Source organism: Bacillota bacterium (assembly GCA_013178125.1).
GTDB lineage: Bacteria > Bacillota > SHA-98 > Ch115 > JABLXJ01 > JABLXL01.
The window spans coordinates 173,014-230,684 of the sequence record JABLXJ010000001.1 but is presented as its reverse complement, the minus strand read 5'-3'; the positions used below and the strand labels follow the sequence as shown (position 1 = coordinate 230,684).

Genomic DNA, 57,671 nt, shown 5'->3' with positions numbered 1-57,671 from the left:
GGGATATCGAGGCCCTCGGCCACCCGCACCTGGACCTCCCTGGGCAGGTAGCCGATTGATTCCTGAGCTTCATGTAATACTTGAATCAGCGCCCCCTGTCTCCCCCTGTGTTTTGCAATGATCTCATCGAGCTTCCCCCACTGCTCCTGCGTGATCCCTTCTGAACACCTGCACTCCTCGCACGCCATGTAGATCAAACCCTCCTACCTGATAGATTGCCTGAATAATCCGCAAAGCCAGAGGTCCGCATAGTCTCACCCTTTTCATTACGCAAGGAATATGCCAGGTTGGCATGGGGGCGACCAGGACAACCTGTAGAAACGCAGAATCCTTGTGAATTCCTTCACAAGGATTCCACTGGATCTCGCGGCAGGGTGCTCAAGGGGCCAGCCCCTTCCCCCTTCGTGATGCTGATATGCATTACGCAGCCTTCCCGGTCCTACTTCGCCCCAGCCGGCAGGGCCGGACCCCGGCAATGTCCCAGTGCATTAAAAATGCAAGAATGCATTATCCCGCCTCCCCCTACCACAGGCCAGGCTATCCAGGCGAAGTTGTCCAGGCGGTCTGATTCACCTGGCATACTTCTGGATCTTGCGCACCACCGTCGACTGGTTGACGCCCAGCAGCTTTGCGATCTGGTAAGTGCTTTCATTCCTCTCCAGCGCCCTGGCGATTATCTGGCGCTCAACCTCTTCCGTCGCCTCCTTGAGGGGCAGGATTCCCCTGACATAGACCGTTCCCTCGCAGGGCTCGGCACTCCCCCTCCCCTCTCCCTGTATCTCATCGGGCAGGTGGCACGGCAGGATGGCCGGCGCATCGATGGTGACCACCAGCCGCTCCATGAGGTTCTCCAGCTCGCGCACATTGCCGGGCCAATCATATGCCAGCATCAGGTTCTTGGCCTCTTCTGATACGCATATATCCCGCTGGTATTTCCGGTTAAACCTTTTAAGAAAATGATATATAAGGGGCACGATATCATCCCTGCGTTCACGGAGCGGCGGGACCCTGACCGGCACGACATTCAGCCGGTAAAACAGGTCAGCCCTGAAGGTTCCCTCACGCACCATAGCCTGGATGTCACGGTTGGTTGCAGCGATAATACGGATGTCAACTTCTATAGGCCTGATACCCCCGATCCGGACGAGCTGTCTCTCCTGGATCACCTGCAGGAGCTTGACCTGGAGGTTGACGGGGAGCTCCGAGATCTCGTCCAGGAAAAGGGTGCCACCTGTGGCAAGCTCGATCATGCCAGGCTTGCCCTCGCGTTTCGCGCCTGTAAACGCACCCGTCTCGTAACCAAATAGCTCCGACTCCAGCAGGGTTTCGGGTATGGCGCCGCAATTGATCTTGATGAAGGGCCCTGCCTTGCGGCAACCTGTCCGGTGAATATACCTTGCTACAACCTCCTTGCCGGTGCCCGATTCGCCGAGCACCAGCACAGTAGAGCTAACGCTGGCCACCTTATCCGCAAGCTGAAGGACTTTGCCCATTTCCACGCTATAAGCCACGATTGATGCATCAGAATCGAAGCCTGATCCCACCTCGCCCATGGCCCCCTCTCCCGGCCTGGAAGCCCCGGCCCGGGTCGTATTCTGTCGCTCCGAAATGGCGTAGGGCAGGCAGGCATCTGGCAAGCTCAATCCCCTCAGAACGGATATGGCCTTTTCCCAACAGGTTGCGAAGCCACAGGCCCCGCAATCAAGCTGGTCCCTGGCTTCGAGCCTCCCCATGAGGGAAAGAGCCTTCCGGATGTCCTCGGGCGCAGGATTAGGGAAGGCCATCTTTTTTGCCTTGTTCGGGCAGGCCGCTATGCACCTGCCGCATGCCTCGCACCTCGAGCCATCAACCACCGCCCTCTGGCCAACGAGAGCTACCGCCCCACTCGGGCATGCGCTCACGCATGAACCGCAGGCTTTACACCTTTCAGGTATTGTTCTCACTGATCCCGCTCGCACGCAAATCTCCCCCTGGTTTCTCCCTGCCAATTATAACATTCCGAACAATCTTACTGCAACTTTATTTATAATACCTGCGCGCCGCCAGGCCGGGTTTTGTGATATAATGGTCGAGGTGGCAAGGGGGCGAATAGACCACATGAAGCTGATAAGACCAGGGCAGGCCTCGCTCAAGGAACTGCTGGCGAATAACTCAGGCCTCGCTATCGGGCGCATCCTGCAGGTTGCGGGGACACCCCTGCAGCGACTCCTGGATAGGGCAGGGGGTACCCACCGTTTCTGTAACGTCCAGGGTATTATAACACTCAAGAACGACGGTTTCAGGCAGTATGCGGATATCCTAAAACGAAACTTCGAGCAGCTTACCTCAGGAACCTATTGGGCCGACCGGGGATGGAGAAACGCAAGCCACCACTATAACCCCTTCACCAACCGGGGCCTCTGGCGCTGGCCGAGCGCGGTGACTGAGTGCCGCAGGCACCTGGCGCGCTCCCTTGATGCGTGGCGTGCGGGGAGGCAGGACCAGAGCTTCTTCTGGCTCGGAGCCGCGCTTCACATAGTACAGGATTCATGCGTCCCGCATCACGCTCGCGCCATTATAACTCACGGGCATCAAAGGTATGAAACCTGGGCTGACAGCCACAAATCCGACTATGCAGCCTCCGGCGAGGGGATGTATGGCCTTGGAGAGGACCCCGGCAAATGGGTGAAATCCAACGCCTTAATCGCATACAGCATGTACCCGAAGGTCTCTGACGGCTCCTGCGAATCAGATTACCGGGCTGCAAGCAAAGTCCTCCTCCTGCGCGCCCAGAGGACCACTGCAGGGTTTATGGCAATGTTTTTCGAGCTTGTGGACTTGATATCAAAGGCTGACAGTCATGAGGGGAGCGATGAGGGTAATGAGAATGAGGTGGAAGGATCATTGGAAGTGCCATTGCCAACGCCTGCCGGGCTATAGCGAACTGGTAGCGCTATAGCCCTGGGCAGGCGAGAATTGGGTTATATCGGCGTCCAGGTAAGCCTGGCCGAGCTTCTTGGCGGCGCCCACTCTATGATGGCCATCGACGACGAAATACTTCCCATCGAGCTCATATACCTCGATCGGTGGAAGGATCTCGCCCCTCTCGAGAGCGGCCTCGATGCGCCTGGTTCTCTCATCGGCCTTCCGGCCCTTCCATTGGAAGTTGCTGTCGAGCTCCTCCCAGCGATCGACGCTGCCGACTATCTTGTCGACCTCTATGGGCCTGACCCCCGCGTAGCGTTGATTGAGCGCCCTGTACTTCGACTTCTCCTGGTCAAACGACCTGACCCGGCCGGCCCTGTCGCCGAAGAGCATTACGTTGAATTTCCTCATATCTTCTTCACCTCCATTTCTTTTATTTTTTGGCGGTATCAATAGCAACTCGGGATCATAATTGTCCCTGCAGGTCGTCTGCTGACCCACTCCAATTATGTTATACACCCGGTCCGAGAAAAATTCAAGAGGCCGGGTGTAAAGCTTTTGTTAAAACGACGTTAACGGTCAAAAGGTCAGGATGGAGTTTCAGATGGGGTTAAAGGCTGGCAGCTTTCATGCTGTCGTCCGTCTTATGCTCCGCCGCGGACCTCTCAAACCACTCCTGCCCGAAGGCGATAACTCTTTAGCCCCCTTCGCAATGTTTATATAGGTATCAATGGCCCAAACGGGGAGGCCAGCGAAAGATTGCGTATCAACCATAAGAGAGGTCCTGGCCTCGTAAGACGGCGGTAAGATAAACCAGCTCAGAATCGCGCTCATAAGCGTCGCGGCGAGAAATATCACCAGGATCGTGGCCTTGCGTTTATACAGCACCTGGACATATTCATAAAGGTCCACCTCAAACACATCTTGCTCCGGCATTGACTCCGACACTGGCTCAATCAACCCCCTACCTTGCTGCTATCCCATGTTAATCTTGTGTTAATCTTGCTATGCCATGTTGATCCTTCCAGATTAATTTCTCCGGGGCCGGCTCCATTCCTCCTACATATTGCAAAAAACTGTCAGCGCCGCAACGCCATCCAGACCGCCTTTATATGGACGGCGCCCGTTACGACCAGGATCGCCCCGTAAAAGACAATCGCGGCGAATAGCGAGACGCCGAGGGCGGATATCTCGCTGCCCGTAGCCTCGAAGACGGCCTCGAAGAAACCGGGGAGCGCAATGATCAGCATAGCGCAACCTGCAACCGGGCTCCAGATCATCCCCGGCCAGTTCCAGCTCATGTTGAGCTTCCGTGATATGGCGCGAAGGTTTATCCAGGAATTAAGCGCCGCGCCCGCGCCAAAGCCTATGACCGCCGCGTGGATGCCGATTAAGGGTTCGGCACCGAATAGATAAATCAGGACGAAATCCGCGAGGCTACCGGCGATGAAGGACACGACTGACAACGTAGCCATGCCGAGGCCCTGGAGGATGCTGGATGTCGTTATCCTGATATACATGAAAACCGCCCCTATCGCGAGCCCGCTCAACACAGGCCCCGCCTCGGGGGCGCTGAAAACGATGCGGCAGAGGGGGTTGGCGAGAGCGTAGAAGATTGAGCACAGGGGCAGACCGGTAATCAGGGTGACCCTGACCGCCTCCCTTACCTGACGGGCCATTTTCACATAGTCCCTCTCGGCCGCCGTGCTTGAGACCGCTGGCACCAGGTTGGCGCTCAGGGCTATGGTAAATATGGTGGGAAATGAGACGAGGGCAAGTCCCACACCAGCAAAATCTCCATACAAGGATGTTGCCTTGCTGAGAGACATCCCGCCCGCCTGTAGCCTCAGGGGAATAAGGAACGCGCTCATCATATGAGCCGCCGAGGCTGCTATGCGTCCTACCGCCACGGGGACCGCTATGCGGAATATATCGCCTAGAAGCCCGAAGAGGTCAACCTCCTCCCCGTTCCGCCCTCCCTCTCTCCCCCTGGCGCCTCTGGCACCTCCTGAACCGTAACCCTGGACGCTCTGGTTAAGATTCACGTAACGCCTGTAGAAGATGAAAAGGGTTGCGAGGCCAGCCGACTCGCCCGCCACCATGCCGAGCGAGATGCCAGCTGCGGCGGCTTCGAGGCCATTTGCTATCAGGATATACGCCATGCACAGCGATACGATGGCTGATACAACTCTCTCAATGGTCTGAGAGAGGGCAATAGGTTCCATCCAGCGGAGCCCCTGGAAACACCCGCGAAAAGCAGAGTCAATGCCAACAACCAGGAGCGCCGGTGCGGTGCAGAGCATCACGGCATAGGTCCTCGGGTCCTTTAAGATGAAATCAGCGATAGAGCGCGCCGCGAGAATATAGAATATCGTCATAATGATGCAGGTTACAAGAATTATACCGAGCGCTACGTCCACTATGAGCCGGAGCGGGGCACCCGCGCGACGAGCATGGGGATCCCCCGGCCCTGCCCGGTGGCTCGCGCGCTCTTCGGCTATGAGTTTTGCGACGGCTACAGGCACGCCCGCGCTCGCAAAGGAAAGGAGGAATACATATACGGAGGAAGCGCGAACAAAAAGGCCTATACCCTCGGACCCGACAATTCTTATCAGCAGTATTCTCAGCGCAAATCCGACGAATCTGTTAAAGAAGCTGGCTACGGTAAGGACGAGGGTCCCGCGGGCGATGGATTCCTCTCTCATAGGGATACGACCTACCCCTCGAGCGCTGAACTCGGAGTCACCGAGACTCGTGTGAGACGCCTACAGAATCTCTATGGAGCCCTTGTGGAACCTGGAGTCCGGCCCACCTCTGCAACTGTGCGCCCTAAGAACTATATGTCCGGACCGCTCGTCCTATTCCCGCTATGTCAACATTGCCATGTCAACATCAATCAGTATGCAAAATCCACAAAAGCTGCCGGAGTCTGCCAAGACAGCGACCCTGAAGGCCCTCTTATCAAGCCTTGAGGTAGATCGTGCGCGATAATTCCCCGTCGATCGCAAACTCAGACTCCCCTATCCGAAATACGCATACCGGTATCCTCTGAATGAGCTTAACCCGAGCCCCGGGCAAGACGCCCATGGCCACGAATTTCTGGAGATCTCGCATGCTATGTGCATCCACGAAGGCGATCTCCGCCTCCTCCCCGGGCCCCAGGTCGCACAGCCGCAACCCATATGCTAACCCCGGGCGCCCGGGCGTCGCGCCCCGCCGCCCATCCACCTGGCCGCCGGCCCATTTGCCCGCGGGCCCTCTACCTCTACCCCATCTCCACCCCCACCTATACTTGTGGCGATGCCTTCCTTGCCTTTCTTGAGCAAAGGCCATCACATGATCACCCCCAGGGAACCAAGTATGAGGTTTGCCACGTACCCGACTGTAAATGCTGCGGAGAAAGCAAATGCCGCGATCAAGGTGGCTACTGCTATTCCCCTCTCCTTGATCATCACCGAGAACTGTGCTATACACGGGATGAAGAGGGTCAAGGCAATAGACGCAACTACCAACTGTCTCCCTGACAGGGCGCCGGCCTTCGCGAGGTCGTAAAGACCCGCTGCCCCATAATCCCGCCGGAAGAACCCAAACAAAAATGCAACCGTGGTCTCCGGTGGCAGGCCCATGGCGACCACAAGGGGCTCTATGAGCCTTATGGCCACCTCAAACAGGCCCGTGAGCTTCCCAAACCATATGAGAACGCTCGCTAGGATGAATATGGGCACTATCTCGAGGAAGTACCACTTCATCCTCGCCAGCGTCTTGCTCACCACATTGGCCACGCTGGGAAGCCTCAAGGGTGGTAGCTCCATATAAAAACTCGGGCTCTCCCCAGGCAACAGGACGGCCGCAAGCCGGCCCGTCACAACAAATGCGGCGCCGACGAAGATCACCCAGACCAGGAGCGTCCCTGGCCTCGCCGCAAGCAGCCCCATTATGACGCCAAGCTGCGCCGAGCACGGGATCGCGAGCGCAAGCAGCAATGTCGCTATGATCCTCTCCCGCCTGGTCTCGAGGGTCCGCGTCACAAGCGTTGCCATCGTTCCGCACCCGAACCCCAGGGTTATCGGGATCACGGAGCGCCCCGTGAGGCCTATCACCTTGAATACCCTGTCAACGAGCATCGCGAGCCTCGGCAGGTAGCCTGAATCCTCAATGATCGAGAATACCAGGAAGAAGCTTCCCACGATTGGAAGCACTATCGCCACCGCATACCTGAGCCCCAGTGTTATAACGCCGTAATCACCCGCCAGGAGGCTCCGCACGGCCTCATAAGGAATGAATGCCCGGGCGAGGTTATCCACGAATGGGTTGACCCACCTCTCAAACACCGCGGTTTCAAGGAAGTCAACGACCGTCCCGGCTCCAAACCCGCCGACGAACCGGTAAAGCCCGAAATAGAGCACCAGGATCAGAATGGGAATCCCCGTAAGCGGGTTCATGGTCAGCCTGCTCAAAAAGCCTGATAAGCCCGCAGATGCCGGGCGCGGTCGAGTATCGCGAGTTAACACGCCCTTAACGAGCGCAGCAGCGGCGGCCTGGCGCTCCATTGCGAGGGAGTAAGCAAAAGGCATATCCCCCTCAATCTCCCGGGCGATCGCTTCCACCCGCTCGAGCACCTCCCCAGCATGGCGTTCCCTCTGCGAGACAAGGGCCTCTATCTCAGCCTCGCCGTTTAAGAGCATGATGGCGGCGGCCCTCCTAGATACTGGATAATCTGCTTCCAGCAAGGCCTCAACCGCCGCGATGGCCTTCTCCGTCCGGTCGCTGTAGCTGTAGACCGGGCGAAGCTCAGCTCCAGACTCTACGGCTCCGGCCCCTGCTTTACCGAGCTCAGAGCCAGATTCACCGCGGTTGGAAATGAACTCTGTTATCCTCCTTCTCAAGGCTTCCATACCCCTGCCCGTGGTCGATGCCGTGAGCACCACCGGAATCCCGAGGCGCTCCTCCAAGAGCTCCACATCAACCCTGATCCCAAGGTGTTCAGCCTCGTCGGCCATATTCACCACCAGGATCACCGGCAGCCCGGCCTCAATGAGTTGTAACGCGAAAGGCAACATCCTGATCACATTCTTCGCATCAATCACATGGACTACCACGTCCACGCCCTCGTCAAGCAGGACGCGACGCGTAACCCGCTCCTCCTCGGTAATGGGGAGAAGCGAATAGGCCCCAGGGGTATCTATGACTTCAAAATCGACGCCTCCTACCCTCGCGTTCCCGCGCGATATCTCCACGGTTGTCCCTGGATAATTCGACACCGTCGCATAAAGGCCTGTAAGATTATTAAATATGACGCTCTTGCCTACGTTGGGATTCCCGACTATCGCGAGCTTCAGCGGGCCGGCATCCCGTGCCTTTGGACTCGTTTCCCGCGTCTTATCCGGTGTCGCTGCTGTCCCCTGTATTTTCATCTCCTGTGTCTCCATGGAAGACTTCAATGCTGCTCGCCTCCTACGACCGGAAGCTCCGCTGCGACTGCGTTTACCGCTGCGCCCATAGTCACTCGCGTCCAGTCTTCATACAATTTGGGCAGTAACCGTAGAATCTCAGGCTATGATCGGTTATCTTGAAGCCGGTGCTCCCGGCCACAACCCTCTCCACATCCTCCAGCAGGTCTTCATTGAATTCCATGATCGCCCCGCACCCGAGACAGATGAGATGGTGGTGGTAGTGCTTTTCCATCTCAGGGTTGAATTCGTACTTACTGCCAGCCTCCCCGAACTCGAGCTTCGACACAATTCCGAGGCTTTCGAAGAGCTCCAGGGTTCGGTAGACTGTCGCAAGCCCTATATCAGGGTATCTCTTTTTAGTTTCAACATAAATCTCCTCTGCGCTGGGGTGCTTGCTCGCCTTCTCCATGAGGCTGGCCAGGACGGCCTCACGCTGCGGGGTGAGGCGGCAATCCTTTTCCTCCAGGCGATCCCTGACCTCTGAAAGAATCTTATCCATAGCTATATCCCCCAGAAAATGTCGTTGATTCCTTCGATAATGATACTCATTCTCAATAATATTTTATCAGGAGAATGGGGGGTTTGTCTAGAGGAGAACTATATCTTTTCGATATCTTTTCGAGGTAAATTAGCAAAAAAGAGGATCAAAAAGGAGCCTGGAAAAAACTGGAGAGCATAAAGTGAAAAACGAATAAAGTAAAATAAGAAGGTAGGGGAATAAGGTGGGAGAAAAGGCCGGGCCCCGGCCGCGGGGCCCTTGTCACGCCTGTTATTTAGGCTTAAAGGTCTTGCAACACGTCTCGTCTGAGGTCTTGGCCTTCGGGACACCGAGGGCGCCGACCTCCATCCTCGCCGCGCCGGCCCGGGCTCCACCCTTCGCGCCTGACTCGCGTTCCTGAAAAACGCTATTTTCAACAAAAATCTCCTTGGCATTGCACAAGTTACCATTGCCCCAGTAGTAGCAGGTATCAACGGAGCATTTGACGTCATCGGGCATACCATTCACCTCCACTACAAGGGTGCCCCGCCGCGAGCTTTTTATTCAATGAGGAATTGTTCAAGAGGAACGGCAAGAACGGCCTTCGAGATAATGAGCGAGCCCATCGAGCGCCATGACGTAGCTGTATATTCCGAAGCCGGCGACTTGTCCTATGGTCACAGGCGCCAGGACGGATTTGCGCCTGAAGGGTTCGCGCGCATGCACGTTAGAGATATGGACCTCCACAGTGGGGATCCTGACGGAGGCGATGGCATCGCGGATTGCGATGCTGTAGTGCGTATAGGCGCCGGCATTGAGGATGATACCGCTGGCCCAGCTGAGCGCGTCGTGGATCGCGTCCACCATGGCACCTTCGCTGTTGTGCTGGGCGGCGCGGACCTCAATCCCGAGGGCGGCCCCACGCTGCTTGACAGTCTCCTCGATATCCTTCAAGGTGGTGGTCCCGTAAATCTCGGGCTCGCGCACCCCGAGGAGGTTCAGATTCGGGCCGTTCAACAGCAAAACCCTGTACATTTCACCCCACCCCGCCTCTCATCTCATTATCACACCTTCTCGCACCTTCTATCAGACGCATCCGGTAGACGTATCCGCGAGACTCGACCCGGCCGGGCTCGCCCGGGTGACCACATCCTCAATAGCCGCAATCACCACATCATCCGGCACATCCTCATATACACCAACCTCGCCCGGCCGGGAGGGCAGCACAAATCTGGGCCTGCCCCCCCTCGCCTTCTTATCAAGCGCCATCTTGGCGAGAATCTCCCCTGGCGATACCCCAACTGCCCCAGATGATACTGACGCCGGCATGGATACCGGGAGCCGCATCGCCGTGAGCAGGCTTCGAACCCTTTCGGATAGCCCCTCCGGCGCGAGCCCCATCCGCCAGGCGAGTCGGCACGCCCAGACGAGCCCTATGCTCACGGCCTCGCCATGTGTAAGCCCGCGATAACCGGTCAGGCTCTCAAGGGCGTGTGCGAGGGTGTGACCCAGGTTCAGAATCATTCGCTTCCCCTCATCGCGTTCATCCTGGCTAACGACCCTGGCCTTGAGGGCGCAGCAGCGCCGGATGACCTCCGTCAGCACCGACGGTTGGCCCATAACAACGGCTGCCTCTTCGCGCTCCAGCAGCTCCAGGAATTCGTCGCCCGACAATATGGCGCATTTTACGACCTCGGCCAGGCCCTGGCTGTATTCCCTGCGGGGCAGCGTCCGGAGGGTAAATGGGTCAATCAGGCAAACCCTTGGCTGGTAAAACGCACCTATCAGGTTCTTCCCCTGCTTGTGATCGACGGCGACCTTCCCTCCGACGCTGGCGTCGACCTGCGCCAGCAGGCTCGTCGGGACCTGGACGAAGGGGATGCCCCTCATATAAGTAGCGGCTACAAACCCTGCCGTGTCGCCCACCACCCCGCCACCGAGGGCGATCATGACTGTATCACGTCCCAGCCTCCGCGCGGCAAGGAAATCATATACCGACGCCGCCGTTTCCAGGGTTTTTGACGCCTCACCGGGCGGCATAACATATATAGATACCTTAGAACCACGCGAACGCAGCCCCGCGAGCACCCTGTCGCCCCACCACGCCCACACGGTCTCATCCGACATGACTACAACCTCATGGAATAGGCCAAGCTGATCCAGGATGCGCGGGAGTTCGGCTATGCAGCCCGGCCGTATGACCACATCATACGCCCCGGTCTCCCGGGGGAACTCGATCGTGAGCGTAACGCCGAGCCTCAGATCCGAAAGGTATTCTGCTATCAGGCCGGCAACCTCCTCCGGGGTGCGTCCCTCTGTATCCAGCCGCAGGTCGGCAAGGGCATAAGCCTCCCTGCGGGACTCATAAAGCGACGGGGCAACCGCGATGAGCGGACGCTGGCCCCTGGCCGCACCGGCCCGCGCGAGGGCCGTCTCGAGCGAGACCCCGAGGTTCACAATCACCCCACTCCGTCTCATTACATCGATATTCTCGGGGTTCATGACGATCCCGCCGCCCGTCGCCACGACGGCAGGCGCAAGCGTGGATATCTCCCTCAAAGCATCCCTCTCCAGCCTCCGGAATTCATCCTCACCTTCATCCTCAAATATCTCGGCAATAGTCCTGCCGCTCTCTTCAACTATAAACTCATCAACATCGATAAACCGGCGACCGAGCTTCCCGGCAAGCAACTGCCCCACGGTCGTTTTACCTGACGCCATGAATCCTGTGAGATAGATGTGATCCATATTACCACTAGAGTCCACCTTTCCAGGAGCATCCCGGGCGAGAGCATTGGGTGGCGAAATGGGGAATGCGTGATAAAATGCGTAATAATCAGGAGCGCGAGATGCGCTCTAGATAGGCCCGGTACGCGCCCATGATATCAGCGATGTTATCCCCGCCGAACTTCTCCAGGAACGCATCGGCGATTACAAGGGCCACAACGGCCTCGCCGACCACCGATGCGGCCGGCACCGCGCAAACATCCGATCGTTCGTGCTGCGCTAAGGCGACCTCCTTGTTTCTTATATCCACTGATCTGAGCGGGCGGCGCAATGTCGCAATGGGCTTCATCGCCGTCCGGAGCACGATCGGCTCACCATTGGAAATGCCGCCCTCGATCCCACCCGCATTGTTTGTCCTGCGAGAATAGCCCCAGCGCGGCATGCCGCCGTGATCTCCATTGAGATTGTGGCCGCCTCCACCACCGCCACCGCCATGCGGGCGGTAAGAGATCTCATCATGCACCTGCGACCCGGCAAGCCTCGCGCATTCAATACCGAGCCCGATCTCTACAGCCTTGATCCCGTTTATCGCCATGAGCGCCCCGCCAAGTCGCCCGTCGAGCCTGCGGTCCCAGTGCACATGGCTCCCGAGGCCAGGCGGGCACCCAAGAACGGCAATCTCGAAGACGCCACCAAGGGTATCGCCATCCTCCCCAGCCCGGGAGATCTCAGCCACCATGGCCCTGGATGCATCCGGGTCCGGGCACCTCACCGGCGACCCTTCTGCGAGCTCGGACCTTTCGACCCAGGAGGAAGGAACCTCCCGCGCCCGGACCTCACCGATCTGGATGACCTGGCTCACCACGCGTATATCAAATCCCGACAGGAGTCTCTTGGCAACACCCCCCAGGGCGCATCGTATGGCGGTTTCGCGGGCGCTCGCGCGCTCCAGGATATCCCTCATATCGCCCGGGCCGTACTTGAGCCACCCTGGCAGGTCCGCGTGTCCGGGCCGTGGCCTCACAAGGGGAGGCTCCTTCACCCCCGAGCGATCGTCCGCGTTGGAGATCATCAGCGCTATCGGACTACCAGTGGTTACCCCTCCCCTTACCCCCGAGAGGATTCTCGCCTGGTCCCTCTCGATCTTCATGCGGCCACCGCGCCCGAAGCCGCCCTGGCGGCGCGCCAGGTCGATATTCAAATCATCCTCCGTAAGCCCAACGCCGGCCGGCATCCCCTCCAGGATTGCGACGAGCGCGGGCCCATGGGATTCGCCGGCCGTGAGAAACCTGAGCATCGCATGCTCTCCCTTCATGAATACTATGCAATTATGCAATAACGGCGCTCAGCAGCGCCTCACGCATCACGTTCAACGGGGCATCCACCCCCGTCCACATCCGAAACGAGAGCGCGCCCTGATGAAGCAACACAGAAAGCCCCGAGACCACACGCGCCCCCTTCGACTGCGCAAATTTGATAAACCGAGTTGCAACGGGGCGGTAGACGAGATCGCATACCACCGTGGTGCTCGCGAGTGGCACTGATTCGGGCAGGGGAGAAAGCGCATCGCTCTCGGGCCACATGCCCAGCGAGGTGGTATTCACGAGCAAGTCCGCGCCCGCAACGGCTTCGGCAAAGGGGCCGCCTGGCAGGCTGGACAGGTCGCCTGTCCTAAATACAGTCCCCCCTCCAGATTCACCCGAAAAACGCCGTTTCATATCCCCGGCGAGCTCCTCGGCACGGTCCGGAGTGCGGTTGAGTATCACGATCTCCCTGGCACCGCCCCCGGCCAGCGCATAAACGCAAGCCCGGGCGGCTCCCCCGGCCCCGAATACGACAGCCCTCTTGCCCCTGGCGTCGAAGTCCGCATCTGACTTCAAGGCCCTGAGGAATCCCGCAGCATCCGTATTATGGCCGGCCATCACCCCGTCAGGCCTTATAACAATCGTGTTAACCGCTCCGATGGCCAGAGCCTCGCCCGTTAATTCACCCATGTACCTGGCCACCTCAACCTTGTGTGGGATGGTGACATTCGCGCCGAGGAAGCCGAGGGATTTGAGCCCTCTCACTGCATCACCCAGATCGCCGGGCGCGACATCGAAGGCGAGGTAACAGATGTCGAGCTTCAGGTGTTTAAAAGCCGCATTGTGCATGATAGGGGACAGGCTGTGGCCTATTGGGTGGCCTATAACTGCAACGCCTTTTGTGCCTGCGCTTATCCCGGGCATGCGTCGCCCCTCCTCTCCTCTCCCGGTTTTCCTGTCAGACTCCCCTGCTTTTCCCATCGAATTCCCGTGGCGCCCGCAGCGCTACCCGGATAACCTGGTGCCTCCCTCCGCACACCTTCTACATGAATGACATGCTATCCTTCACCACGATCGCCCCGCGCCGAGCCGGCCTGGGGTTGGAGGTCTCTCAGGATATCATAAAAGCCAGGGAAGGATATGCTAACACACGCAGCATCCTCCACCGTCGTGATGCCGTCCGCTATGAGACCCGCAATCGAGAATGCCATGGCCAGTCGGTGGTCGCCAAGGCTCTGGACTCTTGCGCCCCTGAGCCTTGCCGGCCCTGGGATAACAAGGCCGTCCGGTAGTTCCTCGACATTCGCCCCCATGGCTCTTAGACCAGCGGCAAGCCCCTTGAGGCGATCGCTCTCCTTCACGCGCAACTCGGCAGCATCCCTTATGATTGTAGTCCCTTCAGCCTGCGTTGCAGCAACCGCTATAATCGGAATCTCATCGATGAGCCTCGGCATGATGTCGCCGCGGATCTCTGTGGCGCAAAGCCCCGAATAACGCACCTCGATATCGCCTGCTGGCTCATAACTCCCGGCCGCGGGCCCAGCCCCAGGCTCAGGCTCTGGCTTGAGCTCAAGCTCAGGCTGGTCGATCACCCCGGCCCCCGGCGCGCCGGATCCGGACCTGGGCATAACCGAAATCTCCGCCCCCATGTCCTGCAGGACGTCCAGGATGCCGGTGCGAGTCGGATTTATACCCACGTCCCTCAACACCAGGTGCGACCCGGGCACGAGGCACGCGCCGACAATGAAAAAGGCAGCCGACGAGATGTCACCCGGCACAATGAACTCCCTGCCCGAAAGGACCATCCCCCCGCGGACTCCCACCATGTTGGTGTCGCATGACGCCCGGATGCGCCCTGCATTATCCCCCTCATTATCCCCTTCATCCCCTTCGCTCCTCAAGACCTCTCCACCGAAGGCCTCGAGAAGCCGCTCCGTGTGATCGCGCGACAGGCCCGGTTCTTCAACCCATGTTTCCCCGCTGGCCCAGAGGCCCGCAAGCAACAAGGCTGACTTCACCTGAGCGCTCGCGACGGGTATAGTGTGGCTCATTCCAATCAGGCTCCCGCCCCGTATAGCAAGCGGGGCGAACCTCCCGCCCTGACGTCCCACGATACTGGCCCCCATATGCCGCAGGGGGTCAACCACGCGCGCCATAGGTCTCTTCCTTAGCGAGGAATCCCCTGTGAGGATGCTGGAAAAGCCCTGGCCAGCTAGGATGCCTGCTAGAAGCCGCATCGTCGTCCCAGAGTTTCCACAATCCAATACATCCTCCGGCTCCTTGAAGCCGTCAAGGCCACAGCCGGTAATGGCGAATGTCCCGTCCGAGACCTGGTCTATCGCTACACCAAGGGCCCTGAGGCATGAGAGCGTGCTCTGGCAATCTGCGCCAGGCGCGTAATTCCTTATGATACTCTGGCCCCGGGCTATGGCGGCTAAAATGGCCGCCCTGTGGGAAATCGACTTATCGCCCGGCAGCCATATCTCCCCTCTCAGGGGCCTTCCTGCGGAACCTACTTCCATCACCCGTCCTACCCCTCTCCTATTACCGGCCTCACGGACGTGAATCCCACCCTTTGAGCCTGGCAAGCTCGTCCCTGAAATCCTTGACCTTCCCGAGCTGCTCTACAAGCGCCGGGCTCTCCCCGGCGATATCGCGAGCGAGATCATCCAGGCAATCACGGAAACGCCTCATCGCCGCAAGAAGGGCATCCCTGTTTGCGAGGCAAAAATCAGCGCTCATGCCCGGGCATGATGATGCAACCCGCGTGGTATCGCGAAAGCCGCTCGAGGCGAGCTCCGCGATCATACGGTCGTCCATGCCCCGCTTCATGGCGGTTTCAGTGAGCGCCACGGCGATAATATACGGCAGGTGGCTAATGTAGGCTACGACCTCATCGTGTCGCGCAGCATCCAGCTCGACCGGTACGGCGCCGACTGCCCGGGCGAGGCTGTAACCCGCCTCGAGGGCCCGGGGGCTCGTCTGCCCTGTTGGCGTAAGCACATAGGGAGCCCCGGCGAAGAGGTCGGGGTTTGCCGCGGAGAGGCCGGCCTTCTCAGATCCAGCCATCGGGTGCCCCCCTATGTAGTTTATAAAACCAGGCCCCTGCCGCGGGAGGACGGCCTCAATCGCCTCCACAATCCCGGCCTTGGCGCTTCCCACATCGGTTACGATGGCATCGTCCCTCAAGGCGCCCGCAATTTCCCGGGCTACGGCAGGCACGCCGCTGACAGGCACTGCTATGATCACAAGATCGGCCCTTGACGCAGCTTCAGCCGCGCACCCGCTGCTTCTGTCGATAGTGCCGGAGCGGACCGCGCACGTCATTATATCATTTGAACGATCAAAGCCCACGATCTCCTTCACACTTTGCCTCGCCCTGATGGCAAGGGCAATCGACGCCCCTATCAAGCCCAAGCCTATAATGGCGAGCACGCTGTCTGCCCATATGTCCCCGCGCCTGAGCTCCCCGCCATCCGTCTCCCTATGGTGCTGGGGCTCGCGGGGCGCGTCATCACTACTATTGTCAGGTGTAGCAAGATCAGGTGCAGTAAGAGGCATTTCCAGACCCCTCATTATTTCTCGCATTATCTCTTCCGGCCACGCCAACCAGCATCCGTCCCATGGCACCGGCTATCATCTTGAGCTCGCCCATGAGCCGCCCGAATTCATCGGGCCGCAACGACTGCTGCCCATCTGAGAGGGCCCTTGGCGGGTCGGGATGCACCTCGACCAGGATCCCATCAGCCCCGGCGGCGACGGCGGCCCGGGCCATTGCGCCGACGAGATCCGCGCGCCCTGTGGCGTGGCTGGGGTCGACGATGACCGGCAGGTGACTCAGCTTCTTCACAAGCGGCACCGCGCTCAAATCCAGTGTGTTCCTGGTATAGGTCTCGAATGTCCTGATGCCCCTCTCGCAAAGGATGACTTTGTGGTTCCCTTCCGAGAGGATATACTCGGCCGCCTGCAGCCATTCGTCTATCGATGACATGAGGCCCCTCTTGAGGATCACGGGCTTGCCCGTGCGGCCGACCTCCTGCAGCAGGGCAAAGTTTTGCATATTGCGCGCCCCGATCTGGAGACAATCGGCAAGCTCCGCAACGACGCCCACATGCTCCTCGCTCAGGACCTCCGTCGCTACGGGCATATTCAGGTTCCTACCCACCCTGGCGAGCATTCGCAGCCCCTCAACCCCGAGGCCCTGGAAACTGTATGGCGAGGTCCGCGGCTTGAACGCTCCACCGCGAAGGATACAAGCCCCGTGCGCCTTGACGGCCCTTGCCGCCTCGGCAAGCATCTCCTCCCCCTCGACCGAGCACGGCCCGGCAATGACGACCAGCCCATCGCCCCCGACCTCAACATCCCCGACCCTGACGGTTGTCGGCTCAGGATGCCACTCGCGGCTCGCCAGCTTGAATGGGTGGAGGATGCGCACGACGCGTTCAACACCAGGGAGCACCTGCAACGTCTCGGGCTCGAGGCGCCGGACATCGCCCACCGCGCCGATTATAGTGCGTTCTTCGCCCCGTGAAACATGCACCTTCAGGCCTGCGGCCTCAATCCGGGCGACTACGCCCTCCACTTCATGTTGTGCAGCTCCAGGCAACATTACTATTACCACAGCTAATTCCCCTCTTTACTCCTCTTACTCCTCCCGGCTTAAACTAAATCCAGGCCAATGTGCGCGACCCCACAGGGCTCAACCCCCAACCCCCGGCTCACGCTACCCCTTAATCCCCCGGCTCGCACTGTCCGAGGTCAGGCCTGAGGCCCGACGCACCCCGCAAGTAAACATGTTTTATCTCATTCTGGGTCTTGTCAGTGTTCCAGAGCAGGAGCGCGCGGATACAACGCCCCGGTGCGCCTGAAATCACCGGCTCTACCGCATCGATCAGGGGCACGAGGTTCCACCCCAGTCTCCGGGCGGCGGCAGCCGGGAATGCCTTCGTGAGGTCCGGGGTCATCGTGAATATAATACCGGCGATATCACCCGGCAGGATGCCGTTAACCCGCTGGATTTCGCAAAGAAGCTCAGCAGTCCTGGATAATATCTCCTCAGGATCATCCCTGTCAACCGTAGTAGCCCCTCTAACTCCCCTCATCAATATCATCTTAATAATACCACCTTATTGTGTCGTGCTGCAATGTCGTTGCTCGAAATGCTACCGTAATACGTCCTTAAAATAGCAATTTAGTAATGAATTCGTCTCAAGGCATTTCAATCTTGCACATTATCGGATGTCCTATCGCATTTGATTGCGATTTTCAATAAGTATACTATGTTATAGCTTACTTTTCAAGGGGTAGATGAGCACCTCCACGCATGTCCCATATTGTGCTATAATTGGAACAGCGGGATTTTGAAGGAGAGGGTGGTCAGAATTGGAAATTCGCCTCCTGCACACTGCCGACATCCACCTGGATAACCCGCTCTCGGGTCTCGGTAAGACCGGGAACTCAAGGCGCAAGGAGATAGCCCGCGCCTTCGAGCGGGTGATCTCCATCGCCATCGAGAAAGGCGTCACGGCCATCTTGCTGGCGGGCGACCTCTACCACGACCCGGTTGCACGTTCAGCTCCCTGGGTGAAGTCACTTTTCAGGAAGTTAGAGCGTCACGGCATCCAGGTCCTGGCCATCCCCGGGAACCACGATGATCTCCCCGCCTGCAAGGCTTACAAGGAGGAGTTCCCACCCAACGTCTACATCTTTAATGGGGAGGAGCTTGCGCCCTACACCCGTATCGAGGGGTTGAACGTCTATGGAATCGTCTCCGCGGATAAACACCGGAGAGTGCTGAAGGATTTCCGTAAAACCGATTCGCCGGGCTTTCACATCGCCCTTGTTCATGCCCAGTACCGGTTCACGGACGAGATCGCCGAGGATTATTGTCCTGTGGACCCGGAGGACGTGGAGCGGAGCGGGCTCGATTATATAGCCCTCGGGCACTTTCACAGCTTTATGGATTGCTCGCGCGGCAAGACCAGGGCCTTTTATCCGGGTTCCCCGGCCCGGCTCGATTTCTCAGACACGGCGGATAGGGTCGTCCTCCTCATAACCTTGAACGACGAGGACCCAGGCACCAGTTGGCCCGAAGCCGCGGCGCCCGGGAGTGAGGCGTGTGGCGCAGCCGGGGCGCGGTCCATTTCAGTGGAGCAGGTGCCGCTGGAGGACCGGCAGTATATCACCATCGAGGGGGATATAAACGACCCGGATCATATTCACCATCAGGTAGCATCCATTGGGGATGAGGCCGCCTGCATCAGGGTGAGGCTATCGGGGATAACCAGCGACCCCTCTATAGCCGGTTCCATAATGGACGACCTGGTCGAGAAGTACTCCGACAAATTCTTCTATTTTCATGTCGAGGATAGGACCGAAGTGGTAATAGACGGCCTGGAGGATGACCTCACAATACGCGGCAGGTTCCTGCATAGGATGCGAGAGCGGGCCCGGGACGTCCGAGACGAGGAAGATGCGTTACGAGTCCGCTATGCGCTTTCATATGGGCTCGCCGCCCTGAGGGGTGCAAAATTAAAATGAAGTTGTCATCAATCACGCTCGACAGGTTCGGCCAATTCGAGAACAAGAACATAAGCTTCGATGATCACTTCAATGTGCTTCTCGGCGACAATGAGGTGGGTAAATCCACGGTGGTCGACGCCCTTCTCATGACCCTCTACGGGGTGCGAAGGGATGATAATCTCTGGAAACGATACAAACCCCTTGACAACGACGCCTATGAGGCGACGCTTTACCTTGAAACCTCGGACGGGAGGACTTACAGGATTCACAGGGATTTCTTGAATACGCGGAATGTCGTGGTATCCCTCCTCGACAACAGCGCATGGGTGAACATCAAGGACCAGACCCCGATTTTCGACGACATCGGGATAGGGGATATGAATCTCTGCCGGAGCACCCTCGTGGTAACCGGGAGCGATGTCGTACTCGGTTCGAAAGATCGCAGGAGCATAAGCACAGCCCTGAACATGAAGATAACCTCCGGCACCGGGGAGGCAACGGGCCGGGCCGCCTTGAGCGTGTTGAACGAAGCGAGGAAAGCCCTGGCGAAATCCATTCAGGATGCTACGGGCGACCGAGATAGGCTCGCTCAACTGCAGACCGAGATCGAGGACGCGGAGCAACGGGCGCTCGCGCTCAAGGCCCGGTGCGAGCAGGCGAGGCTCCAGTATGCCACCAGAAAGGCGCGGCTCGAGGTGCTCGAGCCCCTCATAGCGGCCCACGATGAATACCTTCTCGCAAAACGAGATTACGAGCAGAAAGTGCAGAGACAAGCCGAGCTTGTGGGGTTACACCGCGAGACCGAAAAGATAGAATCTGATATTCGAAGGGTCGATTCCGCCCTCAAGGAATATGGCGAGAGGGCGCAGGTGCTTACAAACGAGAATAGCGATGCCCTCGTTGAGCTGGCCAGCAAAATATCAACGATATGCGAACGGGTGGCGAAGCTGGAGAGCGAGCGAGCGGTTCACTCAAGGCTCGTTGAAAACCTGGAGCGTGAGGTTGCCACATTACGGTCATCCCTGGCCTCATTTGATGGGGATATCCTCACACCCGAGCGCCTCGCCGACTTGAAGCTCCTGCAAAAGACCCTTGAATCCACGTCGCGCGAGGTCGAAAACAGGAAGGCCGCCCTCCTTGACTGCGAGAGACGCAGCGCGCATATCCCGGCTCTCTGGCCGACCTTCATGATCTTGGTGGCTTCCAGCATTGTGGCGGCATTGTTCTGGCCTGCCGGCGTCCTCGGGGTCATGATCGGCCTCATGCTTATCCTGGCTCGGGGCATAAAGATCAGGCGAGCCCGGGCCCTGCGATCCAGTTTTGAACATGCATTAAATGATGCGCTCGCGCGGCTCCGGGATATCGAGGAGAGGTTCTACGGGTTGAGCCAGAAACGAAGCCTTGAGGGTTTTGAGCGGGAATACGAATCCTACGTCAAGGCCGGGAGAGAGCTCGAACGCCTCGAGCAGCAGCTCAACCGGGCCAGGGAGCGCCTTGCTGACTTCGCCACAGCAGATGATGTAAAGGAGATAAAGAGGCTCGAAGCAACCATGGCGGCCATCCTCGAGGCCGCAGGATGCCGGTCGACCGAGGAATTCCAGAGGGCCGTGGAGGACTATGCCAGGCTGTGCAGGGAAAAGCGAGAACTCGAGGCCGTGCGTGCGGGTTTGCTCAAGGGTAAGACGTTTGCCCAGGTCAAGCAGGAGCTGGACGCTGTCACGGCCGATGTTATAACCGCTCAGCAGCGGATGGAGCGCGCATCAAGGTTGATCGGCAACCTCGAACCCGAGCTCATACTATCCTACCGGAGGGAGCTCGAAGGCATAAACCTCGCAGCGCTGGCCAAGGATATCGAACTCGCTGATGAGATGTATAACCAGCACCGCGAGCTGACCATGAAGACGGACCCCCTGGATATCAAGGCCGAGCTTGCGGAGGTCGAGGGTAAACTGCGCGATCTCGGGGCGAGGCACGCAGGGGTCATCCTCGCCATTGAGACCCTGACGGGGGCGATAGCCGAGGTCCAGCGCAACATTGTCCCGGCGATCGAGGCCCGCACGGGGGAGATACTGGAGCGCCTGACGGGCGGTCGCCATAGGCGCGTCGAGCTAGAGCTCGATGCATCGGACCTGGAGATTCATATCGTCCAGCGAGACGCGGGGCAGCCTAGACTCAACGCCGACCTGCACCTGAGCAGCGGCACGAGGGACCAGCTGTATTTCGGGATCAGAATAGCCCTGGCAGAGGTGCTCACGGCAGGCCGCGAATTCCCAGTAATCCTGGATGACCCCTTCATAACCTTTGATGACGCTCGCTTCCGAGAAGCCATGAACTTCCTGGGAGAGCTCGCCCGCGCCCACCAGGTCATCTATGTTACTAAGGATAAGGACCTCCCGGCGCGGGTCAACCTGCCGGGGCTGCATGCCACGGTGACGGCGCTTTATTAAGGCGCTGGCATCGGGCTTGACATGGCATTAAGGCGGCGACATTAGTGGTTTTGCTAGGCGGCGGGAAATGAGCCGAGCACCCGCGTGAAGATCGTCTTCGTCTTGAGCTCGGCAATGGCGTCCTGGCACACCTGGTCGGAGATGTGGGTTTCCACGTCGAGATAGAATATGTACTCCCACGGCCGCCCCCGGCTCGGGCGGGACTCCAGCTTGGTCATGTTTATCTGGCGATACGCGAAGGCACCCAGGCACCAGTATAAAGCTCCAGGCCTGTGTTCCGTGGCAAAAACGAGGACGGTCTTGTTCCTCTCGCCCCGGGTCCCCTCCTGCCTCCCAATCGCATAAAACCTTGTGAAATTATCCCTCTGCGTCTGGATGCCCTCGGCCAGGACCGCAAGCCCATAGATATCCGAGGCTCGCCTGCTCGCTATAGCCGCCGCGCCGCGCATCCGCCCTTCCTTTACCATCCGGGCGCTGCCAGCCGTATCATAAACCGCGACCGTCTCGACGGCGAGCTTTTGCAGGAAAACATCGCATTGCGCCAGGGCCTGGGGATGCGAATAAACCCTCTTTATGTCTTCTATTCTCTCGCCCCCAAGGGCGAGCAGGCAGTGGTTTACAGGCAACATGACCTCACCGTAGATTTTGAGATCGTTCTTCAACAGGAGATCATAGCTCTCATTTATGCTCCCGGCCAGGGAGTTCTCAATAGGGATGAGGCCATCTGTGGCCCTGCCTTCGTTGATTGCCTCAAAAACATCGGGCAGGGTCCGACACGGTAAGACGCTAGCCTCGCCTAACCTGACATCGCTGAAGAACTGGACAAGCGCCTCCTCGCTATAAGCACCCCTCTCGCCCTGAAAGGCTACAATTCGCTCCATAGTATCTTTCTACCTCCGTTCGTCCGCCCTGGTCATAAGTATAACACTTTGTTGCGGCGCTCGGAAGAGAAAGATTTGTCCCCCGCCGATGGACAGAGATGGGGCTTATACAGGCTTACATGTCAGCTTCTTGGGCCTTATTAAACGCCTCCGTTCTCTCCCTAAACCCGATCCGTCTATACCCTGTCACATCGAACCCCTCGCTCAAGTCGACCTCATAGACTCCGAGGAGATCGTAACGCCCGTATCTGCGCATGTATTCCCCTTCCTCTACCACTTCAACCTGAGCACGCCACCCATTGTCAGCTTTCGTAAAGCAGATTATTCTCCCCGGGTCTCCAAAGATCCTCGCAAAGAAGTCCCCTACCGCTGCCAGACCTTTTCCGATGTGCATTGCTTCCTTCACTCTGGTCTCCTCCCTCAGGCTGTCTTCGGGCTCCATACCCTACCCTGCTGTTCTGAACTTGACATCAACAAAATTATACGGTGGCCAAGGCCCCGTGTACTGGAACTCCAAGATATCTCCAAACCTGGCTGCCACCTCGTTCACCCTGGCATCAAAATCCGCTTCTTTATCCTTCTCCACGAGAAAAGACGCGTTAAGAATCATGCGCTCCCCCACGATGGTATTGATACGCGACGCCACGGCATACGGTTTTAGAGCCTCGACTATCTGCGAGACGTAATCCTCATTCCTTTCCGCGATGGCGGCTTCGACGATCTCACCTGCTGCGATCATAGTCCCGTAAGAGTCAACTGATCCCTTTCGGAGCCTCGCCTTCAATCCACGGAGGCGTTCTGATGTCTTATCTATCTCCTCGAGCACCTTGGCAAAAGCCTCTTTCCTCCAAGAGACTTTCAGGCCGAGCTCTATTTTGCCACTGATCTGTTGGAGAATCTGCACGAATTCCTCGTAGCCGACTCGAAGCATCCTAAGTATGGCATTCTCGCTCCGTAGGACCGTGCCGAAGCTCATCGGTATAATCGCGCAGGCATCCATAACATGGGAAATGACGCGTTCGTGGTCGAGCGCATTCTGCTCCGTGGGCTCAAACATTTCCCGGGAGGTTGGACTTACAACTGCAGCGATATTGCGATAGTTTATGGTGAATACCTCGTTTCCTTCCCCGCCTATCCCGATGGGGCCGAAGCTTTTTGGACTATCCGCCCCTATGATTCCATAGGTGTAAAACATAGGGTCTTTAAATCGTTGAACCCTAACTACACGTGATTTCAATCTTCCATTCTTCCCACTCTTTCGATTCTTGCTCATTTGAGCCCTCGCCTCGCCTTAATCATCATTAACCATGACCATTAATCGATCATCACTTGCTGGAGTTCGACCTCACCCACTCAATCGCTTCCGTGAAATGTTTCGCCTGGATTTTCAGGGTTGAACCTGGAACGTCGCGGCTACTCCCATGTCGTCTGAGGAAATCCCTTATCGCGAGAACGCCCGCCCTTCTGCAAAACGCCTTGATCTCTGCACCCACAAATCCCTCTGTGATAGAGGCGAGATGCTCCAGTGATACATCTTCTGCAAGGGGCTTTCCGCGAAGGTGAATCGCGATTATCTCCTGCCTCTCCTTGAGGTCGGGCCCGGGCAGCTCAAGATGCAATTCAAGCCTCCCCGGCCTGAGCAGGGCGGGGTCTATCATATCTATTCGATTAGTGGCTCCTATTACAATTACATCACTCAAGTCTTCGATCCCGTCAATTTCGGTCAAAATCTGGCTTACCACTCTATCGGCGACAGCCGAATCAGAAGCGTGGCTCCGACATGGTGCAATCGCGTCTATCTCGTCAAAAAAGATGATACATGGGGCCGCCTGGCGCGCCTTGCCAAAAATCTCTCTGACTCCCTTTTCCGATTCGCCGACCCATTTTGACAGGAGCTCGGGGCCTTTTATGCTTATGAAATTCGCCTCGCTTTCACTCGCGATGGCCTTGGCTAAAAGCGTTTTGCCGGTTCCTGGCGGGCCGTAAAGGAGAATGCCTCTCGGTGGCTCTATTCCGGCAGATTTGAATACATCCGGATACTTAAGTGGCCAGCTCACAACCTGGATGAGCTCCTCCTTAATGTCTCTCAGCCCTCCGATGTCATCCCATTTAACATCAGGGATGTCGACAAGGACCTCCCTTGTGCTTGAGGGCTCGACCTCCTTCAAAGCATTCAGAAAATCCGACATTGAGACGTGAAGTTGATCCAGGACATGATCAGAAATCTCATTTGTTTCGAATTCGATATGCGGAAGAACCCGGCGCAACGAGATCATGCCAGCCTCTTTGCAAAGCGCCTCTATATCTGCCCCGACAAATCCGTGAGTAATCTGGGCCAACCTCTCAAGGTCCACGTCATCAGTAAGGGGCATCCCTCTCGTATGAACCTGGAGAATCTCCAGCCGACCGTTTTTATCTGGAACGTTTATGGCGATTTCCCTGTCAAACCGTCCGGGTCTCCTCAGGGCTGGATCGAGCGCGTTCGGTATATTCGTGGCCCCGATTACGATAACCTGGCCGCGCCGTTCAAGGCCATCAAGCAGCGCAAGCAGCTGGGCGACAACTCTCTTTTCGACCTCGCCGACCACCTCAGTACGTTTAGGTGCGATCGCGTCAATTTCATCAAGGAAAATTATGCTCGGGGCGTGTTTCCGTGCTTCTTCAAATATGTCCCTCAGCCTGGCCTCGCTCTCTCCGTAAAACTTATGGATAATCTCTGGCCCGTTGACATGTATAAAATAGGCATCCGTCTCGCTCGCAACAGCTCTCGCGATAAGCGTTTTGCCCGTTCCTGGGGCGCCGGTCAGCAATATACCCTTGGGAGGCTCGATACCCAGCCGCTCAAAAAGCTCCGGATATCTGATGGGGAGCTCGATCATCTCGCGGACTCTGTGAATTTCCTTCCCAAGACCTCCGATGTCCTCATAGGTCACCTTGGGCTCTTTTCGCTCCTCGATCTCTTCCGCGCAAACAACTATCCGGGTGGCTGCTGTTATCACAACTATTCCCTTCGGTACCGTATCAACGACTTCAAATTCGCAGGATAGGGTGCCGAAGAGATCAGCTCTGATCCGATCATGGGCCACCACCGGAATACCTTCAAGAAAACGTTCGACAAGAGCAAGATCGCCCCGGTCGTGAGACCACTTGGGCGAGCGAACGTAAGATAGGATTATCTTTTCTGCATTCGCGTGAGAGGCTTTTGAGATCCGAACTTTGTCATCGATTCCTGACAGGATATTCTTTCGGGTAATGCCATCGATCTGAACGATGCCTTTCCCTCGGTGGTCGGGGTAAGTCGGCATGAGTCTAGCGGCGCTCTTCCTCTTCCCAGATATCTCCACGATATCGCCGATCTCAGCCTGAATCTTTGCCATATCAATAGGATCGATCCTTGCAATGCCTCTTCCAACGTCCTTGGGAAAGCCTTCAGCAACCCGTAGCGTCAATACATTATAAACATTATGAGTTGCCAAGGGCTTCTCTCCCTCCCTGGTACAAAGTTCTTTGTAAGCTGTGTCGAGGAATATTCCCAATATTTATGGGTACCCCTCGACACAGCGAACAAAATAACTACAATGCCTACTGACTGCAATACTTACTAAGCTGCACTAAGCTGCGGGCACGGAGGCAAGTTGCGTAAGCCCTATAGCCTCAGCATAACGCAGATAAGTCTCAACGCTCGCTATAACGACTCTTGCTTCAATCGCCAGGATCTCGATACCAACAAGAGCAACCCTTGCCCATGCATCGATTACAATACCCTTGTCAAGAATCCTATCCAGCACCTCTGCCAGGCTAGAAGCATCAATACTTTTGCGAACTGCCATCTGACATTCCCTCCTTTTCCTCGACTCGGTCGACAGTTCCGATTTTTACCTACCATCTGTTGGCTTTATCGTAGGAAGGTCCTTCTGCTCTCTTCTGCTAACCATTATATTTAAGCTTACCTTAAAATGTTACATGGAGTATTTTCGTGCGTCACAAAACTGTATGGCGGCCACGGGCCCGTGAAACGAATCTCAACCCCACATTCTTCCGCGATACGGTCTAGCTCTTCCCCCAGCTCGCTTATGGCTGAATTCTCCACCAGCACCGATAGGTTCATAAGCATTTCCTTCCCTTGAACTTTCTTCACCTTGTTGGTGCAGATCTCGGTGGCATATCGGGCAATACGGCGATGACATATGCCAAATATCTCGTCAGCCTTCGCATCGAGCGTTCTTTTCAAGGCCTTTTCAAGACGTTGTTGATAGAAATACATTAACCCCTTGGATTTACTTGCCATCTCGGTCTTTATCTTTTTCAAGTCCTCATCAGTTTCAATTAACGCCTCCGATACAGCCGCTGGATCCCAGATGACCTGGATTCCCGTTTCAGAGCGGCATTTGAATCTGTCAAGCATGGCCTTGAAATCCTCGTAATTGCTCGCAAGCCATGATACTACATTCTCCTCGGCTGTATGCACTTCATCCCCTTTTATAATGACATCAAAAGTCATCGGAATGACAGTTCCGCACATTTGCCAGGCATGATCTACGATGTCGGCATGAACTCCAACCCATTCCTTTACAATCTCGTCCTCACCCTGGTATGGCACTGGCTCGCAGGCATGGACGACCGCGCCCAACTCAAGGTAGAATATGGTGAAAACGCGAGCTCCGGCGATTCCCGGGATAAATGTCCGGCAGGTCTCCGTCCTCGGGATAATGCAGTACACATAACGCGCTCCGGGGTCGGATTCCCGGTTGATATTCTGATCACCAGGGGACTGAACAAGATCGCCCACTCGCTCCCCCTCCTCTTGTCGCTCCCAAGGTCAACACCAGCGTGCCGTTCCTCGCCACGATCTTGGCCCTAGTAATATCAAGGGGCCACGGGAGTCGAACGCTTTGTCGAGCCTCAAAGCCGTCCGGGCCATTCAGGATGAGCAACTGTCGATCCATCACCTCGACCTTGACCATCCCGCCTGCCCATCGGGATAAGATAACAACGATCTTTAAAAAGCCTCCCTCGACATAAATCTCCGGCTCATATTCGCAATTAAAATGATCTTCGCACGCTCGCGTGAATTCTTCCGAAAGCCACCATGAAAACGTGACCTGCCGGCCCTGATAAGGGTCCAGTTTTGATTGCTCGAAGACCAAGGCGGGATATCCCAGGGAATCCTGGGCAGCACCATTGATATTTTGTCTAATTCTGGTTAGTATCTCCATATGGGACCAGGGCCGCGATATTTCATTTAGCTCCTCAATAGTGCAGTGCCTGGAGAAATACATGCTCAAAAGGATTGCTCTATCCTTGCAATCAAGGGCCTCAAAAAATCGCTTTAACCTCTCGCATCCGAGCATTATTCGACATCCTCAGCCCATCGTTCAGGGTTTATCATCTTATCCAAAACATCATCCACCAGGTTATCTAACCCATCCCTCACGCTCTGTACCGTATCGTGGATGTTGTTATCACTCTTGATTTTATTAATGGCCTCGTCGAGATCCAACAAAGCCTCACCCAGCCTCTCGATCTCTCTCTCCGTCAGCGCTCCGGACTCCATTCTCTTAATGGCCTGGGTTTCCACGACCTCCTTTATGATCTCAACTAACGCCATAACCAGGCCCAGGAGGCCCTGTTTGAGATCGTCTTTGTTGATATCAATCAACTTACTTCACCGCCTGATCAAATCCCCATCCAGAACATTCATGATGCCATAGCGGGCCATGGTTTCAACGCTTGCTATCGCTGCGCGCAAATTGATCGCGACAAGCGGGATATCGGCAAGACCGATGATCAGGTCCAGGTTTAAAACAACCCCTTTCTCCAGGATACGATCCAGCAGATCATTGATGGTAGTTTTCCTATCCCTCGTTGGTTCCATAATCCAGGAACGCTCCCGTCAGCCCTGAGTCGCGATCCTTCATCGATTTCCATCGATTCGTTAGTATTGGTAATATTAATAGTTTACATAACCTATAATCTATGAATCGCAAAGGGCTATGGACTATAGGCCGCAATAGGCCTTTCCAACCGGGCCTTCTTCGCCCTGGCGCTCACCCAGCCGCACCACGGGCACTCGGCTTCAAGAAGCTCTTTTGTAGCCACCCTTTTCCCGCACTGTGGGCAGGTCTCCCAGTCCACTCCAACTTCCTTCCAGGCTGCGGTCTCCAGATTCGTGCCGGAGGGAAATTCCAGGCCATATTTCGCCGCCGTCTCAAAAGATGCCAGGGCTGCCCTTATCTTTATCCCTAGTAATTCAACCCCAGAAACCGATACGACAATATCTGCATTGATGACAAGCCCTTTATCGAGGATGATATCCACCACGTCCGCAAGAGAAGAACCGCGCTCTCTGCTCAGCTGTGGCACAGCAAAGACACCTACTTTCCCCTGATCTTGGAGTGATATTCTCTGGCCGCATTCAGCCGCTTGAGCAGCACCGATTGGCGTTCCTTGTAGTAATCTTCTTCAACCTCTCCAGCCTCATGCCTGAAGTGCAGGTTTACAAGCTCTTGACGGATCCTCGATTCATCATACAGCTCGTTCTCGGCATATTTATATAACTCCTCGAGAATGGTTATGAAACCATTTATCGGGAAGAATAATACATCATCAAGCCCATCCAAAAGCACCTGCATCATTCCTTTGCTCCCGTTAGACTTTCGGATCCAATGGAGGATCAAGCGCGCATCTTGTCCAACCTGACCTCCAATATGCCATCTTTGTACAAGATCTGCCTCTTATCCCAGGCTACAGAGGCCGGAAGAAGGATTTCGCGATAATATTTATGCGACGCATTCTCAGCGGATATGATCAGAATGTCTCCTTCGAGTTTTACAGTGATCTCGTTTTCGTGCACTCCAGGCATCTCAGCGACGACGAGCACATAACCAGCTTCATTAAAAACATCTACGAGGGGCTCTCGCACACTGTCTATGATAGGCCCGCCCTTCTTCCTACGGATGTTTCCAAAGTCGTTGATCTTCGGCAAGCCGCCCTGCCCGAGCTTTACGGAGAAACCATAGACACCCCTCAAGTTCTTCAACCTGCCCGACCCTTTGATCTCTCCTGATTGCGATATCTCTTGGGTCCCATCTTCGACCATCCTGGAAATCAGGTCAACGAAATTGCCCAAGCCCCTGAATATCCCGCTCAGCCCTAAATTACCTAATAGAGAGCCGATATCATCAATAGGCCCGCCCTCGTTACCATTATTGCTATCCTTTTTAACCATTGACGTCGCCCCCGTGCTCAGATCTTGAGGATTGGGTCAACCCAGGATCGCCCCATCAGCAGTACTTCGAGATGGAGTCGCCTATCATGGACCTGACCCTTTCGACAGCAGGTGAGGCCGCACCCCTCAACATGGCCGATGATAGGATATCCATGCAGATCCTGACAAACTGTCCATCTTCCACAGAAACCCGCGCTTTCCTGGATTTTGTGGCTTTTGCAATCATTATAGGGGCCCGGATCGTGGGTTTCGCCTCGCTCTCGGCAACATCTCGTAAAGCCCTGACAAGCGTTACAATCTTCTCCGCGCCCTCCCGGGAGATTCCAGACTTGGATCTTGTTATCGCTATCTCCGTCTCCAGGTCAAAATAATCAAGATCGATTGTGATCATTCTATCCTCCAGCGCGTCCTGGCTTTTATGAACTCCAACATACTCCTGGGGGTTGCTGGTGAATATTGCAGCGAAGTTCGGGTCAACCTGCAGGTACCTATCCCCTCCCCTTGGGATGGGCAAATCGAGTATCCTTTCTTCGAGGATAGATAGTAAGACGTTGTTCGTTTCCGGCCTAGATCGCGTGAATTCATCATAGACAAGCGTGTACCCGTATCTACAGGCTGTTGTCAACCTCTGGTCAACCCATCTCCTTACGGCATCCTCCTCTGTTTTATGCACTGTATGTACGTAATTATCAATGATGGTCTTTTTTTTATATCCAAAATAGCCACCTATGAGATCAGATACATTGTATTCGTCGTTCCCGTAAATGAGGACAATAGGCCGGCCAAGCTTCGCGGCAATATGAAGAGCAAGAGTTGTCTTGCCTGTGCCCGCCCCGCCCCGAAAGTGGACAGGGAAACCAGCTTTAATGTACAATAGAGCCCTCTCAACAAGCTCTCTTAAATACGGTGTCTCAACGAAGCCCTGCGGCGACCTGGCCTCAAGAAACAATGTTGCTTCGTCAATCACAACCATCACCCATCCTTCGGTCCCAGTTTAGCGTGGTTTTCTGCTTCAACCTGTATCCATACTATTCAATGGATTAATGAAATGTTACGCTGTCATCCAGTCTCCAAAGATCTCGAACTGAAGGGGGAAGAAGCATGAATGTTGTGAAAAAACAGGGACGATAAGGCTGACCGTGCCTAACCGCCCCTGACTCCGGCATCTTGCTCCGGTCTATATCCGATTCACGGGTCCAGCTTACTATGGAAATCTACTTCATACTAGGGTCTGTTCCCATGTCTTTTCAAGTTCCCTTCTCATGATAAACCGGGGACCGTAAAGGCCTGTTTGAGCCCTTCGAATTACATAGACGTATACGATATCCTTGCGAACTATATTGCCGCCAGCTATGTTCATTCGCGGGTGTCTCATGACATCATAGGTCCTCCAAAGGGCCACATATTGACTGGGATTATCCCGGACGTTCAAATAAGTCTGAACCCAAGCCAATCCCGATTCCTGGTTAAACAAAAGCACATTCATGAGTCGATGATCAAGGTCATCGGACGCCGGGATACCTGTGGCCGTCTCAGCGTACCCAAATTCGCAGACGGCCTGATTCCAGGCTCTTAGGGCCCGGGGATCGTATACGACGGCGGAGTCGTCGCTCGGGCCATTAATATCAAAATCCACATATATCGGAATGTAGTCGAGGCGCCTTGAGCCTGTATAGTAGATATAAGGGATGAAGTTCCCGCCTTCATCGAAATAAAAGGCTTCCTCGATGTACATCTTATACCCCAGGCGATACCTGGCGTAAATTATGAATCCCTTGGCCATCTCAAATACTACGGGACCTGCCTCCAGGTCCATAAGAAGATACTGTGGCGATATATTCCAAAAAGCGCCGTTTCCAACCCAGGGCACCATCGCCCTGTATATATACTCCACATCGCGATAGTAGGCCAGCATAATCACCAAACCGCGACTGAATTCACTACCATGGGTCGCTTCAAAGAAGAGCTTCCAGTTATGGGCCTCGTACCATCTATACATCGACATCTCATCTTTGGAGGGCAACTTGCCATCAACATCGGCGAAGGTCGGTTCAACCTCCACGGATGGGTGCACAATGATCTCGTCTTGACGCACTTGTGAGATATCCGTTATGACGCGCGATATATGAAGCTTATCACCCGTGCACGGGTTAAGTGGCAGAATCTCAGTCAAACGGCTTTCAAGCTGAAGATTATTGTATATCATGGTTGATCACCCCTTTGTTCGTGGTCCATCACGGTCTATAGCCAAATCCAGATTTGTACCATGGATCATTGATATCATGGATCACGCTACAAACTATGCGGAGAAAGTGAAAATTGCTACCGGCCCTGTGCAAATGCCGTGAAGGCGCCGCGTAAGAGGCAATGAGGGTATCACAATGGGGAGAATATGGGGAAATGATGATCAAGATTCCTGAAGGGAAACACTGGCAACCAGGCCTGTAAGCCGAGTTCTGTCGAGGGTGGCCATCTATCTTGGACGCAGGTTGCCCTGCGCCTCCAGCGACCTTACCCGAGGGAAGAGCGGGCCACTCTATCTCCCTCCTATTCGGTCTTGCTCCAGGTGGGGTTTGCCTGGCCGGCCAGTCGCCTGGCCGCCGGTGCGCTCTTGCCGCGCCGTTTCACCCTTACCTTGCCGGACTCCAGGTTGCACACCCGCAATCCAGCAAGGCGGTTTGATTTCTGTTGCACTTTCCTTGGGGTCGCCCCCACTGGGTGTTACCCAGCACCCTGCCCTGCGGAGCTCGGACTTTCCTCAGGCGCTCTGTGTGGCGCCCGCGGCCACCTGGCCTGGTTGCCAATTGGGATACGACAAAAGCTAATCCCACCAGCGTAAGCCGTGGGATTTCATAATAGCACGCGAACAGGTGTTTGTCAAGGTCGCAAAAGGGTCGCAAAAAGGGTCAAAGGGTCTGCAAAAAGGATCCCCAAAAGAAACTGAAAAGAAGAGACTGTCTGGACAATATCATCTTGAGAAATCGAAAATAAGATGATAAAGAGATACTAAAGCCAGGTTTCCAGCATCATACCAAATATGGAAGGGGGCAGCAGCGTTGACTGAGAACCGGGTCTTCAACCACAGCTTCGAGCGGGTGGGCCAAAGAAATCTATGGCCTGAAGGATGGCAGGATGCTGGCTATGGAGATGAGAGAACGACTCTGATTTATTCAACAGAGCATCCATCTGACGGGACCAGGTCGATTAAACTCATCAATCCAACATTTATGGGGACTGCAGTCGGCATAATACAAACCAAAGACTATACCGTCCGCGTAGAGCCAGGCGAGAGGTGGGAAGCAAGCGCTGAAATCAAATCGGATCAGCCCGGTAAGCACCTTAGAATAATGGCCCATTTCTGGGATCCTGCTGGCAACTGGATTGGCTGGCATCATTTAAAATTCATTAGCGCAGGTAAAGAAATGAAGCAATATGCCGGCCTCGTTGATATACCTGACGGAGTCTCAGGGGTCACCCTTCAGGTGGGCATGCATGATACAGGGACGTTGTGGATCGACAATGTTGCTTTCGTCAAAACCCCCATAGTTGAAATAAGGGTGTTAAACGAGCCATCAAAGAAGGTCCGCAGGCATGATTCATACAGAAGAAGTATTGCCATCGACGCGCGGGAGCTCCTTGACCGTGTGAGCGAGATCGGACGGTATACGCATAATCTCATCAGATATATGGCGGCACTTAATACGGAAACACTCTACTATCTCCTCAGAGCTGATTTACCCCCATATGGATTCCCTGATCATTCAAATGTCTTGTTCGCCTATTCCGGTAAGTACAGAGATGACCTCTGGGAGTCCCATCTATTGACCCAATTCCTGCTAAAGCACAAGGTCACCCTTTTTCACAACACCCGCAACGGGCTTGCAACCTTCAGAGAAGCCCCTTTTTGTCCCTATATAATTACCCTCCACGATCTAATTCCATTAAAATCGCGTAAATTCTACCCCCCGGAGTTTATAGACCATATGGAGGCCAACCTTCCCGTATACCTCAAGGGGGCCAGGGCTATCATTACAACTTCAAAACACATTAAAGAGGACGCAATGATGATGTTTGGCCTCCCTGAGGCGAAATTTCGGGTGATTTACGGCGGTGTAGAGAATCATTTCAAGGTTTTACCCGAAGGCGCGGTCAAAAAATGGCTCCGCGACCGGTTTTCCCTATCGCAAGATTGTATCTTATTTGTCGGCGCCTTTAGTTTCCACAACAACCTCCCAGGTTTGGTGCGGGCATACGCGGCGTTGCCGGAGAATATAAAAGAGGCCTACGCACTCGTCCTGGTCGGCAAAAGGACGGGCTATACAGATGAGGTCTTCAAGCTCGCTTGTGAGCTGAAAGTTCAAGAGAGGGTGCTTATTACGGGCTATGTACCGAATCAGGAACTACCTTACCTTTATAACGGAGCAACCCTCCTTGTTTATCCCTCCATATGTGAGGGGCTCGGGCTCCCACCCCTTGAAGCCATGGCGTGCGGCACGCCCGTTATAGCCTCCAATCGTTCGTCCCTACCTGAGATAGTGGGTGATGCCGCACTGCTCGTGGACCCGGAGCAGGTGGATGACCTACGCGATGCCATTATCGAACTATTAACCAAGGACTACCTGCAAAAAGAGCTGATAGAAAGGGGGGTCAGGAGGGCCTCACGATTCTCCTGGGAGAAATGTGCCAGGGAGACCCTGGAGGTCTACAATGCGGTAAATGCAAATGGCCCTTGTGCCTGATTTACGAACGCTGCAGGCTTCACCCGAGTAACGATGATAACCCTTTTAGGTCCGCAGTTTTCCCAGCACGGCCCGGTAGACCTCGAGCGTCTCACGTGCATTCCTATCCCAAGAAAACTGGGAGACCACAGCGAGGCCTTTTTCAATGAGGGCTCGCCTTAAGCCTTCATCAGTTAGGACCCTGGCCATGGCTTCCGAGAGTTGCCGATGGTCGCACGGATTCACCATAAGGGCCCCTTTACCAGCTATTTCGGGTAGCGACCCTCTGTCGGACGTTATCACCGGCGTTCGACACGCCATTGCCTCGAGGGGCGGCAAACCAAACCCTTCATACAGGGAAGGGTAAACAAATAACGCGGCCCCGCTGTAAAGGCATGGAATATCCACTTCTGAACAGCGCCCCGTGAATAGGACACGTTCTTGCAGCCCCAGCTCCTCAACGCACCTGACTACTTCGTCGAAGTCATCGGTCCTGTATCCCCCTATCACCAGCCGGTAGCCTTGCCTCAGGTGCTCTGGTAAAATAGAATAGGCTTTAACCAGGCCCGTAACGTTCTTTCTGAAGCTAAACCCCCCGATATAGAAGATGTAGTTTCCCTCAAGTTTGAACCGCTCTCTTAGCCTGGGACGCGCTACCTCCTCCGCTACCGGCCCGTAATGCGCCTCGATTCCCTGATGGATCACCTGAAACTTGTCCTCTTCTACCGGGATCAGGCTCTGAACATCCTTCTTGACCGAATATGATACCGTGATAATCTTCTCGGCCCTGGCCAAATAGTCTGGCACCCTATCCCGGATACGCTGGATCCATTCGCTCGAGTACTTCTCTGGGAACAACAGGGGAATGAGGTCATGAAGAGTAACTACATAAGGGCGGCCAGGCGGCCAAAACGCTACAAACCCGCTTCTCGGGCTGTGAAACAAGTCGATCTCGTGGGACTGCAAGAATGATGGTACAAACCCCTGTTCCCACTGATCGTCCGCGTACTCAGGGGAGACAACAAACTGGGCATTAGGCGTGCGGGTCTTGAAATTGTCGATAGGTCTCCCGTTTCTCAAAAAGTAGTAATCAATTGTGGGATCGAGTTCAGGAAGCCTATCAAGTAAATTATGGACATACTTCCCGATTCCGGTCGCCCAATCCAGCATCTCTCTTGCATCTATTGCGATCTTCGGCCTTTCCTCCACGTTCATCTCATCTCCCTGCCCTTTCTGTATTCTGATGCTATCTCCAATTACGGATGAGGTTTTGACAGATTTTGACCTCCCCGGGCTGGCAAATCCTCATGGATCGCCGCTATATCTTATGCGAGAAGGGGCAGAATCGGCCTTTCAACCTCTGTTGGCGGGGCCTTTCAGCGTCTGTTGGTGGCAAGGTAGGGGTTTGACAAACTCTGGCCCAGGGTATGACAGTAATCCATATATCTACATAAAATATGTTAGCCGTGACAGAAGAGGATGCAAAGGAAGAGGAGGCAGAGTATGAAGCTTCGAAAATACTTCATCATAGGAGATGCCAACACTCAGAACCCCAATCCCGGGGACATCTTCGCCAAGGATGGCATAAAGCACTTGATAACTCTAGCGGAGTATAACGTCCCCCTATTCTACGATGTGAATGCATTTACACGCGATGAGTCTGTGTGGAACATAGCTCTGAAAGAGGCTGACTATCTGGTCATCGGGGGCAGGCCGAGGTTGGGAGAGCTTGAAGTTGTGACCTATTGTGACTATTTCTTCTGGGAAGACGTCATTGCCGCCAAGAACAAGGGCATTGTCACGGTAGATTTCTGGGCCGGGAGTGGGTTTCGCGAATGGAATGTCGAACAGATCCTGGATGGCTGTAAGGATAACCCGGCAGTCTCTCAAGTAATCCAGTACGAGTCTATGCTAGACTATGTCATTGCCCGGGACCGCCTCACCAAGGAACTGATAGGGCAAAGGATGGATAAGATCGACATATTCCCATGTTCGTCATATTGGGCAGGGGATTGGCATCATGTCGAGCCTAAGACAAAGGTGGTGAACGCAATCGCGCTTAGATTCCTCCCCGGCAACGAATGGCTTCTGGAAAAGCTGGTGAGATGGCAGAAAGAACTATACGAGGATAAGCCGACGTTCTTCATCGCCCATCAAATTCAGGAATATGAGTGGTTTCTAGCCCATTTGGGCCCTAGCGAATATCTGCTATGTATATATGATCCCAGGTCCCTCCTTGAGTTCTACTCCCGGGTCGATAAACTGATTTCCCTTAGGGTTCACGGAAGCATCCCGGCGCTGTCATTCGGAGCCCGGGTGTTCAACATCGCTACTGACTCGAGGAGCCTAGCCCTAAAGGAATTCGGTGTGGATTCCATATTCTACTTGGATTTGGAAGAGCGTGATGCCATCTCGGAAGACGACTTCCAGCCTAGCAAGTTAGATAAAAAGGGTGCAGAAAAGGGGTTCATAAGAGCATTCAGGGACAGGGTAATGAAGCTTTATGGGGAAAAAGTGGTGGAGAAACATAGGCAGTATCTTGATGAATTCTATTGGAAGGGCGCCAGTAAGTCCGGCTATAAGGGCCTGCCCCTTGGAGAGGACTTAGCAGAGGAGTTATTCCACTACTTCGAGGGCGAGGGGTTTACCTGCGGGATCGATCTCGGGTGCAGTTTCGGTGCCATTCCCGATCGAATGAGGAAGGGTGGCATTGATTTTTACGGAGTAGATTTATCTGAATATGCCATAAACTACGGCAGAAAGACGTTCGGGTTGAATGAGATATACCTGGGCTCAATTCACGACTTGGGCAGGTTCGAGGACAATAAGTTCGACTTTGTCATATCGGTCCAGGTCTTTGAACACCTGCCCGTTGAGTTGCTAGATTCATTATTACATGAGTTGAAGCGGACCTGCAAGCCAGGAGCCAAGCTATGGATATCGCTGGTATGCGGCTATCCTGGACAGCTGAAGAAAGGCTACGGTGACATTGACCAGACGCACATCACCCTGTTCCCCAAGGAGTGGTGGGATGAGAGGTTTAACGAATACGGTTTTGACGCAGATGATGGTTTCGATAGGAAGATTAGAGAGAAAGCAAGAAGGCTATATGGCGACCGGAACAGGCTTGATCGCGATGGTCTGCATACGATATGTTACACCAAGCGATAGGACCTCATCCCGCTGGATGTGTGTGCATCAAAGAGAGGGGGGTGCCGTAATGATTCGCGTCCATTTCGAAACCCCGCGTACTTTCGGTTTTAGCATCCATCGGGTCGAGAAGGAATTCAAGCGCTTCGCCCCGGAGGATTTTCAGTTCGTTGGGCGGTATGACATAAAAGAGGCGGACCTTATCATAGTGCAGTTCATCGGCCGAGACGGGTTAGTGGACTACCTGATCGAAGCGGGTAAACCCTACGTTGTCATTTTATATTGCATCACACCGGGTTCGAATTTGGGTAATATAAGATCAACCTACGACTACCAGATGGTGAAGAATGCCTGCTGCACATATTCCTTTCATCCTCTCGCGGAGATGGGGTTCGCGGGTAATTTGCTTCTAGGGCCGCTAGGAGTGAATCCCGAAACTTTCTACATGGAACCCTCCGTCGAAAGGTCGAATACGATCATCAGCACAGCATGGGTAGCCGCGTCAGAAGGCTTCCAGGAGATCTATACCGCTGCGAAGCAATCGGGCGGCAAGGTAGTCCACGTAGGCTGCCCACTCACCAGGGAATGCGGAGATATATTTGAGGATGCGTTCTACATCAGATACGAGAACGTTACAGACGACAAACTGAGGGAACTCTACAACTCATGCAAATACGTCTCCGGGTTGCGCAGGAGCTGCGGCTTCGAACTACCCGTGCTTGAGGGGCTTCTCTGTGGCTCGCGGCCGATTTGCTTCGATAACCCGTATTACACCAGGTGGTTTAAGGACCTTGCCATCTTTGTACCCGAAACCTTCGATCACCTGGTGGAGGATCTTGTCGCTATCTTCCGCTCAGATTATAGGCCGGTAATGCAGGATGAAATCGCATATGTAGTTGAAAATTTTAGCTGGCATAAGATAGCGCAGAATTTCTGGAACTTTGTCCGGCAGAGCTACACCTCGTAGTGCAGCAATATTACCAAAACCATATTACTACGATAAAAGCCATGGTATCATGGCGATAAAAGCATGGTACCATGGCTTCACTATAAAGAGGAGAGAGAGAGCCTCCTCATTTCGAAGGCTTTCTCCCCTTTGCGATGAGGTTGCTCCCCCCATCCGAATGCACATCCAAAACCTCCAGACCGCATCTTTCCATAAGGGCAGCCATGGATCTCAAATCGAAGCCGGCCCTGTGCGTGTTTTCGGGGTAGTCCTGGTGCCCGTAGAGGAGCTGCACCAGACGATCAGTATCAAAATCACCCCGGAGGTATCCGGAGCAGATGGCTTCCAGATTGGGGGTGATGACCTCAATTTCGCACTGCTCTTTCAGCACCCTAACCCATTCGCGCAGCACGCTTTCAACTTCAAGTCTACCAAAATGCTCCAAGATATCCTTGGCAAGGATGTAGTCTGCATAGTTATCTGGAAACGGCAACTTATCTACCGAACAACAGATATCGGTCTTTACGGTCGTTCGTATATCTATATTCACATAGTCCTCTCGGTAGTCTCCACCGCAACCGAGATTGAGTCTTATCAACTTGAACACCCCCGTGTCGCTTGGAGTCTTGAATGAGTGCGGATTTCGCGCCTCCTCTTCCTGTCTCAGAATCCATTTAGCCGCTTGAAGCAGTGATTGAGCGATATAGTCCGGCCTTACCTCCTTCGAGGCGTCTAGCCGGGCCATCTCTTCCTTCCCGTAGCCTGTTAGGACCAGGATTGATCGACATCCAGCATTCCTTCCAGCCTCAATATCTATGAGCTTATCTCCTACCAGATATGATGCGCTCAGGTCTATATCGCACTCGGTGCTCGCCCGGATGAGCATCCCAGGTTTCGGTTTACGGCAACTACAATTTTTTTGATATTCTGGCGGTCCCACTGTTGGATGATGTGGGCAATAATATATGCGATCAATGCAAGCATCTAATTCCATCAATTTACTTTGAAGCTTCCAGTTTATGTCTTCAAGCGTTTTCTCGCTACAGAACCCACGGGCGACCGCAGATTGGTTAGTAATCACAATTACCATGAAGCCGCCATCCTTCAGCAGTTTGATGCCATCGGCCACCCCGGGCAGCAGCTGGAGATCATCAGGGTTTCTCAGATAATTTGCTTCAACGTTGATAGTCCCATCTCTGTCCAGGAAGACTGCCCTATTACCCATCATTTGACCCCCATCCTGCCTGGAGCTCTCTCTCCACGACGGAGCAGATGATATGCCCAATCGCAAGATGCGCTTCCTGGATATAAGGTGTATCTGTGGACGGGATGATTAAGGCCAAATCTGCAATTTTGGCGATCTCTCCCCCCGTCCCTCCCGTAAAACATATAGTGAAGACTCCCTTCTTCCTCGCCACATAGAAGGCCTGCACGATGTTTGACGAGTTTCCGGATGTGCTCAACCCGATAAGGGTATCGCCGGGAAGCGCCAATGCCTCAACCTGTCTTGAGAAGACCCGGTCATAGCCGTAGTCATTGGCTATCGCTGTTATGATGCAATCATTGGCGGTAAGCGCTATCGCTGGGAGGCCCGCTCTTTCAAACTTGAATCGGCCTACGAGTTCCCCGGCGATATGCTGAGCATCAGCGGCACTTCCTCCGTTCCCGCAGATGAGCACCTTCCCACCGTCCTTGTAAGTCCGTATCAGCTTTTCTATGATCGCATCTATAACATCTGCACATTCTTCCTGTACTCTAAATTTTACTTTCGAACTTTCCAGCAATTCCGCTTTTACGATATCCGCGAACCTGCCCATATTAGTCACCTCCCATATCCGAAGATACTTCACCCGGACGGAAGGTTGGTACGTCCTCGCCCGTTTCCCAGGTGCGCAGCCCACCGGGTTCAAATCCGAAATGAACGATCTGTCCCCCAAGGCTCCTGACGACTTTGGCAACAAGATGTTTCCTGTCGAATGGGCAGTAGAGTAGAAGGTAGCCTCCTCCTCCGGCACCCAGGATCTTGCCGCCAATTGCCCCATTCTGTCTAGCTGCATTATATAGCTGATCGATGTGGTCGTTAGATATTCCATCCGCCAGTCTCTTTTTACTCTCCCATGCATCGCTCAGGAGTTCACCAAAATCCTTCAATCTGCCGCGCAGTAATGCGTCTTTCATCAGGATTGTCAGCATTCTCAATGAGGCAAGAGCACAAACAACATCTTCTTTCCCATGAACATAGTTATCGACCTGGTTTTGGATAATGTTTGTCAGGAAAGGTCTACTGCCTACATAACAAAGCAGCAAATGGTATCTCAGCTCATCGAGGATATGATCGGGAATGCGCAGGGGGTTCACTACCGTTTTCTCCCGAGAGAATTCTATAAAGTTAAAACCACCGAATGTCGCTGCGTAGTGATCCTGCTTCCCTCCCTTGATCCCAAGTTGTTCTCTTTCTATGTGATACGCCAATTCGGCAACTTCGTAATCCGTTAACCTCTTTCCCAACCAATACATGAACGCACCGATCAAAGCCACGACTATGCTCGAGGAGCAGCCCAAACCTGAGCCAAGCGGGACGTCTGTTTGTATGTAGAGGTTCATCCCGCCCTTCTCTGCGAAGTTTTTGACCACGGATCTAGCAAGGTCAAACTCGCCGTTTGAGATCGCCTCCTCGCTATACTGCTGATTCACAATTACATCGTGGCCAATCAAATTAATTATTATCTCCGAGTCTAAACGTGGAATCAAAGTACAGTAGGCATATTTATCTATAGCCGTGCTGAGGACCGCGCCCCCTTTTTCTTCAGAATAGGGGGGAATATCGGTGCCTCCGCCAGCAAAGCTTATCCGCAATGGTGCTCTACTTCTAATGATCATTCGTCATCACTTCCTCATTATTGTGACTTCCAAATTATGGCTTCTATCCGCCTATAAATCTTGGAGTTCATCAATAACCAGCTACCATATGCTATGTAACATGAGGGAGACTAGTGTAAGACTGACTCGCAACATATAAAAGCGCCTCCCGAGGAAAAATTTCAATCTCGGGAGGCGTCTGCAGAAGGTCCACCGCTAGAAACCAGGCAGAGCGGCACCAAATCAAGTCTGAGTCTTCAAAGCCTCGTCAAGGGCCTTATTTGCAAGGCGGTCGGCCACCTTGTTCCTCTCGCGCGGCACATGGTGGACCTGGCAAGACTCGAAGCGCCCCATCAGCGTGCGAACCTTCCCCAACAGGGGGAGCAGCCCCTGGCTCTTGACCCTGTACTCGCCCCTTACCTGCCTTGCCATAAGCTCGCTGTCGGTATATACCGTGACCCGCCTGGCTGAGAGCTTGAGCCCCTCCTCCAGACCCCTTATGAGGGCCGTATACTCCGCTATATTATTTGTTGTCTCGCCTATGGCCTCGTATATCTCGGCCAACAGGTTGTAATCGCTATCGAATATAGCGACGCCGATCCCCGCAGGCCCCGGGTTGCTCCGGGATGCGCCATCCGTGTGAATTATGATTTCTTCCATCATAGTCCGCCAATCTGCTAATAATCTACTAAGCCCACTGCCTGACCAGGATGCGGCCGCAATTCTCGCATCTTACAATACGGTCGCCCGCCTTCAACTGCGCTATAATAAATGTTGGGAGGGCGATATGGCAACCGCCGCAGATATCACCCCGGACTCTAGCGACTGCAACCCCTCCTTTGCTCCTCGCGAGCTGTTCATACAGTTCAAGCAGGCTGCCCGCCACCTCGCAGGCGATCGTCTCACGCTCCGCCGCCAGTATGGCAAGCTCATCCTTTATTCTCTCCTCTTGGACCCGCATATCGCTCTCCAGGCTTTCAAGCAGGCGTTTCCTCTCAATAAGCCCCTCGCTCTTACGCTCCAGCATCCCTTGCGCCGCTTCTATACGTTCCATCGACCCGATAAGATCGTCCTCCAACTTCCTCTTGTTTGCTTCTATGTTCCCCAGCTTTGCCTCCAGCCCCCCGATCTCCCTCGGGTTGGTTACCTCTCCTCCATATAATTTCTTGCGGATCACATCTTGATTCCTTGTGATCTCCGCAAGCTCCCATTCCTTCTCTTTCTGGGCCTTCTTCATGGCCGCAAGCTCGCCTGTCATCTCGCGAATAATAGCTTCCTCGCCAGAAACGATCCCGGCGATTTCACGCACTTGCTCAGCTACGGGCAGGGAATTCAGCCTACGGTTAAGCTCCATCCTGCGTTTGTCCAGCTCCTGGAGTTTGAGAAGCCGGCCCAGTTCTCCATCCATATCACTCATCAAAACCTTCCCCTGGTCTAAAGCTCAAGAACCCTGAGTTTCAACCGGTCAGCTTCGAATTGCGCCAAGCAAGTCCTTGTAAGTATCGATATCCATGCCGACGTCCCTGCGCTTGGCATGGACATCCGGTCCGTTTTTCTCGGCGCATTCAACACATCGTTTGGTCTCTGGCAGGATCCGGAGTCGCTCCTCAGGGATAGTTTTACCGCAAATTTCACACTTCTTTTGCATCTTCCGGCTCCCCCCCGTGCTTCCGCGCCTCTGGGTGGCACCCCTCCGGGTGACAGGTAAGGAAATCCGCTGCGGCGTATCTTATATCGCTCTCTTCACCACAGCGGATCACGGAAGCAAAAAGCCTCTTCTCCGCATATGCAAGACCCAACCTCATCTATCATTATCATTCATATACTATTTCTATATATCGCGCAACGTTCCTGCTCCATCTCGCATATACGTAATCAAATTTTGATCTTACCGGCAATCTGGCTTACGAGGGGCATCTTTTTGAGAAGTTCAAGCTCCGCTGCCTCATCCTCCTCCCCCCCAGTCCCCAGCGCGGCCAGGGCCGCGGGGAAAGGCGAGAGGGCCCGCCTGAGCACGCCGTGGATATGGGCCATTAAGACTCCGTAATTGACTATCGGCACGCCCGCCCCCTGGGCCTGCATAATCCGGGAAAGCATCTCCCTGCGGTTGAGCATGCAAGCCCCGCAGTGAACGACCAGCTTGTAATCATTCAGGTTCTCAGGTAGCATATCCCCCCCACTCACGACATCGAAGGTTATATCCCCGCCAGCTGCCTGGCGGAGCCACCTGGGTATCTTGACCCTCCCGATGTCATCCTCCACTGCGTGATGCGTGCACGCCTCGGCGATCAGGACCCTGTCGCCGGGCTTGAGGTCGTCCACCGCTCTTATGCCCGCAGCCAGGGCCACGAGATCGCCCTTGAAACGCGCAAAGAGAATGGAGAACGACGTAAATAGCACGTCCTGCGGCGTATCCGCGGCGGCCTTCATAAACACGGAGGAGTCTGTTATGACGAGCCGCGGCTTACCGGCAAGATTCTCCATAACATGCCTTAGCTCGCGTTCCTTGACCATCACGGCCACGGCATCGCTCTCGAGGACATCGCGGATGACCTGCTGCTGAGGCAGGATCAACCTCCCCCTGGGCGCCGCCTTGTCAATGGGGATGACCAGGATAACAAGATCGCCCGGCGCGATTAAATCCCCGACGATCGTCGGAGCCGTCCAGTCTTTAGGCGCGAACTGCACGATCAGGCGTTTGAGCTCCTCAATACCTTGCCGCTTCAGGGCGCTTACAGCCACGCACGGGATGCCGAGCCCCCCGGACCACGCACTGACATCAAGGTCCTGGCCCGCGTAAAGGTCGGCCTTGTTAATAACCCCGATCACGTTTACGTTCTCGTTGCGGGCGCGTGCCACCACCTCCCGCTCGTAGCCATAACGGTCCTCGCCGTCGGCTCCGGAGCCCTGTCCGGGATCCACGACCAGGAGCGCGAGGTCAGCCTTCTTGAATACATCGAGAGTCTTCCTGATGCGGAGCTCCCCCAGCTCGCCTGTATCGTCTATCCCGGCTGTATCTATGATGACCACAGGCCCAATGGGCAGGATCTCCATTGATTTGTAAACGGGATCGGTGGTGGTGCCAGGAACATCTGAGACTATGGCCACATCCTGATTCGTAAGCGCATTTATCAAACTCGACTTCCCAGCATTCCGCCTGCCGAAAATCGCAATATGAAGACGCTGCCCCCTGGGCGTCGTATTCAGACTCACCGCTCTCACCCCTCGGTCTAGTTCTCTTTCTCCTTCTTCTTCTCGTTTTCGTTCTCTTTCCCCTTCTCCCTGAGCCTTCTCGCCAAGAGCTTGAGGCCTGCTATGCCCGGGGTCGTGAGCTCCCGGGGCTCGAATATCGCCGAGAGCTCCTCAGGGCTGAAGCCGCTCTCTGCGCGCACGACATCCTCAATCGCCTCGCCGCTCTCCTGGGCCCTTTTCACCAATTCCGCAGCGCGATCATAGCCGATATAAGGCACGAGGGCGGTTACAACTCCATAGCTCATGCTCAGGAGCTCCCGGCATCGCTCCTCATCCGCCGTTATACCCTTGACGCATCCCTCGGAGAACACCATGGCGGCGTTGGCCAGCACCTCCATGGATTGAAGGAGGTTCTGCGCAATGAGCGGCAGAAATGCATTGAGCTCGAGCTGGCCCGATGCAGCAGCGAGATTTATGGCCACATCATTCGCCATGACCTGGTAGGCCACCTGCGTAACCATCTCGGTTGCCACAGGGTTCACCTTCCCCGGCATTATAGAGGAGCCCACCTGGAGCTGGGGAAGCCTTATCTCGCCGATGCCGGCGCGAGGGCCCGAGCTGAGCAGCCTCATATCCCCCGCTATCTTGGCCAGGTTCACTGCAGCCGTCTTCAGGAAACCTGATACCTCCGCAAAGACATCTGCATTCTGCGTAACCTCAACGGAGTTCTCGGCCCTGGCGAGGCCGAACCCTGTAAGCTCGCGAAGCCGCTCCACAACGGTAAAGATGTAGCGGCGGCTGGCGTTGAGGCCCGTTCCCACGGCAGTCCCGCCGAGATTCACCTGCCTCAGCCGCTCCTCCGCCTTGTACAGGCGCCACCAGTCACGAGCGACGGCCTCGGCCCATGCCCCGAATTCCTGCCCAAGGGTGATAGGGACGGCGTCCTGGAGCTCGGTGCGGCCTATTTTCAGGATCGCAGCGAATTCCCGCTCCTTGGCCTGGAGCGCCCCCTGGAGCCCGGCCATAGCCTGGCTGACCTCACGGATGGATTTGATGGCAGCGACGCGAAGGGCGGTGGGATACACATCGTTGGTCGATTGCGAGAGGTTGACGTGATCGATGGGGTGGACAATGGTGTAATCGCCCTTTTCCCCGCCGAGAAGCTCGATCGCCCTGTTGGCCAGGACCTCGTTTACGTTCATGTTGGTTGAGGTACCGGCCCCTCCCTGGTAGGCGTCGACGATTATCTGGTCTGCGAATCGCCCCTCGGCCAGCTCCGATGCGGCTTTTACTATAGCCTGCCCGATACGCTGGGGGAGGAGGCCGACCTCCATGTTCGCCTGGGCCGCAGCCCGCTTGACCATGGCGAAGGCCCAGATCAGGGTTGGGTGGACTGCGAGGCGGGAGATGGGGAAGTTCTGCGCCGCCCTGGCGGAGTGGATGCCGTAGTAGGCATCCTGTGGTATTTCGAGCTCTCCGAATGGGTCCGTTTCTATCCTGTATGCCACGTGTCGATCACCTATCCCTCTCCTGGCATGTTATGCTGCCATATAAAGAATACATCAAAAAAGGTGAGTTGCCCTCGATCAACTCACCTCAAAGACCTCGTAATATGGTGGGCCCACCCGGATTCGAACCAGGGACCAACCGGTTATGAGCCGGTCGCTCTACCGCTGAGCTATGGGCCCGAAAAAATGGCTCCCTGGGCAGGTCTCGAACCTGCAACCTACCGGTTAACAGCCGGTTGCTCTACCATTGAGCTACCAGGGAACACCCCTCTAATCTACATCATTTATTTTACAATAACACGCCGCATTGGTCAACACCTTTTCACCCTACCACAGGCTATATAATATGATCTATACCCGCTTTTATAGGCCCTACTCACCCGGGCTCTATCTTCCTCGCAATGCCGCAAATAATCTACACTACCCTATTCGAGGTAATCCTTCAGCTTCCGACTCCTGCTGGGATGCCTGAGCTTCCGCAGCGCCTTGGCCTCTATCTGGCGTATCCGCTCCCGGGTCACCCCGAATATCTGGCCCACCTCCTCAAGCGTCCTCGAGCGGCCATCATCCAGGCCAAACCTCAAGCGCAGGACCTTTTCCTCGCGGGGAGTCAGGGTCTCGAGGACGTCCTCGATCTGCTCCTTCAGGAGGCGGTATGAAGCTGCCTCCGCGGGAGCCAGCGCATCCTCATCCTCTATGAAATCCCCGAGATGGCTGTCCTCCTCTTCCCCTATCGGCGTCTCGAGCGACACCGGCTCCTGCGCGACCTTCATGATCTCGCGGACCCGCTCCACGCTCATATCCATCTCCCTGGCAATCTCCTCCGCGGTCGGCTCGCGGCCGAGCTCCTGCAGGAGCTGGCGGGACACGCGTATGAGCTTATTTATGGTCTCCACCATGTGCACGGGGATCCGGATGGTCCGGGCCTGGTCCGCAATGGCCCGTGTTATGGCCTGCCTTATCCACCACGTTGCATAGGTGCTGAACTTATAGCCCTTCCTGTAGTCGAACTTCTCAACGGCCTTGATGAGCCCGAGGTTCCCCTCCTGGATGAGGTCGAGGAAAAGCATGCCGCGGCCGACGTAACGCTTAGCTATGCTCACGACCAGCCTCAGGTTCGCCTCGGCCAGGCGGCGCTTTGCCTCCTCGTCGCCCTTCTCTATCCGCTTTGCCAGCTCGATCTCCTCTTCAGCGGTGAGGAGCGGCACGCGCCCGATTTCCTTCAAGTACATCCTTACGGGATCATCGATGGGGATCCCCTCGGGTATGGTGAGATCTATATCTGACTCTTCATGAGGCTCACCATCGTCGTGATCGAGGAGCTCTATCTCCCCGCCCTCGGGGATGACATCGACCCCGTTCTCAGCCAGGACTTCATAAATGCCGTCGATCTGCTCGGGAGTTAGCTCGATGTTCTGGAGCGCATCCATGACTTCCTGGTAAGTCAGGCTCCCCCTTTTCTTGCCTCGCTGGATGAGCTCCTGAACCTCAGAAATGTTCAAGTAATCAGCCTTTACCATCTAACTCCCTCCTTCCTGACCGCAGATTGAAGCCCTTCCCGACTCGAATTCATATTACCATCATCCCTCGCCCCAGCGAAGGGCTCCCCGGCTACATGAATCCGCCGAAGGATGCGAATTCTCGATCCAATTTCGATCGTAGCTCTTGCCACTCGACCAGCAACTCCTGAAATCCAGCAGTATCCCCTTTTGCCTCAAGCGCCTTCAGCTCTCCCTCCATCTGGCGAATGCGCCTGCGCAGCAGGTGTTCCTTCAGAACCTTTATATAATCAGGGAGCAACTCATTACGCCCCTCTAGTAAAACAGGTGCGCTTTCCATGAAAACCCCGGCCGCCATCGCCTTTGCTTTGTCATCGACGAGTCTCGAGATAACGGATGCGGCATCCACGCTGCCGCTGATCCCATCCCTTGCCCTGTTTCTCGCTTCATCCACGATAGCGGCAGCTATGCTCCTGTGCTCCTCGCAGGAGAAGATATCTTGCCCCAGCTCCTGGCGGACTGCTATATAAACACCCGGCTCATCCAGCATCAAGCGAAGCAGGCCGCGCTCGGCCTTGATGACCTTCGCGGGAACCCCCTGCCGCAGAGGGAAAGCCTCTTCACTTTGGGTGTTACCAGTAGTATTCCTTTTTTGGGCAAATTTATCCTTTAATGGAACCCGCGAAGCTACGCCGGCCCGCCCGAGCTTCCTGACCTCCTCGATAAATGCCTCCTCCGGCACCCCCAGCCGCTCAGCGGCAACCCTGGAGTATTCCAGTCTCTCGACCGCATTTTGAATGGATGCAACAACGGTCGCGGCCCGGGCAGCGGCGGAAACACGACCCTCCATGGTGGAGAGATCAGTATTCTTCAGAGCGAGGTCAAGCTTGTATTCCACGAGTGGCCGGGCCCCATCCAGCATCGCAACAAACGCGTCGCGGCCTTCGCTCCGGATAACCTCGTCCGGGTCTTTGCCACCCGGGAAGACAGCGACCCTGACCTGGAGCCCCGCCGCGCTCAGGAGGTCCATCCCTCTGAGTGTGGCGGCCTCACCCGCAAAATCAGCATCGTAGGCAAGCACGACCTCCTTTGCATACCTGGCAAGCAACCGCGCCTGGTTTTGGGTCAGGGCCGTCCCGAGCGATGCCACGGCCGTGCGAACCCCGGCCCGGTGCGCCGCGATAACATCGGTATAACCCTCTACGATAACCGCTCGTCCCGAGGCCCTGATTTCCTCCCTGGCAGCCGATATACCATAGAGGTTGCCCCCCTTGCTGAAGACCACCGTCTCAGGCGAGTTGAGGTACTTGGGCTGCGAGTCGTCGAGAACCCTGCCGCCAAACCCCACTACCCTCCCGTGTGGATCGAAGATGGTGAACATCACGCGATTACGAAACCGATCGTAAAACCCCTGCGACTCCCTTCTCCTTATGACAAGGCCGGCAGCCTCGAGGATTTCGGGAGTCAGGCCTTTACGGGTAAGGGCCCTGTGAAGGGAATCCCAGCCAGGTGGGGCATATCCAAGCTTGAACATCTGGATATCATCCTCACCTATTCCCCGACCCCTGAGATAGTCCAGCGCCGCGGAGCCCTGGCGCGTCCGGAGCAGGACCCAGCTGAAATACTCGGCCGCGGCCTTATTGGCCTCAAAAACGAGGGCCCTGATATCGCTCTCCCGCCCGGGGCCTGGTGCTCCATCGCCCGGGATATCGATGCCGGCGCGCTCGGCGAGCATCCTTGCAGCCTCGGGGAAGCCCACATTCTCCATCTTCATTATGAATGCAAAAACGTCGCCACTCACGCCGCACCCGAAGCAGCGAAATAGCTGCCTCTCAGGCGAAACCATAAATGACGGTGTGCGCTCGGTGTGAAACGGGCACAGCGCCTTATAGTTCCTGCCGCTCTGTTTTAAAAGAACATATTCGGAGATAACCTCCACTATGTCGTTTCGCGAGCGGATTTCTCGTAAGAGATCCTCTCCCAGCTGGCCCCGCATTCTGATCACCTTCACGAGCCAAATCCGGATAACCCGGGGCTCCGATTAAAAACTTCGCCATGCTGGGGAATTTTCCTCCCGCCCGCGAGGATGAGATATGACTAGATCCATCAGACTACACCTCAAGACTTGCTAGATTATTCGACGGTGCGAAAAATTTTCCTGCATAGAGCCGGAATATTTTTCACCGGGCCGCATTGCCCGGACCCGCCCGGACCAGTAAGAAACACACCGTTTCGAGCACGATGCGAGCGCGATATTGAAAACTACATGCCTTAATTATTATGGTTAATATGCAATAACATATGCCCCGGCGGCCCCAAAGGTGCCTCCCCCACCGCACGCGCTCGACACCAAGACCATTGCACCCCACATTGCGCATCCAAAACGGGGGCCCGGATGCCCGGGCCCCCGTATGCTCGCCTTGAATGAAGGGCTTTCCGCTTCAGCTTAGGCGGTCGTGTACTCAGCCTTCACGGCCTGAGCGCCCCTGCGCGGGTGACGGAGCTCAGCCTGGGCCGCCGCCAGCCTGGCAATCGGCACCCGGTAGGGTGAGCAACTCACATAATCCAGGCCGTTCATGTGGCAGAACTCGACCGAGCTCGGCTCGCCGCCGTGCTCACCGCATATACCAACCTCAAGGTCGGGCCTGGTCTTGCGGCCCCTCTCCACGGCGATCTTGATCAGCTCACCAACGCCCCTGCGGTCCAACACCTCAAACGGGTTGTGCTCGAGGATGTTGTGCTCCAGGTAGTATGGCAGGAACTTTCCTTCGGCATCATCACGACTGTATCCAAACGTGGTCTGGGTAAGGTCGTTCGTCCCAAAGGAGAAGAACTCCGCCTCTTTGGCGATCTCATCCGCGGTCAGCGCAGCCCGAGGAAGCTCTATCATCGTCCCGACCTTGTAGTCGAGCTTCACGCCGTAGCTCCCAATGACCTCCTTAGCAACCCTGTCCACTATCTCCTTTGCGATGGCGATCTCATTCACGTGGCCAACCACAGGGATCATGACCTCGGGCAGTATCTTATAACCCTGTTTCGTCAGCTCGCACGCGGCCTCAAAGATGGCCCGGGCCTGCATCTCCGTGATCTCAGGGTAGGTTATACCGAGCCGGCATCCCCTGTGCCCAAGCATCGGATTGATCTCGCGCAGCTTATCAACCCTGGCGAGCAGGGCCTCCTTCTCCTTGATCTCCACCTCCGAGCCCCCGCTCATCTTGAGCTTGGTCACCTCGACCAGGAGCTCCTCATGGCTGGGCAAGAACTCATGGAGCGGGGGATCGAGGAGCCTGATGATGACGGGAAGGCCATTCATTTCCCTCAGTATGCCGACAAAGTCATCCTTCTGCATGGGGAGCAGCTTGTCAAGCGCCCGCTTTCTCGCCTCGGTGGTCTCCGCCAGGATCATCTCTTGAACTATCGGGACCCTCTCCGCGGCGAAGAACATGTGCTCGGTCCGGCAGAGCCCGATGCCCTGAGCCCCAAAACCACGGGCCGTCCGGGCATCGGTGGGCGTATCGCCGTTCGCCCTCACCTCGAGGCTCCTTACCTCATCAGCCCATTCCATGAGGGTCTTGAAATCACCGCCGATGGTCGGGTCAATGAGAGGGGCGGCGCCCAGGATAACCTTGCCCTGGCTCCCGTCAAGGGTAATGGTATCGCCCTCCTTGACGGTCACATCGCCAACGATGAATTTCTTCTCCGCCTCTATCACTGTGATGGCCTCGCACCCTGAAACGCACGGGATACCCATTCCTCTAGCTACAACGGCCGCGTGGCTCGTCTTGCCCCCGCGCGTGGTCAAAATGCCTTGTGATGCTGCCATACCATGAATATCGTCCGGCGAGGTCTCCTTGCGGACCAGGATGATCCTTTTACCCTGACCTCCCAGCTCCGCCGCCTCATCAGCCGTAAACACCACCGACCCGACGGCCGCGCCGGGCGATGCGGCAACGCCAGAGGCAATGACCTGCACCTTGGCGCTGGGATCGATCCTCTTATGAAGGAGTTGATCAAGCTGGGCGGGCTCCACCCTGAGGAGAGCCTCCTCCTTGGTGATCAGGCCCTCCTTCACCATGTCGACGGCGATCTTCACGGCTGCCGGAGCAGTGCGCTTGCCATTGCGGGTCTGGAGCATGAAGAGCCTTCCCTGCTGTATCGTGAATTCGACGTCCTGCATATCCCGGTAATGCTTCTCGAGCCTCTCGAAGATGTCGGCCAGCTGCTTATATATCTCAGGCATCTCCTTCTCAAGCTCGGCAATGGGCTTGGGCGTCCTGATGCCGGCAACGACGTCTTCACCCTGGGCGTTCTTGAGGTATTCACCATAGTACTTGCGCTCGCCTGTGGCGGGGTCGCGCGTGAAGGCAACGCCCGTGCCGGAATCATCACCCATATTGCCGAAGACCATAGCCTGGACATTCACCGCGGTCCCCCAGTTGCCAGGGATATTATGGATCTTGCGGTAGGTGATCGCCCTCGGGTTATTCCACGAACCAAATACTGCATCGCGCGCCATGTCCAGTTGCTTCCTCGGGTCCTCAGGGAAATCAATGCCCTTCTTCTCCTTTATCATGGCCTTGAACTTCCCGACGATGTCCTTCAGCGCTGCCGCATCCAGCTCTGTATCTAGCTTGACGCCGAGCTCCTTCTTCTTCTCATCGAGGATCTCCTCGAAGTCATCGTGTGACACGCCGAGCACCACATTCCCAAACATCTGGACGAAGCGCCTGTAGGCGTCGTATGCGAACCTCTCATTCCCTGTCCGCTTGATGAGCCCCTTGACTGTCTCATCGTTGAGCCCGAGGTTCAGGATCGTGTCCATCATACCAGGCATCGAAACCCTCGCGCCAGACCGGACCGAGACGAGAAGCGGGTTCTCGGGATCTCCGAATTTGGCGCCCATGGCATCCTCGAGCTTCTTCAGGTTCTCCTCGACTTGCTCAGCAAGCTCAGGCGGGTACTGGCTGTTATTCTCATAGAAAATGGTGCACACCTCGGTTGTAATCGTGTAACCTGGAGGCACAGGCACTCCAAGGTTTGTCATCTCAGCGAGGTTCGCGCCCTTACCGCCCAGAAGGTTCTTCATGCCGGCCGTACCTTCTGCCTTTCCGTTGCCGAAGAAATATACGTATTTCTTCCCTGACATTGCATTCTACCTCCTCTTAATCTGCCACCCTGGACCATAAGACTTCTTCGATAAGATCAAAAGATCAAAAGCTCCCGGGTAAGCTTCTGGAACCTTGATTTTCCTGGATCGAGGGCCTGCAGGCCGTAAAAAGCCCTCATACACACAATTAGATTTTGTTCGACAAGAACTTTTGATTTCCTTCTGAGGGAATTACTATTTTGGAGAGGTCCCCGATGCCCCTCATAATGTCTGCGATAAGAGCCAGGAGGGCAAGCCGGTTCTCCCTCACTGCTTCATCCCTGGCCATCACCAGCACTTCCTTGAAGAAACGATCAATAGGGCCCGCGAGGGTGGCAAAGGCGTTGAGCGCCCCTTCATAATCCTCTCTAAGGAGGGCATTATCCACCTCCTGGCGGATCCTCTGGTATTCACCAAATAACGCCCGCTCTGCCGGCTCGATCAGGAGCCCTGTATCGACGGGCCCCGGCCCGCGCTCACCGGCGATGTTCCTGGCGCGCGTGAAGCCCGTAACCACGAGCTCAAATGCTTGTGTCCCAACAACGCTGGTAAAGGCCTGGGCGCGCTTCACGCAGGATAGCACGTCATCAAATCCGGCGGCGACCACGGCATCTATAATGTCGTATCTTATATTGCGCGAAGCAAGCAGCCCCCTTACCCTCTGCTCGAGGAAGGCCATCAAGTCGCGGGCGGCTGCAGGGTCGACGGACGCGCCAAAGTGCGCATCAAATTGTTCAAACGCCCTTGATGCGAACCCCCTGAGCGATAACACCAGGCCCGCGCCGGCTAAGATCTCAACAAGGCCCGATCCCATTCGCCTGAGGGCATAAGGGTCCTCTGACCCCGTGGGCTGGATGCCGATCCTGAAAAAGCCCGCCAGGGTATCCATTTTGTCCGCAAGGGCGACGATGCTGCCTGCCGGGCTCTCCGGCAGGAGGTCGCCTGCATATCGCGGAAGGTAATGCTCGAAAATGGCCCTCGCCACGTCGTCGCTCTCCCCGGATAGGATGGCATATTCCCTCCCCATGGTGCCCTGGAGCTCCGTGAACTCCTTTACCATATTCGTCGGGAGGTCCGCCTTGGCGAGAAACGCGGCCCGCTCCGCCACGCGCGAGACGTCATCGCCCGCGCCTAGAGCCCCGCAGAGCCATCCTGCAAGCCTGACAAGCCTTTGCGTCTTATCAAACATCGTGCCGAGGCGCTCATGAAACATTATGCCCTTGAGCTTTTCTACCTGGCGCTCGAGGGGAACCTTGCGATCCTCGTCGAAGAAGAATTCAGCATCAGAGAGCCTGGCGCACAACACGCGCTCGTTGCCGCGGCGGACGATATCGAGGTTTTGACCGGTGCCATCCCTCACCCCTATGAAAGCCGCCATGAGCTGGCCGTCCTGGCCAAATACCGGGAAATACCTCTGGTGCTCCTTCATTGTGGTAATCAAGACATCGCGCGGCAAGGAAAGGTACCTCGGGTCGAAGCCCCCCAGGAATGCGGTGGGATATTCCACGAGATATGTGACCTCGGACAGCAACTCGTCATCTACCAGGGCCCGACCACCCTTCTGAGCCGCCAGCGCATCAACCTGGTTCCGTATGGACCGCATCCGCTCCTCCTGGTCGACGATACAGAAGCCCTCCCGCAACAGGGCGATATAATCCTCCGCCGCCCCAACTGCGACCGGGCCATCTCCGCCAAAGAACCGGTGCCCAAAGGTCGTGCGTCCTGAGGCTATGCCATCCACATCAAACTCAACCGGGTCATCGCCCCAGAGCGCCAGGATCCACCTTATAGGCCGCACAAACCTGAACTCCCTGTCACCCCATCTCATGGATTTGGGGAAGCTCATATCGCCTATGATCCCCGGAAATGCGGCCGCAAGCGCCGCCCCTACGGGCCCACCCTCCTCGTGCCTGACCGCCCACACGTACTCGCCCTTCTCGTCGGTCCGGATGGCGAGATCCCCGACAGAAACGCCCTGGGACCTGGCAAAACCCTCTGCAGCCCTGGTGGGCCGGCCATCTTCAGAGAACGCGACCCGCCTGGCCGGGCCCCTGGCCTCCCGGACCAGCTCCTTTTGCCTCCCGCTCACGCCCGTTATATAAAGAACGAGGCGCCGCGGGGTCCCATAGGTCTTGACATCTTCGTATTCAACCCTCTCTATGCCCAGAAACCTCTCCCCAAGCTCCCTCAAAGACCTGAGCGCGTCGGGCATAAAGCGTGCAGGCATCTCCTCTGCACCAATCTCCAAGACAGCATCCCTCTTTGGAAACATCAACTGGCTTATCCCCCTCACCGCGTTCTCATCTACCAGAGACAGAGACGAGCAAGTAACATGCGAGCGAATTGACCCGGGCCGTCATGAAGCCCTGGCCAGCAGCGGATAGCCGAGCCTCTCCCTCTCGGCCACATAAGCCTGGGCGCACGTCCTGGCAAGCGCCCGCACCCTGCCGATATAGCCTGTCCGCTCCGCAACGCTCAGCGCCCCGCGGGCATCCAACAGGTTAAATACATGGGAGCATTTCAGTACATAGTCGTAGGCCGGCAGGACGAGCCCTCCCGCCAGCGCCTGCCTGGCCTCATCCTCGTAAGAATTGAAGAAAAGCAGGAGCCTGTCTACATCTGCGACCTCAAATCCGTACTTCGAATGCTCGAACTCGAACTGGTGGTAGACCTCACCATAACTAACTCCCTGCACCCAGGCAACATTGAATACGTTATCGACATTCTGAATATACATGGCCAGGCGCTCGAGGCCGTAAGTTATCTCTGCCGAGACGGGCTTTACGTCGATGCCGCCGACCTGTTGAAAATATGTAAACTGGGTTATCTCCATCCCGTCGAGCCAGACTTCCCAGCCCGTGCCCCACGCCCCCAGCGTTGGAGATTCCCAGTTATCCTCCACAAACCGTATATCATGCTCCCGCGGGTGAATCCCCAGCGACTTCAAGCTCTCCAGGTAGAGATCCTGGACATCATCAGGTGATGGCTTCAGGATAACCTGGTACTGGTGGTGTTGAAACAGCCTGTTAGGATTCTCTCCATAGCGGCCATCCGCAGGGCGCCGCGAAGGCTGCACATAAGCGACCCGCCACGGCTCCGGTCCCAGGGCCCTCAGGAAGGTCTGGGGCGCCATGGTCCCCGCGCCGACCTCCACGTCATATGGCTGGGCGATTACGCAGCCGTTTTTGGCCCAAAACCCCTGGAGGGCCATTATGATATCCTGAAATGTCACAAAAAATCCTCTCCTTCCATCCCCTTTGGGCGCACCCTGAGTTAGGAATTAGCGAGCGCCCAGGCCGGGGCCGAGAACCCATTCAACCAGGAAACGGGTTACTGTCATCTCAACGAAAGCTGCGATGAAGAGAAGCGGGATCACGAGGGCCAGCAGGATTACAAGCGCGTCGTAGACCACCTTCATGATCACCCTGCCCTGCTGCCTCCCGCGTTCATATGCAAGAATATTGAGCCCGAGTCTGATCCCCAGGACGCCGCCGAGAATAAACGCCGGTATCTCGAAAACCCCGTGGGGAAGGACTCCGACCAGGAGGAATGTGGCGACATCCAATCCGCGCGAGGCCGCATTGCTAGATATAACCCCGATGAAGAAACCGTTCAGGAATATGGCGATGATGGGGAAGATGCCGAACGCGACCCCCGACGCCACGCATAGCAAAACAGCCCGGAGGTTGTTCCAGAAGATGGCGATTATGCGCTCCTGCATTCGCAGGTCTTCGACGCTGTTTCCAAGGTGCTTGAATTTCTCAACAATGCCTTGGACAGCCCCGAAGGTCGGGAGCGGGTGAAACCTGTAAAGCCAGAACCCGCTCAACACCCCGATTACAAAGAGGAGCGTCGCAAATGCTATGTAGCGTCTCCCCGCCCGCAGGATCCGCGGAATGCGCACACAATATAAGAAGGCGAGGGCCCTCATACCAGGGCCTCCTCTCGGTGCCTCTTCTCTCCCCTGTCAGCCCCTGTCCGGAAACATCGAGCCAGGGCCCCGGCCATAAATATACCAGACGCCCCATCAGTTGTCAACGCCACCCCCCGGGTTCCCGGGTGCCGGGGTCCCGGCCGCGCCCCGCTCCGGTCCCTCGAGGGAGATGGAGCACCTCGTGACAAGCGCCGCTATGGCGCCGAGGGCGGCGAGCTGGGGGGCGATCACGGCCCCGATAACGCCTGCTGTGACCGGGAGCTCCACCAGGGTCCTATCATCCTGCCTCACCTTGATCCTGGTCTCATTGCCTTTGTGGATGATGTCCTTGATCGCCTCGAGAACCTCGGACCCCTTGTCGAGGAACCTGGTGCGCTGCGCGGACGTATCCCTCTCAATCAATACGAGCGCCTGGACAACGTCTCCACCCGCCTGGCGCAGGTATTCCACTGCGTCCTCATACGACAGTCCGGCTCTTTCCCTTATACAATCAACCTTCTCGAGCGTTATTTCCGCACCTCCGCTCGCATCCATATTCGCGTTCATACCCTTCACTCCCTCCTTCAAGATGCTCCTTCAAGACGCTCGCTGGCCTGGTTGCGCTTAGCTTGTCGCGCGCCCAGTATGCCTCACCATCTCAAGGAACTCACGAGACTTGAGCGCCCTGCCGAGATGGTAATCAATATGGGACTTGAGCGCTGCATCGAGCTGGCGCTTTGCCTCAACTGAGGCCTTGAGCTGCCCGATCCGCTTTAGATCATGATTCAAAATCCGC

At 55.7% G+C, this 57,671-nt stretch carries 55 protein-coding genes, 2 tRNA genes, 1 other RNA gene and 2 pseudogenes (2 of these 60 only partly in view); 6 read left to right on the top strand and 54 right to left on the bottom strand.

What is annotated here, in order from left to right; genetic code table 11:
- The 4 genes and pseudogenes from nuoE to HPY71_01150 all read right to left on the bottom strand — a co-directional run.
- Window positions 1–188: the start of an NADH-quinone oxidoreductase subunit NuoE gene (gene nuoE / locus HPY71_01165; GenBank protein NPV52113.1), read on the bottom strand. Its footprint begins 307 nt before the window's first position; 188 of the gene's 495 nt are visible here — the first part of the coding sequence; its start codon is at window positions 186–188; the stop codon falls past the left edge of the window.
- 381 nt (window positions 189–569) lie between these two features.
- Window positions 570–1,553, bottom strand: a complete 984-nt coding sequence (locus HPY71_01160) for a sigma 54-interacting transcriptional regulator (GenBank protein NPV52112.1) — start codon at window positions 1,551–1,553, stop codon at window positions 570–572.
- Between the two features lie 63 nt (window positions 1,554–1,616).
- Window positions 1,617–1,784 (bottom strand): annotated as a pseudogene (locus HPY71_01155) (hypothetical protein).
- A gap of 6 nt (window positions 1,785–1,790) precedes the next feature.
- Window positions 1,791–1,943: pseudogene (locus HPY71_01150) on the bottom strand (4Fe-4S binding protein).
- A gap of 154 nt (window positions 1,944–2,097) precedes the next feature.
- On the opposite strand from HPY71_01150, the gene HPY71_01145 reads away from it, so the two are divergent.
- Window positions 2,098–2,919 (top strand): phospholipase, encoded by an 822-nt coding sequence (locus HPY71_01145; protein NPV52111.1) that lies wholly within the window; start codon window positions 2,098–2,100, stop codon window positions 2,917–2,919.
- On the opposite strand, the gene HPY71_01140 is transcribed toward HPY71_01145, so the two are convergent.
- From HPY71_01140 to aroH, 15 genes are all read right to left on the bottom strand, one after another.
- Entirely contained in the window at window positions 2,914–3,315 is a 402-nt protein-coding gene (locus tag HPY71_01140) for a ParB N-terminal domain-containing protein (protein ID NPV52110.1), read from the bottom strand. The two genes, HPY71_01145 and HPY71_01140, sit on opposite strands and share 6 nt — an antisense overlap.
- A gap of 216 nt (window positions 3,316–3,531) precedes the next feature.
- Window positions 3,532–3,852, bottom strand: coding sequence for a hypothetical protein (locus HPY71_01135; protein NPV52109.1), 321 nt, complete (start codon window positions 3,850–3,852; stop codon window positions 3,532–3,534).
- A 131-nt stretch (window positions 3,853–3,983) separates the two neighbouring features.
- A complete protein-coding gene (locus HPY71_01130; protein ID NPV52108.1) occupies window positions 3,984–5,609 on the bottom strand; it encodes a polysaccharide biosynthesis protein in 1,626 nt (541 codons plus the stop codon).
- Between the two features lie 256 nt (window positions 5,610–5,865).
- Window positions 5,866–6,237 (bottom strand): ferrous iron transport protein A, encoded by a 372-nt coding sequence (locus HPY71_01125; protein NPV52107.1) that lies wholly within the window; start codon window positions 6,235–6,237, stop codon window positions 5,866–5,868.
- Complete coding sequence (gene feoB / locus HPY71_01120) at window positions 6,237–8,318, bottom strand: ferrous iron transport protein B (protein NPV52106.1); 2,082 nt, start codon at window positions 8,316–8,318, stop codon at window positions 6,237–6,239. Before feoB ends, HPY71_01125 begins: the two co-directional genes overlap by 1 nt.
- 88 nt (window positions 8,319–8,406) lie before the next feature.
- Window positions 8,407–8,856 carry a transcriptional repressor gene (locus HPY71_01115; protein ID NPV52105.1) on the bottom strand — a complete coding sequence of 150 codons (450 nt, stop codon included), beginning with the start codon at window positions 8,854–8,856 and terminating at the stop codon, window positions 8,407–8,409.
- 270 nt (window positions 8,857–9,126) lie between these two features.
- Window positions 9,127–9,354 (bottom strand): DUF1540 domain-containing protein, encoded by a 228-nt coding sequence (locus HPY71_01110; protein NPV52104.1) that lies wholly within the window; start codon window positions 9,352–9,354, stop codon window positions 9,127–9,129.
- A gap of 60 nt (window positions 9,355–9,414) precedes the next feature.
- Window positions 9,415–9,870 (bottom strand): type II 3-dehydroquinate dehydratase, encoded by a 456-nt coding sequence (aroQ, locus tag HPY71_01105; protein NPV52103.1) that lies wholly within the window; start codon window positions 9,868–9,870, stop codon window positions 9,415–9,417.
- Between the two features lie 51 nt (window positions 9,871–9,921).
- A complete protein-coding gene (gene aroB, locus HPY71_01100; GenBank protein ID NPV52102.1) occupies window positions 9,922–11,601 on the bottom strand; it encodes a 3-dehydroquinate synthase in 1,680 nt (559 codons plus the stop codon).
- Window positions 11,602–11,671: 70 nt separating this feature from the next.
- Complete coding sequence (aroC, locus tag HPY71_01095) at window positions 11,672–12,859, bottom strand: chorismate synthase (protein NPV52101.1); 1,188 nt, start codon at window positions 12,857–12,859, stop codon at window positions 11,672–11,674.
- A gap of 31 nt (window positions 12,860–12,890) precedes the next feature.
- Window positions 12,891–13,790, bottom strand: a complete 900-nt coding sequence (locus tag HPY71_01090) for a shikimate dehydrogenase (protein NPV52100.1) — start codon at window positions 13,788–13,790, stop codon at window positions 12,891–12,893.
- 134 nt (window positions 13,791–13,924) lie between these two features.
- Window positions 13,925–15,388 (bottom strand): 3-phosphoshikimate 1-carboxyvinyltransferase, encoded by a 1,464-nt coding sequence (gene aroA / locus HPY71_01085; GenBank protein ID NPV52099.1) that lies wholly within the window; start codon window positions 15,386–15,388, stop codon window positions 13,925–13,927.
- Window positions 15,389–15,419: 31 nt separating this feature from the next.
- Window positions 15,420–16,427, bottom strand: a complete 1,008-nt coding sequence (locus HPY71_01080) for a prephenate dehydrogenase/arogenate dehydrogenase family protein (GenBank protein ID NPV52098.1) — start codon at window positions 16,425–16,427, stop codon at window positions 15,420–15,422.
- Window positions 16,408–17,475, bottom strand: coding sequence for a 3-deoxy-7-phosphoheptulonate synthase (gene aroF / locus HPY71_01075; protein ID NPV52097.1), 1,068 nt, complete (start codon window positions 17,473–17,475; stop codon window positions 16,408–16,410). The genes HPY71_01080 and aroF overlap by 20 nt, the downstream gene beginning before the upstream one ends.
- A gap of 121 nt (window positions 17,476–17,596) precedes the next feature.
- Window positions 17,597–17,968 carry a chorismate mutase gene (gene aroH, locus HPY71_01070; protein NPV52096.1) on the bottom strand — a complete coding sequence of 124 codons (372 nt, stop codon included), beginning with the start codon at window positions 17,966–17,968 and terminating at the stop codon, window positions 17,597–17,599.
- A 280-nt stretch (window positions 17,969–18,248) separates the two neighbouring features.
- Here aroH and HPY71_01065 point away from each other — a divergent pair, with 280 nt between their 5' ends.
- Both HPY71_01065 and HPY71_01060 read left to right on the top strand, forming a co-directional pair.
- Window positions 18,249–19,406 (top strand): DNA repair exonuclease, encoded by a 1,158-nt coding sequence (locus HPY71_01065; GenBank protein NPV52095.1) that lies wholly within the window; start codon window positions 18,249–18,251, stop codon window positions 19,404–19,406.
- A complete protein-coding gene (locus HPY71_01060; protein NPV52094.1) occupies window positions 19,403–21,835 on the top strand; it encodes an AAA family ATPase in 2,433 nt (810 codons plus the stop codon). The genes HPY71_01065 and HPY71_01060 overlap by 4 nt, the downstream gene beginning before the upstream one ends.
- A gap of 53 nt (window positions 21,836–21,888) precedes the next feature.
- Here the strand turns inward: HPY71_01060 and pheA are convergent, their stop codons facing one another.
- The 15 genes from pheA to rnpB all read right to left on the bottom strand — a co-directional run bounded on the left by pheA (window position 21,889) and on the right by rnpB (window position 32,744).
- Window positions 21,889–22,716, bottom strand: a complete 828-nt coding sequence (gene pheA, locus HPY71_01055; GenBank protein ID NPV52093.1) for a prephenate dehydratase — start codon at window positions 22,714–22,716, stop codon at window positions 21,889–21,891.
- 115 nt (window positions 22,717–22,831) lie between these two features.
- On the bottom strand, window positions 22,832–23,158 hold the full coding sequence (locus HPY71_01050; protein ID NPV52092.1) for a gas vesicle protein GvpR: 327 nt from the start codon (window positions 23,156–23,158) through the stop codon (window positions 22,832–22,834).
- Window positions 23,159–23,161: 3 nt separating this feature from the next.
- Complete coding sequence (locus tag HPY71_01045) at window positions 23,162–23,953, bottom strand: GvpL/GvpF family gas vesicle protein (GenBank protein NPV52091.1); 792 nt, start codon at window positions 23,951–23,953, stop codon at window positions 23,162–23,164.
- An 88-nt stretch (window positions 23,954–24,041) separates the two neighbouring features.
- Complete coding sequence (locus HPY71_01040; protein ID NPV52090.1) at window positions 24,042–26,165, bottom strand: CDC48 family AAA ATPase; 2,124 nt, start codon at window positions 26,163–26,165, stop codon at window positions 24,042–24,044.
- Window positions 26,166–26,327: 162 nt separating this feature from the next.
- Entirely contained in the window at window positions 26,328–26,546 is a 219-nt protein-coding gene (gvpA, locus tag HPY71_01035) for a gas vesicle structural protein GvpA (protein NPV52089.1), read from the bottom strand.
- A gap of 116 nt (window positions 26,547–26,662) precedes the next feature.
- Window positions 26,663–27,505: a GvpL/GvpF family gas vesicle protein gene (locus HPY71_01030; protein ID NPV52088.1), complete on the bottom strand. Its 843-nt coding sequence runs from the start codon at window positions 27,503–27,505 to the stop codon at window positions 26,663–26,665.
- Window positions 27,477–28,067 (bottom strand): hypothetical protein, encoded by a 591-nt coding sequence (locus tag HPY71_01025; protein ID NPV52087.1) that lies wholly within the window; start codon window positions 28,065–28,067, stop codon window positions 27,477–27,479. The genes HPY71_01030 and HPY71_01025 overlap by 29 nt, the downstream gene beginning before the upstream one ends.
- Window positions 28,067–28,375, bottom strand: a complete 309-nt coding sequence (locus tag HPY71_01020) for a gas vesicle protein K (protein ID NPV52086.1) — start codon at window positions 28,373–28,375, stop codon at window positions 28,067–28,069. The genes HPY71_01025 and HPY71_01020 overlap by 1 nt, the downstream gene beginning before the upstream one ends.
- Window positions 28,376–28,381: 6 nt before the next feature.
- Window positions 28,382–28,591: a gas vesicle protein gene (locus HPY71_01015; GenBank protein NPV52085.1), complete on the bottom strand. Its 210-nt coding sequence runs from the start codon at window positions 28,589–28,591 to the stop codon at window positions 28,382–28,384.
- A 116-nt stretch (window positions 28,592–28,707) separates the two neighbouring features.
- A complete protein-coding gene (locus HPY71_01010) occupies window positions 28,708–29,118 on the bottom strand; it encodes a gas vesicle protein (GenBank protein ID NPV52084.1) in 411 nt (136 codons plus the stop codon).
- Window positions 29,091–29,348, bottom strand: coding sequence for a gas vesicle protein GvpG (locus HPY71_01005; GenBank protein NPV52083.1), 258 nt, complete (start codon window positions 29,346–29,348; stop codon window positions 29,091–29,093). The genes HPY71_01010 and HPY71_01005 overlap by 28 nt, the downstream gene beginning before the upstream one ends.
- A 41-nt stretch (window positions 29,349–29,389) precedes the next feature.
- A complete protein-coding gene (locus HPY71_01000) occupies window positions 29,390–29,944 on the bottom strand; it encodes an Hsp20/alpha crystallin family protein (protein ID NPV52082.1) in 555 nt (184 codons plus the stop codon).
- 55 nt (window positions 29,945–29,999) lie between these two features.
- Window positions 30,000–30,917 (bottom strand): gas vesicle protein GvpN, encoded by a 918-nt coding sequence (gene gvpN / locus HPY71_00995; GenBank protein ID NPV52081.1) that lies wholly within the window; start codon window positions 30,915–30,917, stop codon window positions 30,000–30,002.
- 246 nt (window positions 30,918–31,163) lie between these two features.
- Window positions 31,164–32,150 (bottom strand): hypothetical protein, encoded by a 987-nt coding sequence (locus tag HPY71_00990; GenBank protein ID NPV52080.1) that lies wholly within the window; start codon window positions 32,148–32,150, stop codon window positions 31,164–31,166.
- 223 nt (window positions 32,151–32,373) lie between these two features.
- Window positions 32,374–32,744, bottom strand: an RNA gene (gene rnpB, locus HPY71_00985) — RNase P RNA component class A.
- A 256-nt stretch (window positions 32,745–33,000) separates the two neighbouring features.
- On the opposite strand from rnpB, the gene HPY71_00980 reads away from it, so the two are divergent.
- Window positions 33,001–34,683 (top strand): glycosyltransferase, encoded by a 1,683-nt coding sequence (locus tag HPY71_00980; protein ID NPV52079.1) that lies wholly within the window; start codon window positions 33,001–33,003, stop codon window positions 34,681–34,683.
- Between the two features lie 45 nt (window positions 34,684–34,728).
- On the opposite strand, the gene HPY71_00975 is transcribed toward HPY71_00980, so the two are convergent.
- A complete protein-coding gene (locus HPY71_00975) occupies window positions 34,729–35,877 on the bottom strand; it encodes a glycosyltransferase family 4 protein (GenBank protein ID NPV52078.1) in 1,149 nt (382 codons plus the stop codon).
- A gap of 288 nt (window positions 35,878–36,165) precedes the next feature.
- Here HPY71_00975 and HPY71_00970 point away from each other — a divergent pair, with 288 nt between their 5' ends.
- Together HPY71_00970 and HPY71_00965 are read left to right on the top strand one after the other, a co-directional pair.
- Entirely contained in the window at window positions 36,166–37,833 is a 1,668-nt protein-coding gene (locus tag HPY71_00970; GenBank protein ID NPV52077.1) for a methyltransferase domain-containing protein, read from the top strand.
- 49 nt (window positions 37,834–37,882) lie between these two features.
- A complete protein-coding gene (locus HPY71_00965) occupies window positions 37,883–38,779 on the top strand; it encodes a glycosyltransferase (GenBank protein ID NPV52076.1) in 897 nt (298 codons plus the stop codon).
- Between the two features lie 106 nt (window positions 38,780–38,885).
- Here the strand turns inward: HPY71_00965 and gmhB are convergent, their stop codons facing one another.
- The 19 genes from gmhB to recO all read right to left on the bottom strand — a co-directional run.
- Window positions 38,886–39,986: a D-glycero-beta-D-manno-heptose 1,7-bisphosphate 7-phosphatase gene (gene gmhB / locus HPY71_00960; protein NPV52075.1), complete on the bottom strand. Its 1,101-nt coding sequence runs from the start codon at window positions 39,984–39,986 to the stop codon at window positions 38,886–38,888.
- A complete protein-coding gene (gmhA, locus tag HPY71_00955; protein ID NPV52074.1) occupies window positions 39,976–40,575 on the bottom strand; it encodes a D-sedoheptulose 7-phosphate isomerase in 600 nt (199 codons plus the stop codon). The genes gmhB and gmhA overlap by 11 nt, the downstream gene beginning before the upstream one ends.
- A gap of 1 nt (window position 40,576) precedes the next feature.
- Window positions 40,577–41,638: a GHMP kinase gene (locus HPY71_00950; protein ID NPV52073.1), complete on the bottom strand. Its 1,062-nt coding sequence runs from the start codon at window positions 41,636–41,638 to the stop codon at window positions 40,577–40,579.
- Between the two features lie 222 nt (window positions 41,639–41,860).
- Window positions 41,861–42,277: a ribonuclease HI family protein gene (locus HPY71_00945; protein NPV52072.1), complete on the bottom strand. Its 417-nt coding sequence runs from the start codon at window positions 42,275–42,277 to the stop codon at window positions 41,861–41,863.
- A gap of 28 nt (window positions 42,278–42,305) precedes the next feature.
- Window positions 42,306–43,034 carry a hypothetical protein gene (locus HPY71_00940; protein NPV52071.1) on the bottom strand — a complete coding sequence of 243 codons (729 nt, stop codon included), beginning with the start codon at window positions 43,032–43,034 and terminating at the stop codon, window positions 42,306–42,308.
- 48 nt (window positions 43,035–43,082) lie between these two features.
- Window positions 43,083–43,265 (bottom strand): TraR/DksA family transcriptional regulator, encoded by a 183-nt coding sequence (locus HPY71_00935; GenBank protein ID NPV52070.1) that lies wholly within the window; start codon window positions 43,263–43,265, stop codon window positions 43,083–43,085.
- On the bottom strand, window positions 43,249–43,422 hold the full coding sequence (locus HPY71_00930; GenBank protein NPV52069.1) for a hypothetical protein: 174 nt from the start codon (window positions 43,420–43,422) through the stop codon (window positions 43,249–43,251). The genes HPY71_00935 and HPY71_00930 overlap by 17 nt, the downstream gene beginning before the upstream one ends.
- Window positions 43,423–43,492: 70 nt before the next feature.
- Window positions 43,493–44,824 (bottom strand): [FeFe] hydrogenase H-cluster maturation GTPase HydF, encoded by a 1,332-nt coding sequence (gene hydF / locus HPY71_00925; GenBank protein ID NPV52068.1) that lies wholly within the window; start codon window positions 44,822–44,824, stop codon window positions 43,493–43,495.
- Window positions 44,825–44,847: 23 nt separating this feature from the next.
- A complete protein-coding gene (locus HPY71_00920; protein ID NPV52067.1) occupies window positions 44,848–46,317 on the bottom strand; it encodes an aspartate ammonia-lyase in 1,470 nt (489 codons plus the stop codon).
- Between the two features lie 105 nt (window positions 46,318–46,422).
- Window positions 46,423–46,497: transfer RNA gene (locus HPY71_00915), tRNA-Ile, on the bottom strand.
- Window positions 46,498–46,504: 7 nt separating this feature from the next.
- A tRNA-Asn gene (locus tag HPY71_00910) sits at window positions 46,505–46,579 on the bottom strand.
- Between the two features lie 163 nt (window positions 46,580–46,742).
- Window positions 46,743–47,837: an RNA polymerase sigma factor RpoD gene (gene rpoD, locus HPY71_00905; protein NPV52066.1), complete on the bottom strand. Its 1,095-nt coding sequence runs from the start codon at window positions 47,835–47,837 to the stop codon at window positions 46,743–46,745.
- A gap of 91 nt (window positions 47,838–47,928) precedes the next feature.
- Window positions 47,929–49,827: a DNA primase gene (locus HPY71_00900; GenBank protein NPV52065.1), complete on the bottom strand. Its 1,899-nt coding sequence runs from the start codon at window positions 49,825–49,827 to the stop codon at window positions 47,929–47,931.
- A gap of 435 nt (window positions 49,828–50,262) precedes the next feature.
- Window positions 50,263–52,962: a pyruvate, phosphate dikinase gene (locus tag HPY71_00895; GenBank protein NPV52064.1), complete on the bottom strand. Its 2,700-nt coding sequence runs from the start codon at window positions 52,960–52,962 to the stop codon at window positions 50,263–50,265.
- Between the two features lie 148 nt (window positions 52,963–53,110).
- Entirely contained in the window at window positions 53,111–55,234 is a 2,124-nt protein-coding gene (locus tag HPY71_00890; GenBank protein NPV52063.1) for a glycine--tRNA ligase subunit beta, read from the bottom strand.
- Window positions 55,235–55,318: 84 nt separating this feature from the next.
- Complete coding sequence (gene glyQ, locus HPY71_00885; protein ID NPV52062.1) at window positions 55,319–56,194, bottom strand: glycine--tRNA ligase subunit alpha; 876 nt, start codon at window positions 56,192–56,194, stop codon at window positions 55,319–55,321.
- Window positions 56,195–56,242: 48 nt separating this feature from the next.
- On the bottom strand, window positions 56,243–56,893 hold the full coding sequence (locus tag HPY71_00880) for a hypothetical protein (protein ID NPV52061.1): 651 nt from the start codon (window positions 56,891–56,893) through the stop codon (window positions 56,243–56,245).
- 96 nt (window positions 56,894–56,989) lie between these two features.
- Complete coding sequence (locus HPY71_00875) at window positions 56,990–57,442, bottom strand: DUF4342 domain-containing protein (protein ID NPV52060.1); 453 nt, start codon at window positions 57,440–57,442, stop codon at window positions 56,990–56,992.
- Window positions 57,443–57,499: 57 nt separating this feature from the next.
- On the bottom strand, window positions 57,500–57,671 hold the 3' end of the coding sequence (gene recO / locus HPY71_00870; protein ID NPV52059.1) for a DNA repair protein RecO. It continues 596 nt past the right edge of the window; only the last 172 of its 768 coding nucleotides appear in the window; the start codon falls outside the window, past its right edge; the stop codon is at window positions 57,500–57,502.

Excerpts from the sequence above, each read along its gene's own strand:
- HPY71_01015 (NPV52085.1), bottom strand. The coding sequence starts at position 28,591 with ATGGAACCAACGAGGGATAGGAAAACTACCATCAATGATCTGCTGGAT.
- HPY71_01110 (NPV52104.1), bottom strand. The coding sequence starts at position 9,354 with ATGCCCGATGACGTCAAATGCTCCGTTGATACCTGCTACTACTGGGGC.
- HPY71_00935 (NPV52070.1), bottom strand. The coding sequence starts at position 43,265 with ATGCAAAAGAAGTGTGAAATTTGCGGTAAAACTATCCCTGAGGAGCGA.
- pheA (NPV52093.1), bottom strand. The coding sequence starts at position 22,716 with ATGGAGCGAATTGTAGCCTTTCAGGGCGAGAGGGGTGCTTATAGCGAG.
- HPY71_01060 (NPV52094.1), top strand. The coding sequence starts at position 19,403 with ATGAAGTTGTCATCAATCACGCTCGACAGGTTCGGCCAATTCGAGAAC.
- HPY71_01130 (NPV52108.1), bottom strand. The coding sequence starts at position 5,609 with ATGAGAGAGGAATCCATCGCCCGCGGGACCCTCGTCCTTACCGTAGCC.
- HPY71_01005 (NPV52083.1), bottom strand. The coding sequence starts at position 29,348 with ATGCAGGTGCTTTTGGATGGGCTTGATGATGTATTATTCTTCCCGATA.
- gvpN (NPV52081.1), bottom strand. The coding sequence starts at position 30,917 with ATGGTTGTGATTGACGAAGCAACATTGTTTCTTGAGGCCAGGTCGCCG.
- HPY71_00945 (NPV52072.1), bottom strand. The coding sequence starts at position 42,277 with ATGGAAGAAATCATAATTCACACGGATGGCGCATCCCGGAGCAACCCG.
- HPY71_01145 (NPV52111.1), top strand. The coding sequence starts at position 2,098 with ATGAAGCTGATAAGACCAGGGCAGGCCTCGCTCAAGGAACTGCTGGCG.
- feoB (NPV52106.1), bottom strand. The coding sequence starts at position 8,318 with ATGAAAATACAGGGGACAGCAGCGACACCGGATAAGACGCGGGAAACG.
- HPY71_00875 (NPV52060.1), bottom strand. The coding sequence starts at position 57,442 with ATGAACGCGAATATGGATGCGAGCGGAGGTGCGGAAATAACGCTCGAG.
- HPY71_00965 (NPV52076.1), top strand. The coding sequence starts at position 37,883 with ATGATTCGCGTCCATTTCGAAACCCCGCGTACTTTCGGTTTTAGCATC.
- gvpA (NPV52089.1), bottom strand. The coding sequence starts at position 26,546 with ATGGCAGTTCGCAAAAGTATTGATGCTTCTAGCCTGGCAGAGGTGCTG.
- gmhB (NPV52075.1), bottom strand. The coding sequence starts at position 39,986 with ATGATGGGTAATAGGGCAGTCTTCCTGGACAGAGATGGGACTATCAAC.
- aroC (NPV52101.1), bottom strand. The coding sequence starts at position 12,859 with ATGCTCAGGTTTCTCACGGCCGGCGAATCCCATGGGCCCGCGCTCGTC.
- HPY71_01050 (NPV52092.1), bottom strand. The coding sequence starts at position 23,158 with ATGGAGCCCGAAGACAGCCTGAGGGAGGAGACCAGAGTGAAGGAAGCA.
- aroQ (NPV52103.1), bottom strand. The coding sequence starts at position 9,870 with ATGTACAGGGTTTTGCTGTTGAACGGCCCGAATCTGAACCTCCTCGGG.
- HPY71_00970 (NPV52077.1), top strand. The coding sequence starts at position 36,166 with ATGAAGCTTCGAAAATACTTCATCATAGGAGATGCCAACACTCAGAAC.
- HPY71_01125 (NPV52107.1), bottom strand. The coding sequence starts at position 6,237 with ATGGCCTTTGCTCAAGAAAGGCAAGGAAGGCATCGCCACAAGTATAGG.
- HPY71_01000 (NPV52082.1), bottom strand. The coding sequence starts at position 29,944 with ATGGTTAAAAAGGATAGCAATAATGGTAACGAGGGCGGGCCTATTGAT.
- HPY71_00990 (NPV52080.1), bottom strand. The coding sequence starts at position 32,150 with ATGATATACAATAATCTTCAGCTTGAAAGCCGTTTGACTGAGATTCTG.
- HPY71_01140 (NPV52110.1), bottom strand. The coding sequence starts at position 3,315 with ATGAGGAAATTCAACGTAATGCTCTTCGGCGACAGGGCCGGCCGGGTC.
- HPY71_00930 (NPV52069.1), bottom strand. The coding sequence starts at position 43,422 with ATGAGGTTGGGTCTTGCATATGCGGAGAAGAGGCTTTTTGCTTCCGTG.
- HPY71_00975 (NPV52078.1), bottom strand. The coding sequence starts at position 35,877 with ATGAACGTGGAGGAAAGGCCGAAGATCGCAATAGATGCAAGAGAGATG.
- HPY71_00895 (NPV52064.1), bottom strand. The coding sequence starts at position 52,962 with ATGTCAGGGAAGAAATACGTATATTTCTTCGGCAACGGAAAGGCAGAA.
- rpoD (NPV52066.1), bottom strand. The coding sequence starts at position 47,837 with ATGGTAAAGGCTGATTACTTGAACATTTCTGAGGTTCAGGAGCTCATC.
- HPY71_01090 (NPV52100.1), bottom strand. The coding sequence starts at position 13,790 with ATGCCCGGGATAAGCGCAGGCACAAAAGGCGTTGCAGTTATAGGCCAC.
- HPY71_00940 (NPV52071.1), bottom strand. The coding sequence starts at position 43,034 with ATGAGTGATATGGATGGAGAACTGGGCCGGCTTCTCAAACTCCAGGAG.
- gmhA (NPV52074.1), bottom strand. The coding sequence starts at position 40,575 with ATGGGCAGGTTCGCGGATATCGTAAAAGCGGAATTGCTGGAAAGTTCG.
- HPY71_01160 (NPV52112.1), bottom strand. The coding sequence starts at position 1,553 with ATGGGCGAGGTGGGATCAGGCTTCGATTCTGATGCATCAATCGTGGCT.
- aroH (NPV52096.1), bottom strand. The coding sequence starts at position 17,968 with ATGAGGGGAGTTAGAGGGGCTACTACGGTTGACAGGGATGATCCTGAG.
- aroF (NPV52097.1), bottom strand. The coding sequence starts at position 17,475 with ATGTTGCCTGGAGCTGCACAACATGAAGTGGAGGGCGTAGTCGCCCGG.
- HPY71_01080 (NPV52098.1), bottom strand. The coding sequence starts at position 16,427 with ATGCCTCTTACTGCACCTGATCTTGCTACACCTGACAATAGTAGTGAT.
- HPY71_00890 (NPV52063.1), bottom strand. The coding sequence starts at position 55,234 with ATGTTTCCAAAGAGGGATGCTGTCTTGGAGATTGGTGCAGAGGAGATG.
- HPY71_01025 (NPV52087.1), bottom strand. The coding sequence starts at position 28,067 with ATGCTCGGATGCGAGAGGTTAAAGCGATTTTTTGAGGCCCTTGATTGC.
- aroA (NPV52099.1), bottom strand. The coding sequence starts at position 15,388 with ATGGAAGTAGGTTCCGCAGGAAGGCCCCTGAGAGGGGAGATATGGCTG.
- HPY71_00950 (NPV52073.1), bottom strand. The coding sequence starts at position 41,638 with ATGATCATTAGAAGTAGAGCACCATTGCGGATAAGCTTTGCTGGCGGA.
- HPY71_00880 (NPV52061.1), bottom strand. The coding sequence starts at position 56,893 with ATGAGGGCCCTCGCCTTCTTATATTGTGTGCGCATTCCGCGGATCCTG.
- HPY71_01115 (NPV52105.1), bottom strand. The coding sequence starts at position 8,856 with ATGGATAAGATTCTTTCAGAGGTCAGGGATCGCCTGGAGGAAAAGGAT.